The sequence below is a fragment of the Streptomyces sp. NPDC087422 genome, assembly GCF_044744145.1.
Lineage (GTDB): Bacteria > Actinomycetota > Actinomycetes > Streptomycetales > Streptomycetaceae > Actinacidiphila.
Map to the genome: position 1 here is coordinate 55,292 of NZ_JBIUXT010000005.1, position 57,671 is coordinate 112,962.

Sequence of the window (57,671 nt, forward strand, 5' to 3'; positions counted from 1 at the left end):
CAGCCAGTAGCGCGCGTATCCGGCGGCCTCCGCGCGCTGTGCCAGGTCCACGGTGTTGCGCAGCGCCTGCGCGGCGGTGGAGCCCGAACTGATCGGCGACAGGTCGAGAATCGACAGCGGCACCGACGCCGAGTTCGAAGAAGCCGAGGCGGAAGGGTCCGGGGAACTCGAAGGGTCCGACGGACGTGAGGGGTTCGATGAGCCGGAAGCTGCGGGAACGCTCATGCGGCGTCGCCCTCCTTTGCGATGGTGCCTGCGCCGACGGTGTCCTTACGCGGAGAGGCCGTGTTCACCGGCCCCCAGTCCCACGGCGGATCGGGTATCTCCGCGCGGAGCACGGGCGCGACCTCGGACTGGAAACGCTCCAGCGACGTACGGTGCTCGGCCTCGCCGAGCCCGCTCGCGTCCGCGTGCAGATGCAGCACGGTGTGCCCGAACTCCTCGTGATAGCGGTGCACTTTCTCGATCACCTGCTGCGGGCTGCCGATCAGCGCCGAACTGCGCTCCACGAAGTCCTCCAGCGTCCCGAAGACCACCGGCAGGCCCACCTCCTTCTGGAACGCCAGATTGCTCTCGAAGATCGGCCGGTAGACCTCCAGCGCCTCCTGCGAGGTGCGGGCCACGTACAGCCCCGCGGAACCCGCGCCCACCGCGATGTCCGCCGGATCGTGGCCGTAGTGCTCCCAGCGCTCCCGGTAGTAGCGGATCAACTCGGCATACGGCTCGATGGGGTTGGTGACATTCGCCGAGAACAGCGGATCGCCGTAGCGGGCGGCGAGGTCCACGGACTCCTTGCTGGTCGCGCTGCCGTGCCAGACCCGGATCGGCCGCTGGTACGGCCGCGGCCAGACCTCCGCGTCCTTCAGCTCGGGGCGGAAGCGGGTCCGCGCGGTCACCTTGTCCTGCCGCCAGATCTGCCGGAACACCTCGTAGCTCTCGGCGTTGCGGTCCCACTGGTCCTCGGGTGTGACGTGGAACAGCTCGCGCTGCGCCGTGCCGTTGCCCTTGCCGATGATCAGGTCCAGGCGGCCTTCGGAGAGATGGTCGAGCGTCGCGTAGTCCTCGTACGCCCTGACCGGGTCCAGCAGGCTCAGCGTGGTGACCGCGGTGAAGAGCCGGATGCGCCGGGTGATCGCCGCGACATGGCTGAGCACCACCGTCGGCGAGGAGGAGATGAACGGCCGCTCGTGCCGCTCTCCCACCCCGAACCCGTCGAAGCCCAACTCCTCGGCGAGCACCGCGTTGTCGAGGACTTCCCTGAAGCGCTCATGAGTGGACTTCAGGATGCCGGTGACCGGGTCGGGCCGGTGCACGATCAGCGTGATGGCGAGGAACTTCATGCCACCGACTCCCGTACGTCCGCGATGTCGCCCCCGGCGTCCGGGTGGGCCAGGCCGAGGTGGTCCCGCAGCGTGCCGCCCTCGTACTCGGTACGGAACACACCGCGTTCCTGGAGCAGCGGCACGACGGTGTCGGCGAAGACGTCGAGACCGCCGGGGGTGATGTGCGGGACGAGGATGAAACCGTCGCTCGCGTCGGCCTGCACAAAGGAGTTGATGGTCTCCGCGACCGTCGTGGGGGAGCCGACGAACGACTGGCGGTTGCCGGTCTCGATGACCAGGTCGCGGATGGACCACTTGTTGGCCGCCGCCAGCTCCCGCCACTCGCGGGCGGTCGCCAACGGGTCGCGGTACATCCGGACTTGAGCCCGGCCGCGGGCGATGGTGTGCTCGCCGAGATCCGGGTCGATCTCGGGCAGCGGGCCCTCCGGGTCGTACCCGGACAGGTCGCGGTTCCAGACGAATTCCAGGTGCTTGATCGCGGTGGCACCGCTGACCTGCGCGCGGCGCACCTCGCGGGACAGCTCCTCCGCCTCGGCGTCGGTGTCGCCGAGCACGAAGGTGGCGGCGGGCAGGATCAGCAACTGGTCCGCCCTGCGACCGTGCCGGGCCAGGCGCCCCTTGACGTCCGTGTAGAACGCCCGCCCCTCCTTGAGAGTGCTGTACCGGCTGAAGATCGCGTCCGCGCTCGACGCGGCGAATTCGCGTCCCTCTTCCGAGTCCCCCGCCTGGAAGATCACCGGGCGGCCCTGCGGGCTGCGCGGGACGTTGAACTGCCCCTGGATGTCGAAGTGCTGGCCCTTGTGGACGAAGGCCCCGGCCCGCGCGTCCCGCAGGAACGTCCCGGTTTCGCGGTCGGCGACGATCTCGTCGCCGTGCCAGGAGTCGAACAGCTCATTGGCGGTGGCCAGGAACTCCCGCGCCCTGGAGTACCGCTCGTCCTGCGGAAGGAAGCCGCCGCGCCGGAAGTTCTCCCCCGTGAAGGCGTCCCAGGAGGTGACGACGTTCCACGCGGCGCGGCCCGCGGACAGGTGGTCGAGGCTGGCGAACTGCCGGGCCACCTCGTACGGCTCGTTGAACGTCGAGTTGATCGTGCCGGTCAGGCCGATCCGCTCGGTCACCGCGGCCAGCGCGGCGAGCACGGTGAAGGTGTCCGGGCGGCCGACGACGTCCAAGTCGTAGATATGGCCGCCCTGTTCGCGCAGCCGCAGGCCCTCGGCGAGGAAGAGGAAGTCGAACTTGGCCCGCTCCGCGGTGCGCGCGAAGTGGGCGAAGGAGCTGAACTCGATGTGGCTGCCCGCGGCCGGGTCGCTCCACACGGTGGTGTTGTTGACGCCGGGGAAGTGGGCCGCGAGATGGATCTGCTTCAGGGGCTTGCTCATGACGGTCGGATCCTCCGGCTCAGGCGCTGGTGGTGGCGTAACGGTTCGCGGGGCGCGCGAGCCCCAGCAGGCCGCGGAGCGTTCCGGCCTCGTACGCGCGTCGGAAGGCGCCGCGCGCCTGCAACTCGGGCACCAGGCCGCGGGTGATCGCGGGCAGGTCGTGGCCGAGCGCCGCCGGCCGCAGCCGGTAACCGGTGAGCCCGGCGTCCTGCCACTCCAGCAGCAGGTCGGCCAGTTCGGCGGGCGTCCCGGCGAAGACGGTCGCGTCGCTGGTGTACGGCTGGTCGAGCAGCGCGTCCAGCCGGTCCCTGCGGGCCTCGGCCGCCGCGCGGTCGGTGTCGAGGAAGACCACCAGATCGCCGAAGACATGGACCGGTTCGGCCTCCCGGCCCGCGGCCCGCTGCTCGGCGCGGATCTCCGCGACGATCGCCGCCGCCTGCCCCGCGTCGTGCGGGGTCACATAGCCGATGTCCGCGGCGCGCCCCACCAGCCGGTACGGCACGGTCGCGTGCGCGAGCGCGGTCACCGGCGGCTGGCCCTGCGGCGGGCGCGGTGTGATCGAGGGGCCCTTGACGCCGAAGTGGCGGCCCTGGAAGTCGATGTAGTGGAGCTTGTCGCGGTCCACGAAACGGCCGGTGGCCACGTCCCGGATCTCCGCGTCGTCCTCCCAGCTATCCCACAGTCGCCGCAGCACCTCGACGTAGTCCGCGGCCTCGTCGAAGAGGTCGGTGACCAGGTCCTGGACGTGCGGCTGGTCGTACTCCTCGACGCGGAACGGCGGGAATTCGCGGCGGCCGAAGTGCGCGGCCTCGTGCTGTCGGGCGGAGATCTGGATGCGCAGCCCGGCCCGGCCGCCGCTCACGTAGTCCAGGGTGGCGATGGCCTTGGACAGGTGGAACGGCTCGGTGTGCGTGGCGATCAGGGTCGGCACCAGACCGATGTGGCTGGTCAGCGGGGCGACCCTGGACGCGATGAGCACGGCGTCCAGCCGGCCGCGCACCTGGTCGGTGCGCTCGTCGGGGTCGCCGTACCCGGTCGACTGGAGCCCGAGGGAGTCCTCGATGGTGACGAAGTCCAGCAGGCCGCGCTCGGCCTCGGTCACGGCGTCCGCCCAGTAGGCGGCGTCGAACAGTTCGCCGGGTCGCGCGTCCGGCTCCCGCCACGCGGCCGGGTGCCAGCCCGCGCCGTCCAGGGCGACCGCGAGGTGCAGCGGCGGACGGGCGGCGGACGCCGATGGAACGGACGAAGGTGATGAAGCGGGCTCGGGGGAGGCGGAGGAGGACAGGGATGACGGGTGTGCGGACACGGCGAAGTGCCTTCCTGATCGACCGGAGGAGGACACGGCCGCCCCATGGCGGTCGCGTCGGCGGGGTCAGATCAGGCGCAACAGAGCGCGCCGGCGACGCGCTGGAGATCGATGTGCTGGCGCCCGTACAGATGCACGACGGGTCCGCGCGGGACGAGGGTGCGCACGTCGGCGCGGTCGAAGTCCGCTCGCACTGTCGTCACCCCCGTCCGGGCGGTACGGCCGGGGGCCGTACCGGAGTCGCGCTTGCGGGTCCGGTCGGGACCCGCCTGGTTGTCACCTGGAGCACCCCGCCGCGAGGGAGGGTTGCCGGTCAGCCAGCCAGGGCTTGTCGCTGACACTCATCACCTGAATTCGAAGCTATCTCGCGGATACCGTCCCGCGCAATGGCGTCCGTCACCGGTGTCCGTCACCGGCGTTCATTCGCCCGAGCCGCCGGTGCCTTCCGCGTCGCCGTCGCCGCCCGGCACCCGTACGCCCCGGAAGTGCGTGGTGCGGCGCAGCGCGAAGCCGATCGACTCGTAGAGCCGGATGGCGTTGACGTTGCTGCCCGCCGCGTGCAGGAACGGGCGGTCGCCCCGGCCGCGGATCCCGGCCGCCGTGTGCCGCACCAGCCGGGACGCCAGGCCCTGGCCGCGGAACGCGTCGTCGGTGCACACGGCGCTGATCTCGGTCCAGCCGTCGAGCCGCAGCCGCTCACCGGCCATGGCCACGAGCTTTCCGTCGCGGCGGATGCCGTAGTAGGCGCCCAGCTCGATGGTGCGCTGCCTGAACGGACCCGGCTTGGTCCGCTCGACCAGGTCCAGCATCTCCGGTACGTCCGCAGGACCGAGCGGGCGCGCCTCCGGATCGGCCTCGTCCAGCAGGGCGTCGGTCCCGACGAGCTGCACGCCCTCGGCTCCCCACTCGCTGCGCCACCCGTCGGGCGTGGCCGGGACGCCGGCCAGCGCGAAGGTCGCGCCGGGACCCATGAGGGCGGCGAGGTCCGCCCACGCGGCCGGATCGGCGGGGTCGGCGAGCGCAACGAAGGGCGAGACGTCCTCCGGGTAGCGCGCGGCGGAGCCGACGATCTGCGCGAGATGGCGGTGCGCCCCGGTCAGCGCGGCCCAGGCGGGGTTGTCCAGAGGGTGCGGCGACGCGGGAAAGACCTGGTCGCCGGTGGGTCCGGGGTTCTGGGGCTGCTGCTGCGGGTGCTGAAGGCTGGTCGACATGGTCGCCGTGACTCTCCGTTCTGCTGTCGTACGGCGTGTCGCCGTCACTGCGCTGTCGCCGGGAGGTACGGACGGCCGATCGCGAACCGTCCGGACCCCGGACGGCCGTCCACGAGGTCGGCGGCGATTTCGCCGACCACTGATGCGAACTTGAATCCGTGCCCGGAAAATCCCGCGAGGACGGTGAAAGGTCCCACACGGTCGATCACGAAGTCATGATCGGGGGTCGTGGTGTACAAGCAGGTCACCGGGGTGGGCCGGGTGTGATCGACACCGGGCAGCCACCGGGCGGCGTACTCCTGGAGCCTGCCGAGGACCACGGGATCGGGCGTGCGGTCCCGGTCGTCCGGGTCCACGACCGGGCCGATCCCGTGGAATCCGGCCTTCACCCCGTCGGCGCTGCCGAGGCCGTACACGCCCGCGGCCTCGTCGAGACCGGCCCCGCCGTGGTGGATGAAGGCGGGCCAGTCCGGCGCGTCGGGGGCGGGGAAGTGCACCGGCTGCTCCTGGGTGACGCGCAGCGGCGGCGGGCCCTCGGTGACCTGGCCGAGCGTGCGGGCCGCCCAGCCGCCGACGGCCACGACCACGGCGTCCGCGGCGATCACCTCCTCCCGCGCGGTGACCACCTCGGCGCCCGAGCCGCGCCGCCGCAGCGCGCCGACCTTGACGCCGTGCCGTACGGTCGCGCCCTTGGCCCGCGCGGCCTGCTGGAAGGCGGCCACCGCGTCGTCGGCGTGCAGCCGCCCGGCCTCGGGGTGGAACAGCGCGGTGGTGTCCGCGACGAGCCCCGGCCAGCGCTCGGCGGCGGCCCGCGCGGTCAGCTCCTGGCTGGGCCGCCCGGCCCCGCGCAGCGCGTCCCGCAGCGCCGCGACGGCTTGCGCGGGCCCGTGGTCGACGGCCCCGGTCAGCGTCAGTACGGTGCTGCCCGTCTCGTCCTGGAGCCGCCGCCACAGCGGAAGCGCCCGTACGGCGAGGCCGACGTAGAACGGATCGGCGTACGCGAGCCGGAAGATCCGGGAGCTGCCGTGCGAGCTGCCCCGGTCGTGGCCGGGCGCGAACTGTTCGAGCAGCGTGACCTCGGCGCCGCGCGAGGCGAGGTGCCAGGCCGCGGACGAGCCCATGGCCCCGCCTCCGACGACGACGACTTTCCTGCGTGTCATGGCGGTCGACTTCCTTTCGGTCGGTGCGGGGCCAGTGCCGCGGCCGGTACGGGGTCAGGAGTTGGTCAGCGGCAGCCCCGGCGGGTTGACCAGCGAGGCGGGCACCGCTTCGTTGGCCAGATTCCACGCGGCGAGCCACTGCGCGTACTGACCATTCTTGATCAGGTGGTTGATCGCGTCGGCGAGGGGCTTGGCCAGGCCGCTGTCCTTCTTCGCCGTGGCGCAGATCAGCCCTTGCAGGGACGCCCCGGCGCCGGAGAACTTGCCCGCGCTGCGGGTGGCGTTCGGCGAGCCCGCGGTCTGCGTGCCGTGGTAGGCGATGCTCGGGTTGGGCGCGAAGTAGGCGTCGATCCGGCCGGAGTTGAGCGCCAGATAGGTGCTGTTGGAGTCCTGGAAGTACTTGATCGTGAGCTTCTTGCCGTCGGCCTTCAGCTCGCTCTGCCACTTCAGCAGGATCTTCTCCTGGTTGGTGCCCGCGCCGACCGCGACGGTCTTGCCCGCCAGGCTGCGGTAGGTGCCGTCGAAGTTCCAGGTGTCGCTCTTCTTCACCTCGAAGCCGAGGTTGTCCTGCCGGTAGCTGGCGAAGTCGTACTTCTCCTTGCGCTGCTCGGTGTCGGTGATGTTGGAGAAGCCGACATCGGTCTTGCCGCTGTCGATGCCGACGAAGAGGTTGTCCCAGGTGGCGTTGGACAGCACGGGCTTGAGGCCGAAGACGGCGGCGATCAGCCGGCCGAGGTCGGGCTCGGAGCCGGTGATGGTCTTCTGGTCCGCGCCGACGTAGCCGATCGGCGGCGAGCCGGCGGGCAGGAAGCCCAGGCCGATGACGAGTTGCTTGCTGTCGAGCACGGACTTGGGCAGCTCGGCGCGGATGGCGGCGACCTCAGGGACGGTGAGCGTGATCTCCTTGGCGGCGCCGTTGGACTGCGCGCCGACCACGACGGTGCCCTTGGCGTCCGCGGCTGCCGGTGCCGCGGCGTCCGAGCCGCTGTCGCTGCCGCAGGCGGCGAGGCCGAAGGCGAGGGCGGCGACGGCGATGCCCGCGGCGACGCGTCTGGTGGCGGTGGTACGGATGTCGGGCATGGTGAACCTCGCTGATGGTGAGCGGATGTGCTGGGGGTGACGTATCGGGCGCCCGCGGGCAGGCGGCCGTCGCTGTGGAAGGCGCCTGTGTCCGCGCCTTGGCCCGCGGCGTACGGGGTTCGGAGGAGGGTTCAGAGGACCTTGCTGAGGAATTCGCGGGTCCTGGGGTGCCGGGGGTTGTCCAACACCTGGTCGGGCGGGCCCTGTTCGACGATCCGGCCGCCGTCCAGGAAGACGACGGTGTCGGCGACCTCGCGGGCGAAGCCGATCTCGTGCGTGACGACGATCAGCGTCGTACCGCTCGTGGCGAGATCCCTGATGACGGCCAGTACCTCGCCGACGAGTTCGGGGTCGAGCGCCGAGGTCGGCTCGTCGAAGAGGATGACGCCGGGTTCGAGGGCCAGCGCGCGGGCGATGGCCACCCGCTGCTGCTGGCCGCCGGAGAGCTGCCGGGGGTATGCGTCGACCTTGTCGGCGAGCCCGACCCGGCCGAGCAGCGCGCGGGCCAGTTCCTCCGCCTCGGCCCTGGTCTTCTGCCGGGCCGCGACCGGCGCGGCGGCCACGTTGTCCAGCACGCTGAGGTGCGGGAAGAGGTTGAAGCCCTGGAAGACGAAGCCGATCCGGCGGCGCTGGGCGAGGATCGCCCGCTCGCTGATCTCCTTGAGCCGGCCGCGGTGGTGCCGTACGCCGATCGGCTCGCCGTTGAGGCTGACGTAGCCGATGTCCAGCTTCTCCAGGTGGTTGATCGCCCGCAGCAGCGTCGACTTGCCGGAGCCCGACGGGCCGAGGATCACCGTCACCTGTCCGGGCTGCACGGTCAGATCGACACCGGAGAGCACCTGGTGCGTGCCGTACCACTTGTGCGCGTCGTGGACGGTCACGGCGGCGGGGCGCGCGGTCACCGCGGTGACCAACGTGTCGGCGGGGACGCGGTCGGCGCTCATGCGATCGATCCGATCTCGGCGCGCGCCCGCAGATCGCGCACTGCCGTACGCAGCCGTTGCAACGGCGTCGGCGGTACGGTCCGCAGCGCGCCGCGTGAGAAGTACCGCTCGACGTAGAACTGGACCACCGAGACGACGCTGGTCAGGATCACGTACCAGACGGTCGCCACCAGCAGCAGCGGGACGACGTCACCCGGATACGTACTGCCCATGCTCTCCACCTTGCCGAAGAGGTCGAGCAGGGAGACGTAGAAGACCAGCGAGGTGCTCTTGATCAGCCCGATCAACTGGTTGACGTACGAGGGCACGATCGCCCGCAGCGCCTGCGGGAAGACGATCCGGGTGAACTGGTAGCCGCGCGGCAGGCCGAGCGCGGCGGCGGCCTCGTGCTGTCCCTGGTCCACCGAGAGCACTCCGGCGCGCACCACTTCGGCGGCGTAGGCGGCCTCGTTGAGGCTGATGCCGACCACGGCCACCACCATGTCGGTGGCCAGCCGCGACTCGTCGAAGTGCACGAAGCCTGGGCCGAAGGGCACGCCCAGACTCAATGTGGCGTACAGCGAGGAGAAGTTGAACAGGAACAGGAGGATGACGATCAGCGGCACCGAGCGGAACAGCCAGATGTAGATCCAGCTCACCGAGCGCAGCACCGGGCTCCTGGACAGTCGGCACAGGGCGAGCAGGATGCCGCCGAGCAGCCCGAACAGGGCGCTCCAGGCGGCGACTTGGAGCGTGACCAGCAGCCCGTCCAGGATCACCGGCCGCAGGAACCAGTAGCGGAAGCGGTCCCACTGGAAGAAGGGGTTGGTGACCAGGCCGTGCGTGATCTGCGCGACGAGCACCAGGGCGACGGCGGTCAGCGCCCAGCGCCAGGGGTGCCGCAGCGGGACGACGCGCTGCGCCGACCGGCCGACGCGTCTGTCGTCGGCGGGCGGGGTGCGCGGCGGCGGTGGAGCAGGGGTGGTGACGGTGTCGGTCGTGCCTTCCGGCACGGCGGTGTCGGTCGCGCCCGCGGGCACGGCGGGGCGGGGTGGCTCGCTCATCGGGGAACTCCAGCGCGAAGGGAGACGTCGGCAGCCGCCCCATGAGAAGGGGCGGTGGAGTGCGCGGGGGCCCGATGTGACAACGCGTCAGAAGCGTGCGGCGGGCCCGGGATTCAGCGTCGACACAGAGCGCTGCTGACACGCAGCAGGTCGATGTGCCGGTTGCGGTACGCGTCGTCCCGGAGATGACGGCGCCAGGCGGCGGCCGTCCTCGAAGCTGCGTACACCCTGGTCACCTCCCCTTGTGCCGGCCCGTAGGGGCCTCGCGTCGTGAGTCCGGGCCGGACAGTGGTCCGGCCTGGGCGTAAGTCAGCCAGGTGGCGCGTGCCACGTCAATGAACGCGTTGTGAATTCCGCCAGGTGGGACGCGCGGTCCGGCGACCGCCACGCACGGATCCCCGCGTCCCCCGGCGGTCGGCCGGGACGGGACACGGGGATCGGCGGGGAGGGGGTCTTCCGCGGGATCGGAGGGGGACGCGGTCTTCTACGCGATCAGCGGGGACGGGCCGGGGCTCATGGGATCAGCGCGCGGGCGCGCCGGTCATTCGGCGGTCAGCCAGACGCAGGTGTCGGAGGGCAGCAGGCCGTCCTCCAGCGGGCCGCTGGCCAGCAGCACCCGGAGCCCGGCGGGGAGCGCGACCGGCTCGGCGGACAGGTTGACCAGGCACTGGAAGCCGCCGTCCCGGCGGAAGGCCACCGTGCCGGGACCCGCGTCCACCCACTCCAGCGTCTCCGGCAGCCACCGGAGGTACTCCCCGCGCAGCGCGAGACCGGCCCGGTACAGGGCGAGCACGGAGTGCGGATCGCCCTGCTGGGCCGCGACGGACCGCCCCGACCATTCGGCGGGCTGCGGCAGCCACGGTCCGGCGCTCGCGCCGTCCGGCGAGAAGCCCAGCGAGCCCGGCTCCGCCGACCACGGCAGCGGCACCCGGCAGCCGTCCCGGCCGCGGTCGCGGCCCCCGGAGCGGGCATACGTCGGGTCCTGGATCAGGTGGTCGGGTATGTCCTCGACCTCGGCGAGGCCCAGCTCGTCGCCCTGGTAGACGTACACACCGCCCGGCAGGGCCAGCGTGAGCAGCGCCGCGGCGCGGGCCCTGCGGCGGCCGAGGACGGTGTCGCTCGGCGAGCCGAGCCGCTTGTCGCCCATGTCGAAGGACGTGTCCTCGCGGCCGTACCGTGTCACGTGCCGGATCGTGTCGTGGTTGGACAGCACCCAGGTGGGCGGCGCGCCCACCAGCCGGTGTGAGGCGAGCGTGGCGTCGACGACCTCGCGCAGCCCGGCCGCGTCCCAAGCGCAGCACAGGAACTCGAAGTTGAAGGCGGAGTGCAGCTCGTCGGGGCGCAGATAGCGGGCGAACTGCTCGGGCGTGGGCAGCCACACCTCGCCGACGAACACCCGCTCGCCGGGCGCCCCGCCGGGCCGGGGGCTGCGCGCGTAGCCGTCCGCGATCTTCCGCCAGTCGCGGTAGATCTCGTGCACCGCGTCGCAGTCCTGGTAGGGAAGGTCGGTGACGTCCGGGTCCCGGCCGACGTCGGGCAGCCCAGGCTTCTTGGCCAGGCCGTGCGCCACGTCGATCCGGAAGCCGTCCACGCCGCGCTCCAGCCAGAAGCGCAGGATGCTCTCGAACTCCGCCCGCACCTGCGGGTGTTCCCAGTTCAGATCGGGCTGCTCGGGCGCGAACATGTGCAGGTACCAGGGGCCGGGCGTGCCGTCCGCCTCGGTGATCCGGGTCCAGGCGGCGCCGCCGAAGTACGACTGCCAGTCGTTGGGCGGGAGTTCGCCGTCCGCGCCCCGGCCCGGCAGGAACCAGAAGCGCTCCCGCTCGGCCGCGTCCGGACCCGCCGCCAACGCGGCCCGGAACCAGGGGTGCTGGTCGGACGCGTGGTTGGGCACCAGATCCACGATGACCCGCAGGTCCTGCTCGTGCGCCTCGACGATGAGCCGCTCCGCCTCGGCGAGCGTCCCGAACATCGGGTCGATGTCACGGTAGTCGGCGACGTCGTAGCCGCCGTCGGCCATCGGGGAGACGTACCAGGGGTTGAACCAGAGCGCGTCGACCCCGAGATCCCGCAGGTAGGGGAGGCGCTCGCGGACCCCGGCGAGGTCTCCCATGCCGTCACCGTTGCCGTCGGCGAAGCTGCGCAGATAGATCTGGTAGATCGCGGCGTGCCGCCACCAGGCGGGTGCGGTGGGGGAGGCGGGCAGTGTCACGGGAGTCTCCTTGACGGTCGTGGAGAGCCAGGGCCCGGAGGGCCGCAGGGCATGCGCGGGGGCCGGTCCGCCCCGTCAGGGGTGCGGGGCGGACCGGGGTGTGCGGGGGCGTTACCAGCCGGTGTTGCCGGAGCCCCGGTTGATGGTGAAGGTCCCGGTGGTGCTGAGCCCGCCGGAGGCCGCGCCACTGACCGTGACGCCGCCGAAGGTGCCGGAGCCCTTCGAGTCGATCTCCAGGCCGTACGCACCGGCCGTCTGGATCTTGACGTTGTTCAACGTCAGCCCGGTGACGGTCTTCTGATACGAGATCAGGACCGCGCTGTAGGTGCTGTCGGTGATGTCGAGGTCCTTGACCACGACGGGCGCCGTGATGTCGGAGCCGTCGGCGTAGATCCACAGCGCGCCGAGCTTGCTCTGCCAGTTCGGCTCGTAGCCGCCGGTGCGCAGCAGGGTGTTGCGCGCGACGGTGGTGGTGCCGCTGAACGGGACCGGCGCGGGATTGAAGTTGCGGGTGCTGACCGCGATGCCGGAGGCCCCGGTCACCGTGTCGGCGACGACGCTGTCCACGATCCGGTTGCCGTTGCCGCCGTAGATCGCGGCGGCGTTCGCCAGCAGCGGCATCTGCACGGTGTCGAAGCGGAAGGCGCAGTTGGTGACCGCGCTCGCCTCGGAGTACATCGCGAGACCGTCGTCCCCGGTGTTGCGAACGCTGGTGTTCCACACCTCGGTGTTCGCGGTGCCCTTGTGCAGATTGACGCCGTCGGCGGCGGTGTCGCGGATTCGCAGGCCGCCCACGTACAGGCCGTTGGTCGGCGCGTCGATCCACAGGCCGACCTTGGTGTGCTCGATCCACACGTCCTGGATGGTCGAGCCGTTGCCGAAGTCGCCCTCGATCGCGGCGTCGAAATTCGCGTCGTCGCGGTACGACACGTCACCGGAGATCGTCAGGTCCTGGACGGTGTTGGTGCCGCCCTGCCCGAAGAGCCCGCCCTTGCCGTTGAGGCCCTGGAGCACGGTGGCCCACTCGCCCGCGCCGCGCAGCGCGACTCCGGTCAGATTGACGTGCCCGGAGATGTTGTACGTGCCCGCGGGCAGCCACAGGCCCTTGCCCTGCGACGTGGCCGTCGCCACCGCGTTGTTGAGCGCCGAGGTGTCGTCGCTCCCGTCGTTCGGGGTGACGCCGAGCGTCGTCGCGGAGACGAAGCCGGTCGCGGGCATGGCCTGGTCCGCGGCGACCTGCTCGGTCTCCATCAGGTCCAGGGTGTACGAGGCGGCGGTGCTGCCCGCGTCCTTCTGGAGCTTGAGCACCGTCCCGGCCGGGAAGTCCCCGATCTTGAACCGCGACTCGTCGAAGAAGTGGTGCGCCGAGCCCTGCGAGGGGTCGTTGTTGTACGGGTAACCGCCGTACACCCAGGCGTACTTCGACGACAGGTCGAGATCGCGGACCTTGCCGCCGTTGGCGTAGAGGCTGAGCTGCGCCGAGGTGCCGGTGCCCGCCGCGTTGTCCGGGATCGAGTAGCGCAGCGTCATCGCGTTGGCGGGCTTGGTCAGGGTGAACTGCACATACTGGCCGGTGCTGTTGAGCACCACCGCCTTGCGTCCCGACGCCTCGGACGCCACCGTCAGATAGGTGCGGTCGGGGCCGATCGTGCTCGCGTTGGTGGTGCCGCTCTCCGCCTCGTAGGACGTGTACGGCACCGTGGCGCCGCGCGTGGCGTTGGCGACCGAGCCGGTCACCGCGACGCCGTCGATGTCGGGCGCGCCCGAGTCACCGGATTCGGTGCGCAGCGTCAACGTGTTGAGCCCGGCCCGCAGCGGCGCGCTGACCGTGGCCGTCGACCACGCCCCGCCCGTCCCCGGCAGCGCGACCTGCGCCACCTTCAGCCCGTTGGCCGTCAGCGTGATCGACGCGGCGGAACCGCTCCCGGTCCGGTACGCGACCGCCACCGGATAGCTCGCCGCGCCGGGCGCGCTGACGGCGAAGACCACCCGCGCGCCCTGCGCGCCGAAGCCCGTCAGATACCCGCCGCCGCTGAACCCCGAGGCGGTCGTGGCCACGCTCGGCCCGCCCGAGAAGTACGCGTCCTCCGCCTGGTGCGTGAGCGAACCGGCCGGGGGTGTGGTGGGCGGCGTCGTGGGAGGTGTGGTCGGCGGCGTCGTACTCGTCGTCGGCGTCGTCACCACGACGTTGTCCAGGTTCACGTTGCCGCTGTCGGCGGTGGTGAAGGTGAGCGCGATGGTGTTGGTGCCCGCTGTGTAGGTGACGGCCTGGTCGGTGGTGGTCCAGGTGTCCCAGTTGGCGGTGGCGGGGAGGCTGATCTGGCGGATCTTGGCGCCGTTGACGTAGAGGCTGAGTGTCATGGTGGCGGTGGTGCCGTTGGCGTAACGGATGGTGACGCTTCCGGCGCCCGCGACGGCCGAGCTGACCGTGAAGCCGGTCGAGGCCGTGCCCTTGTTGGCGTCGGTGTAGCCGCTGACGAATCCGCTGCCCGTGTAGCCGGTGTGGTCACTGCTGACGACGGCCCCGCCGCTCAACGACGCGGACTCCGCCTCCAGTTGACCGGTCGCGGCGGGCGGTGTGGTGCTGCCGCTGGGCGTCGTCGCGGTGATGTTGTCGACGTTCACGTTGCCGCTGTCGGCGGTGGTGAAGGTGAGCGCGATGGTGTTGGTGCCCGCCGTGTAGGTGACGGCCTGGTCGGTGGTGGTCCAGGTGTCCCAGTTGGCGGTGGCGGGGAGGCTGATCTGGCGGATCTTGGCGCCGTTGACGTAGAGGCTGAGCGTCATGGTGGCGGTGGTGCCGTTGGCGTAACGGATGGTGACGCTTCCGGTGCCCGCGACGGCCGAGCTGACCGTGAAGCCGGTCGAGGCCGTGCCCTTGTTGGCGTCGGTGTAGCCGCCGACGAAACCGCTGCCCGTATAGCCGGTGTGGTCGGTGGCGACGACCGCGCCGCCGGACAGCGTCGCGGACTCCGCCTCGACGACCGTGGTCGCGGCGTGCGCCGACGGCGACGCCTGCCAGACCAGCAGTGCGATCAGCACCGCGAGCACCGCGGGCAGCACCGCCGCGAGCGTTCTGGCGCGGTGGGTTGGGGCGCTTGGAGACATGGGTGATCCTTCCCTGAGCACCGCACGACGTCGTGCGGCGGGGGTTGCCATGCGTGGGGGGTGAGCGCGGGCCCGCGCCCGGTCAGCCCTTGAGGCTGCCCGCGGTGAGGCCGTTGATGATGCTGCGCTGGAAGATGAGGAAGAGGACGAGCAGCGGAATGCTCGCCATCACCATTCCGGCCAGCAACTGGTTGGCGGGCATGTCGTCCGCCAACCGGTTCAGGGCGACCGTGATCGGCTGCTTCGCCGGATCGGGCAGCACGAGCATCGGCCAGAGGAAGTCCTTCCAGACGCCGACCACCGCGAAGATCGACACGACCGCGAGCACCGGCCGGGACAGCGGCAGCACCAGCGACACGAGGATCCGTACCGTGCCCGCGCCGTCGATCCGGGCGGAGTCCAGCAGTTCGGTGGGGATCTGGTCGAAGAACCGCTTGAGGATGAAGATGTTGAAGGCGTTGGCGCAGGCCGGCAGCCAGACGGCCATCGGCGTGTTGATGAGATTGACGTGGATCAACGGCACGTCCACGACGGTCAGATACGTCGGCACCAGCAGCGCCGACACCGGCAGCATCAGCGTCGCCAGCATCATGGCGAGCACCACATTGCCCAGCACCGGCCGCAGCTTGGACAGCGAGTACGCGGCGGCCACGTCGACCACGAGCTGACAGGCCCACGCCCCGGCCGCCAACAGCAGCGTGTTGAGGAAGTAGTGGCCGAGCCCGACCGACGACCAGGCTTCGGAGTACGCCTCCGGATGCCAGGAGTGCGGCACCATCGTCGGCCTCGGCTGGGCCAGTTCCGACGACGACTTGAGCGCGCCCGAGGCCATCCAGTACAGCGGGAAGAGAAAGGCGGCGGTGAAGCCGAGCAGCGTCGCGCCCAGCACGAACCGGTAGAGGAACCTCCCCGTGCGGCGGTTCATCTCGGTCGGCGCGATCAGCGTGCGGACAGCGGTCTGTGCGGCCATGGTCGTTCCCCTCTCAGCCCTTGCTGCGGGTCAGCCGCAGGTACACCCCGGCGAAGATCCCCAGCACCACGAAGAGCACCGTGCTCATCGCGCTGGCCAGGCCGAAGTCGTTGTAGACGAACGCGTAGCGGTACAGCAGGAGCAGTACGGTCACGGTCGCGTCGTCGGGTCCGCCGCCGGTCAGCACGAACGGCTCGATGAACACCTGCATGGTGCCGATCACCTGGAGCAGCAGCGTGATCATCAGGATGAATCGCATCTGAGGGATCGTCACATGCCACAGCCGCTGCCGTACCGTCGCGCCGTCCAGCTCGGCGGCCTCGTACAGCTCGCCCGGCACACCGCCGAGCGCCGCGAGGTAGATCAGCGTGGTGGTGCCCATGTTGGCCCAGGTGGAGCCCAGGACCAGCGAGATCATCGACAGATTCTGCGACTCCAGCCACGACTGCGCGGGCAGGTGCGCGATCCGCAGCACGTTGTTGAACAGGCCGGGCCCCGGATCGTAGAACCAGCGCCACAGCAGCATCGTGACGATCGGCGGCAGCATCACCGGCAGATAGACCGTCATCCGCAAGTACGCCTTGCCGTGCCGCAGTTCGTTGAGCACGATCGCGGTCACGAACGGCGCCGCGAAGCCGAAGACCAGGGCCAGCAGGCTGAAGTACGCGGTGTTGCGCCACGCGGTGACGAACAGCGGGTCGGCGAACAGGCGGTGGAAGTTGTCCAGGCCCACCCACCGCGCCGGTTCCGCGTAGTTGACCTGCTGGAAGCTGAGCAGCACACCGCGGACGATCGGGTACCAGGAGAACACCGCGAAGGCGGCGACGCCCGCGACCAGGAAGAGATACGCCACCAGGTTGTCGACGACGGCCCGGCGCAGCCGGTCCCGCGAGGGGCGGGACCGGCCGGACCGCCCCGCCCCGGCAGGCGCCTTCGGCGTCCGCGCGGTGGCGGCGCGGGCCGACGTCAGCGGTTCGGCTGTCACTTGACCGTGGCCAGGATGGTGTTGACCTTCTTCTCGGCGTCGCTGAGAAGCTGGTCGATGTTCGCGTCCTTCTTGGTGAGCACCGCCTGCATGACACCGTCGAGCACGGTGTAGATCTGCTGGGCGTTCGGCGGCTCGACCTTCACCGCGACCTCGCCGCTGCGGTCCACGAACGGCTGGTAGTTCTTCTGCGGCACGTTCGCGTACTTCTTGTGCGCCGCGTCGACCTTCGCCTGGCCGGTCCCGCTCCACAGGTTCGGCTGCGGCAGGCCGATCGGTATGTCGGTGCCCGCCGACTTCTTGGTGATCTCCTCCTCGCGGTCCGGGTCGAGGTACTTCCACTGGATCCAGGTGAGACCGGCCTTGATCTTCGCCGGGCTGTCCTTCGGGTTGAACATGAAGCCGTCACCGCCGCCGAGCGTCGCGGTGCCGGGCAGCGCGGCCAGCCCGTAGTCGTCGTACTTCCGCTCGAACTGCTTGACGATCGTGGGGATGTTGTCCGGGCCCGCCATGTACATCCCGAGCTTGCCCGCGCCCATCATCTTCTGCACGTCGGGGATCTCCAGGAGCTGCCTGGTGCCCATCGACCGGTCGGTCCAGCGCATGTCGTGCAGCGTCTGGAGCGCCTTGCGGCCCGCGTCGCTGTTGAACGCGGCCTTCCAGGCGCCGCCGTCCTTCACCGCGATGTCGCCGCCCTCGGAGTAGATCCACGAGGTGAGGTGCCAGCCGCCCTGGTTGTTCTTGCTGAACTCGGCGTAGCCGGTGGTGCCGTCGCCGAGCGCGCTGATCTTCTTGGCGTCGGCGCGGACCTCGTCCCACGTGGTCGGCGGCTTGTCCGGGTCGAGCCCGGCCTTGGTGAACAGCGCCCGGTTGTAGACCAGTCCGAGCGAGTAGTTGCCGGTGGGCAGGCCGTAGACCTTGCCGCCCGCGTCCTTGAAGACGCTCTGCAATTCGGGCCGCACGTCGTTCAGGGCAGGGAAGTCCTTGAGCTGCGCGGTGATGTCGGCGGCCTGGTGGCGCTGGATGAGCCCCGCGGGATCGGTGAAGTAGACGTAGTAGACGTCCTCCAACTGCCCGCCCGCGAGCTTCGCGGCGAAGGTCTTCGGGTCCATCAGACCCTCACGGGCGTCGATCCTGATCTTCGGGTGGCTCGCTTCGAAGGCTTTGATGTCGTCCTCGAAGTTCTTCCGGTCGACGGTCTGTGTGGCCGGAGGCAGCCCGTTCACGCTGATCGTGACGACGCCGTTCTTGTCCGCCCCGGAGGAGTGGGACGAGCCGCCGCCGCATGCGGTGACGCCGAGGACCAGCGAGATGGCGATGGCGGTGACGCCGAGGGCGGGGCGGGTTCTGGAGCCGTCCATGGGGATCGGACCTTCCTGGGAAACGGCAGCGGACGTACCCGTCCCGAGGGGCGAGTGCGCTTGCGTCCGCTTGCGTAACGGCGGGGTTACCAGGACGTCCGGCCGCCTGGCGTTGGCGCCGACAGTAGGATCGGGTCACGCAAGATGTCAATCAATCCGCGCAAGAAAGTAATCCGGAGGATTTGTGCCCGTAACGCAGTGTCATCGACACGCGGGCCGACCGGGGTGTCCGGGCGGGCGGTGGTACGCGTCCGCCCGTCGCCGGACGCCGGCCGGCGCGGGACCGGCCGAGGGTGCGAGCGCATACGCGGAGGGCGGGGCTCCGGGACGGTGAACCGGTCCTGGCGCCCCGCCCTCGCGCGGAGTCGGAAAGCCGTCGCCCTACGGACGACGGTGCAGGTCAGCCGCTTTTCACGACCTTGCGCATCCGAGTGGAGCCGCGCACGATCAGCTCCGGTTCGAAGAGCATCACCTCGTCGGTGACCGCGTGGCCGTCGATCTGTGTGACGAGCGACGCGATGGCCGCGGCGGCCATCGCCTGCACCGGCTGGCGCGAGGTGGTCAGCGGCGGATCGGTCGCCACCATGTACAGCGAGTCGTCGAAACCGATCACCGACAGATCGTCCGGGACTTTCATCCCGTGCCGCCGGGCCGCCCGGATCGCGCCCAGCGCGAGCGCGTCACTCGCGCACACCACCGCGGTGACCCCCTCCGCGAACAGCCGGGGCATCGCCGTCGCCCCGCCCTCCATCGAGAACATCGCGTGCGCCACCAGGGGCCGCCAGTCCGCGGGCGACAGCCCCCGCTGCTCCCAGAAGGCCGCGTAACCTGCGAGTTTGCGGGCCGAGGGGACATGCCCCACCGGTCCGAGCACCAGGCCGATCCGCTCGTGGCCCAGCCCCGTCAGATGCGTCAGCGCCTGCTCGGAGGCCGCCGCGTCGTCCACCGAGACCTGGGATATCTGCCGGTTCTCGTCCGCCGCGTTGATCAGCACGATCGGCACCTGGCGCTCGCGCAGGTCCCGCCCGTGCTCCGGGCCTGCGTCCGCGTAGCTCGCGCCGACGAAGATGATCCCCTCGATGTTCTGCTCCAGCAGCATCTGGATGTAGTGCGCCTCCGAGACGCCGTCCGCGGTCCTGGTGCACAGCACCGGGATCAGCCCCCGCTTGTTCAGCGCCCCCGCCAGCGCCTCGGTGAACGCCGGGAAGATGGGATTTTGCAGGTCAGGGACGACAAGGCCGACCAGTGGCGCCCGCGCGCTGCGCATCCGCGCGGGCCGCTCGAACCCGAAGACGTCCAGTGCGGTGAGCACGGAGTCCCGCGTCGACTGTGCCACGTCAGGGCTGCCGTTCAGCACACGGCTGACCGTCGCCTCGCTGACACCCGCGAACCTGGCCACTTGGGAGAGTCGTTTCGTCACAGAGGCAATCTACAGGATGGTGCGCAAAAACAAAGATCAGTAACGCAAGAAAATGACGCGACTTGCGCAGAGGAAGATCATGCGGGGAGGGGCGCGAGGCCGTCCGGAGGCGCGCGGGGCCGTCCGGAGGCGCGCGGGCTCGCGCGGGAGGCCGGGTCCGGGCGCGCCTCGCGGACGGACGGGCGGATCAGGGGTCTACCGGGGACGGGTTCGCGTCCCGGCGGCGGATCAGCCCGCCTTCCGCCGCGAAGCGGCCGTCTTCTTCGCGGCGGCGGTCTTCTTCGTGGCCGCGGTCTTCCGCGCGCCCGCCTTCGAGGTGCCGCCCTTCGCGGCGGCCGTCTTCGACGCCGTCGACTTCGTCCCCGCCGACTTGGCGCTCGCGGACTTCGCCCCGGCCGACCGCGTACCGCTCGACCCCGTGCCACTCGATCGCGTACCGCTCGACTTCGAGGCGGTCGCCTTCTTCCCGGCCGCCGTCTTCTTCGCGCCGGACCTGCGGGACGACTTCAGCTCGGTGACGCTGGCGTGCCCGGTGCGGTCGTCGCCGTCCGCCGCCTCGTCCGTAGCGGAAGCGCCGGAAGCGCCGGACGCACCGGAGGCACCCGAGGTGCCCGACCCCGCGCCCTCGCCGCGCCCGCCCTTCGCCTGTTCCACCGACGCGCGCAGCGCGGCCATCAGGTCGACCACCTTGCCCGGTCCGGCCTGTTCGGCCGCCGGAAGCTCGGAACCTTCCAGCTTCGCGGTGACCAGCGCCTCCACGGCCTGCGCGTACTCGTCGTGATAGCTCATCAGATCCGCCTCGCCGAGGGCCGAGATGAGGGTGTCGGCGAGCTTCAGCTCCGAATCGCTGATGCTGACACTGCCCTTGGGGGCGGCCTCCGCGGGGGAGTTCAACTCGTCGGGCCAGCGCAGGGTCTGGAGCAGCAGGACGTCGTCGTGGGCGCGGATCAGCGCCAGATGCTCGGAGTTGCGCATGGCGAATTTGCCGACCGCGGCCTTGCCCGCGCGCGCCAGCGCCTCCCGCATCAGCACATACGGCTTGTTCGCGGCGGGGGAGGCGGGGGCCAGGAAGTACGGGGTGTCGAGCTGCATCGCGTCGACGGAGGCCGCGTCGAGGAAACCGCTCACCTCGATGGTCTTCGCGGTCGGCAGCGGCAGCGCCCTGAGATCGGCGTCGGTGATCTCGACCAGCTGCTCGTCCGGCGTCTCGTACGCGCGGCCGATGTCGGCGGCGGTCAGGACCTCCTCGTCCAGCTCACAGGTCTTCTGGTACCGCACCCGGCCCTGGTCGGTGAGGTGGACCTGCCGGAAGCTGATCTTGTGGCTGGACACGGCGGAACCGAGCTTCACGGGTATGGAAACCAGCCCGAAGGCCAGATTCCCCGACCAGACACTGCGCATAGCGAGTCCTTTTTGTCAGGCTATGGGACCTTTATGATATGCCGATCACGGAAGTCGAGGGTCGTCGGATCAAGGTCAGCCACCTCGAACGGGTGCTCTGGCCGGAGACCGGCACCACCAAGGGCGAGCTGTTGCACTACTACGCGAGCGTCGCCACCGGCCTGCTGCCGTACGTCAGCGGCCGTCCCGTCAGCTTCGTCCGCACCCCGGACGGTGTGGACGGCAAGCGTTTCTTCCAGAAACGGCCGCCCGCCGGTACGCCCGACTGGGTGACCGTCTCGCAGTCCGTCAGGCGCAGCGGCGAATTCATGGAGCAGGTCCAGGTCAACGACCTGCCGACGCTGATGTGGGCGGCCAATCTGGCCTGCGTCGAACTGCACACCCCGCAGTGGCGCGCCGGCGAACCCGGCGTCGCCGACCGGCTGGTCCTCGACCTCGACCCCGGCGACGGCTGCACGGTCGTGGACTGCTGCCGGGTGGCACTGCTGCTCAGGGAACGGCTGGCGGAGGACGGCATCGAGATCTGGGCCAAGACCAGCGGTTCCAAGGGCCTGCACCTGCTCGCCGCGCTGCGGGACGCGACCCCGGCGACGGCGACCGCCTACGCCAAACGGGTCGCGCAGGAACTGGAGGCCCGGCACCCGGACCGGGTGATCTCCCGGATGACGAAGGCCGCGCGCTCCGGCCGGGTCTTCATCGACTGGTCGCAGAATTCGGGGAACAAGACCACCGCGGCCCCGTACACCGTCCGCGCCCGCCCGACGCCGACCGTCTCCGCGCCGCTGTCCTGGCCGGAGATCGCCGCCGCGCACACCCCGGACGACCTCACCTTCACCCTGGCCGACCTGCCCGCGCGGCTCAGCGTCGAGGGCGACCTGCTCGCGCCGCTCCTCGACCCCGCCCGCGCGGCCCCGCTGCCGCCGCACTGAACGGAGGCGGGGCCGCGCGGGGCGGTGTCACTTCTGCTGGGCGCCCGCCAGGTGCTCCGACAGCTCCTCCTCGTCCTCGTCCGAGAGCGAGGTCTTGAGCAGCGTGCCGCCGTAGGTCTGCATGGCGTCGGCGAACTTGTCCTCGGTGATCTTCGAGGCCATGATCACGACCGCGGTCGTGCCCGGCGTGAGCAGCGCCTGCACCTGGCCGCGGAACTGGTCGTCGATCCCGGACTTGCCCAGCTTGCCGAGCAGCCCGCCCATCGCGGCGCCCATGAGCAGGCCCAGGCCGGGGACGAGGAAGAGGATGCCGAAGACCATGCCCCACAGCGCGCCCGACGCGGCGGACACACCGACGATCTTGCTCGGGGTGTCGACGTGCGTCTTGCCCTCCTCGTCCACCGAGACGATGGCCAGACCGGTCAGATTGACCACGTAGTCGTTCTGGAGATTCTGCACGGCGGTGTAGGCGTCTTTGGCGACGGACGGGTCCTCGTAACCGATCACGATGAGTTCGGACATCACGGGCCTCCTAGTGGCGTGGGGCGACAGGATGCACGATATGTCCGTTTCGAGGTTCGGGCAGGGGGAGAGGCGCCGCCGGGTACGGGGCGGCGGGTTACGGCCGGGGCGCGCCGTACCAGCGCCAGGACGTGACGCGCGGGTGGTCGGGGAGGTCGATCCGGCCGGTGGCCCACAGCAGGGTGGACCAGGGGTCCGCGGTCAGCGGGACGTGCGGGAACAGCCGGGCCAGCGCCCTCGCGCACACATCGGCGGGCGGATTCCAGGCGAGGCCGAGCCCGGCCGCCAGGTCGTAGGTGTGGACCAGGGTCTCCACGATGCCCATCGCGGCGAAGCCCTCGGGGTCGGAGACGCCGTAGCTGTGGTGGGCGCGGACCTCGGGCGACGACGTACGCGCCATGGCCACCAGCAGCGCGCCGGTCGCCTCCAGCACCTGCAACAGGCCCTCCGGGCCCGCCTTCCGGTCCGCGTGGATGGCGTTGGGCGGGCCGCCCGGCCGGCGCGGCGACCAGGAGAAGGGCACGTCCGTGCTCAACGGGGGCTGCCTCGGGCCCAGTTGGGCCGCGTACGCGAACAGGTCGTCGGCCAGGTGCTCCACCGTCTCCCAGCAGTCCCACTCCAGCGACCCGGCCTTGCGGTCCTCCCACGCCGACGCGGGCGCCTCGCGCAGGGCGGCGACGGCGAGCTGGACGGAGCGGTCGAGGTCGTCGGCCGTGACGGGCCCGGTCGTGTGGTCAGCGGTTTCCGGCATGCCAGGCACCGTACCGCGCGGACCAGGCCGCCCCGCGAGGGATTTTCCGCGCGCCGGATACGTGTCGTGGGCGGCTCACGGGGACGCGGTCCCGCCCGGCGTCGTGGCGCTGGCGCACTGAGCACCGAGGCGCTCACGCGCAGGCGGCGTCCTTGTCCTTGCCCGCCGCGCCCCGCGCGAGCTCCAGGGAGAGCGCGAGCCCCGTACCGTCGGTGCGCGCGCCGGTCAGCCGTACGCCGTCGGGCAGTTCGGGGAGGGCCACGGTGCGCGGGCCCAGCCGCCCGGCCAGATCGCCGCCGCCGGGCAGCGACGCCAGATCGGCGACGGCGACGTCCCGGCCGAGCACGCGGACGGTGGTCGGGGTGACCGTGAGACCGTCCTTCCCGGTCGTGACGCGGGTGTGCACGGTGATCGGCAGGCGCAGACCGCCGATGCTGCCGGTGAGTACGAGCCCGCCGCCGTCGCCGCCCACGGCCAGCCCCGCGACCTTGCCGTCCCGCGCGGCCAGCCGCTTCTGCAACTCGGCGTAGGCGATGGTCGCGGTCGCCGTGCCGCCGCTGGTCGTGCCGTCGGTCGACACGTCGTGCAGGTCGACCGCCACATTCACCTCGGTGTCGCCCCTGCGCACACCGTCGGCGGCGATGTGCGCGCTGCCGAGATTCCCCGTGAGCACCCGGAGCCCGGCGAAGGCGCTGGTCAGCTCGGCGGTCACCGGCCCCGTGGGCTTCAGGCGGCAGGCCACCGCCTCGGCGATACGGCCGCGCGCGGTGTGCTCGACGGCCAGGTCGACGGCGGTCGCGGCGCCGGCGAGCAGCGCGGCCACGACGGCCGTGACGACGAGCCGCCCGCGACGCGGCGCCGACCGCCGGCCGGCACCGGATTCCCCGCCGGGCTCCGCGCCGGACGCGCCGGCCGCCGCCGTACGTCCGGGCGGACGCGCCGACGCGCGGTCGGGCGTGGCGGTACGACGTGCCGGGCGGGGCTTCACGATGCGCGGTGTCCGATCCGATGGTGCGGGTGCGGGTGCGGGTGCGGGTGCGGGTGCGGGGCGGGCGGCGGCCGGGCCGGACCCGTGGCCGATCCATCGTGCCGCGCCTGCCGGTCGGCGGCTCCGCCGGACTCAGCCTACGGGTCCGCCCGAATCGTCGGCGCCGCCTGCTGGGCCGTCCCGGACGCGCCCGCGGTCATGACCCGCCGCCGTACCCGTCCCGCGCCCCGCCGTACCCGCCATACCCGTCCCGCGCCCCCCGCGCCCGGGACACGCCTCATGCCTCCTCCCGGCCCGCGCTCACCCGGCGTCGCACCTGCAACAGGTAGTCCTTGCGGTTCAGCGGGTCGAGGTCGGACCGGGGCCGCTCCGGCACCGCGCCGACCACCGGCTCGTAGTGGTCGAAGGCCGACTCCAGGACGCCCTCGCCGTGCGTGAGCGTCGGCAGCGACTGCTCCAGTTCATGCACCCGCGCGGCCGGCACCACGCCTTCCAGAACGTACGAGTCGCCGTGCGGCTCGGGTGCGCGCGGTACGGCGCGCAGCCGGGACAGGACGGGCAGCAGCGCGCCGAAGGTGTCGGCGGGGACGTCGAGCCGGAAGAGGTGCATCGGCTCGTGCACCCTGGTCCCGGCCCCGCGCAGTGCGTCCATCAGCACCAGCGGCGTCAGATTGCGGAAGTCGCCCGACGTACTGGACATGCTCTTGTCGAACACGGCGTGCGCGTGGCTCTGCCGGGGCGAGTAGCCGGAGTGCGTCATCGTCACGACGCAGTCGATCACCTCCCAGCCGTGGACGCCCTGGCGCAGCGTCTCGCGCACGGTCTCCTCGACGGCCTTGAAGAACGAGTAGGGCATGGAGCCGAGTTCGACCCCGAGGCGGAACGCCACCCCTGACCCCGGCGGCGCGGGCTCGACGCGCAGCCCGACCGTCGCGAGGAACGGATTGGCGTCCTTCTTGTTGAACTCGACGGCCTCCCCGGAGCCCACCACGCGCTCGACGCAGATCGTCGTGGTCTCGCGGAAGGTGACATCGACCCCGAACTCGTCGGCCAGCGTGGCCTGGACGACCTCCTTCTGCACCTCGCCGTAGAGCGAGACCGAGATCTCCTGCCGCACTCCGTCCAGCCGCAGATTGATCAGCGGGTCCTGCTCGGCGAGTTGGGCGAGCGCCCCATGCAGCGTCCCCCTGTCGGCCGCGCGGGTGGGAACGACCACCGTCTCCAGCGTCGGCGGCGAGAAGTGCCGGCCGTCCGGGGGAGCGGCGCCCGGATCGCCGACCGTGTCACCGATCCTGATGTCGGCCAGGCCCTTGAGCAGCGCGATCCGCCCGGCCGAGACGGACGCGGCGGGCACGGCGGCGCCCCGCTCGAAGACGCTGATGCCGGTGACCTTGGCCTCGCCGGCCGACGCGGCCCCGTCGGGACCGTCGGCACCGTTGTCCCTGTGCCCCTTCTCGCTGCTCACCGCGGAGTCCGGGCCGAACGGCAGCCGGTCCCGTGTGCGTACCGTCCCGGAGAACAGCCGTACGTACGCGGTCCGTTCACTGGTCGGGCCGCGCTCGATCTTGAACACCCGCCCCGAGACCGGGCCGTGGGCGTCACCGGCCGCCGCGGGCAGCAGTTCGGTGAGACCGGCCGTCAGCGCGGCGACGCCCGCGCCGGTGATCGCGGAACCGAAGAAGACCGGATGCACCTGTCCGCGCGCGGTCTGCGCCGCCAACTCGGCGCGCACCCGGCCGTACGAGACCGCGGACTCGTCGGCCACGTAGTCGGCGAGGAACGCGTCGTCGTGCTCGGCGAGCAGGCCGGCCAGACCGGCGACGAAGTCCGAGTCGGCGGCGGTGAACGGGACGCTGCGCGCGCCCCGCGTGCCGGATTGCTCAACCCGGCCCATCGGGAAGGCCGTTGGCGCGAGCTTGCCCCGGACGCTCCGCAGCACCTCGTCGCAGCGGGCGCCGCGGCGGTCGGTCTTGTTGACGAAGATCAGGACGGGGATGCGCAGTCGTCGCAGCGTCCGCATCAGGACGCGGGTCTGCGCCTGCACGCCCTCGACCGCGGAGATCACCAGCACCGCGCCGTCGAGCACGCTCAGCACGCGCTCCACCTCGGCGATGAAGTCCGGGTGGCCGGGGGTGTCGATGAGATTGACGGTGACGTCGTCGACCTCGAAGGAGACGACGGCCGATTTGATGGTGATGCCGCGTCGGCGCTCCAGCGCCAGGGTGTCGGTCCGCGTGCTGCCGTCGTCGACGCTGCCGACCTCGTCGATGACTCCGGCGGCGAACAGCAGCCGCTCGGTCAGGCTGGTCTTACCGGCGTCGACGTGCGCCAGGATGCCCAGGTTCAACGTACGCAAGAAGCTTCAAGTCCTCTAGATCGGTGGGAGTTGCCGTCTGGGTGGGGACTGAAGTTCCGCGCATGATCATCTCCTGGGTACGGTCGGCCGGTCCGGTCGTACGGGGGCCGTTGGACTGTCGTCGGGAGTACAGCAGAGCCGTACGCGACGGACAACCGGTTTTGTCCGCGTACGAGGGCGTCCGTGCCTCGTCCTCCGCCGTTTCTTCACGTACTGGTGGGGCTCAGGAGTCTCGATCACACCTCCGTTGTCAGTATCATCAGCGGGACGACTTTGGATGCAATTGCATCTGGAATTGCATCCGCAGTTGCGGTCGCGGGCATGCTTGTGACTGCGAGCGATCGAGTACAACTCACAGAGGAGTGGTGCCGGATGAAGCAGTTCGACAACGGAGTGCGGGCGGACGAGATCCCGGGTGTCGAGTGGGTCAAGAGCGGGCGGAGCAATCAGAGCGGCAACTGCGTCGAGGCGGCCAAACTGCCTGATGGCGGCGTTGCGTTCCGCAACTCCCGTGACCCGCACGGTCCCGCGCTCGTCTACACGCACGACGAGATGGTCGCCTTCATCGGTGGCGCCAAGGACGGGGACTTCGACTTCCTCACCGCGTGAGGCGGTTACGCTCAGGCGCGTCCGTCTGAGTGAATGACGACAAGAACAGTTGACGGCTGAGCGCGACGGCGTGAAGTCGGGAATTCGTGACTCCGGTAGGGGCGCGACAGCGCGCCTCGCAGTGCAATACTGGCGTGCGTCCAGTTTCTACCGGGAGCCCGCATGTCCGCTCAGCCGCAACTCGTATCACCGCTGCAACTGCTGGAGCGCCGCCCGGACATGGGCGCCAAGGCGTTGGCACGTGTGCTCGGCAACTATCTGCGTGCCCTGCGCGAGGCCGCCGGGGTCAGCCCGGCACAGGCCGGAGAGCGTATCCGTGGCCACGCCTCGAAGATCAGCCGCATGGAGACGGCGCACGTCTCCCTCAAGTTAAGGGACGTCGACGACCTTCTCGCGCTCTACGGCGTCGCGGAGCAGGAACGGGCGGAGATCGCCTTCCTGGTCCAGCGCTCGGCCAAGCCCGAATGGTGGCAGCCGTACGGCGAGGTCGTTCCCGACTGGCTCCAGGGCCTGATCGGTCTGGAGCGCGACGCCCACGTGATCCGTACCTACGAGACGCAGTTCGTGCCCGGCCTGCTCCAGACGCCCTCGTACGCGCAGGCGGTCGTGCGCAGCGGCCACCGGCTCGCCTCGCCCGAAGAGGTCGAGCGGCGCGTGGAGTTGCGGCTGGAACGCCAGCGCAGGATGGCGGAGCCCGGCGCTCCCGTGCTGTGGGCCCTGATCGACGAGGGCGTGCTGCACCGCCCGGTCGGCGGTCCCGCGGTGATGCGCGAGCAGTTGGAGTATCTGCTGGTGGTGCTGCGCCAGCCCGGTGTGCGGCTCCAGATCGCCTCCTGGTCGGCGAGCGCGGCGGCGACGCCCGGCTCCGCGGTCACGTATCTGCGGTTCGCCCAGGGCTTCTTGCCCGACGTGGTCTATCTGGAGCACATGACGAGCGCGATGTACCTGGACCGGCTGGAAGAGCTGGACAAGTACCGTGCCGCGCTCGATGAGTTGAGCGCGCTGGCGGCGACGCCGGTGGAGAGCCGCGTGCTGCTGGAAGAGGCGCTGAAGCGCTACAAGTAGAGCGGCCCCCGAGAACGACGCCGGCCCGCATCCCCCCTCGCCGGGGGTGCGGGCCGAAGCTCTGCCGTGGGCGTTGCTACACGCGGGCCACGCCGCCGTACTCGATCCATTCCTTGCTGGGCTGCTTGAGGCCGAGGTCGCTGTCGGGGCGCCAGGTGGAGACCTCCACCAGGCCCGGCTCGATGATCTCGTAGCCTTCGAGGAAACCGGCGAGGTCGCTGGGCTTGCGCACCTCACCCCAGTGGCCGCCGGTGGACTGGTCCATGAACTCGGTGACGAACCGGCGGGTCTCGGGGTCGTCGCTGACGAGCTGACAGACCACCAGGAAGCTTCCCTTGGGCAGCTTTTCGGCGACGCGCCGGACGACGCCCGCAGGGTCGTCGGTGTCGCGGATGCAGTGCAGCACCGACACGAAGAGCGCGGCGACCGGCTCGTTGAGGTCTATCAGCCGCGTCAGTTCTTCGTGCTGCCAGATGCTCTCGGTGTCGCGGAAGTCCGCCTGGATCACCGAGGTGTTCTCGTTCTGCTGGAGCAGCGCGCGGCCGTGGGCGAGCACGATCGGGTCGTTGTCGACGTACACCACGCGGGCGTCGGGGTTGATGCGCTGCACGATCTCGTGCACATTGTCCTGCGTCGGCAGACCGGAGCCGTGGTCCACGAACTGCTTGATGCCGTAGTCCTCCGCGAGCCTGCGCACCACCCGGCGCAGGAACTGACGGTTGTTCAGGGCCAGGATCTTCATGCTGGGGACCTGGAGGAGTAATTGCTCCGTGGCCTCGCGGTCGGCCGGGTAGTTGTCCTTCCCGTCCAGCAAGTAGTCGTACATGCGTGCCACAGCGGGCACCGTCACATCTATCTTGTCGGAAAGCGGTGCGTCCCGGTGCTCCATCGGGCCCCTCACGGTGGTTCGTTGATCGAAAGCTGCGGTGACGACTTCCATCCTAGGGAGACGTGATCGTCCGGTCGAGAGCGCAGACCAGGAGGTTGTGCCGGACGCGCGGCCCGGCTCCGGTCCGGCCGTCCTCGGGCCCGGCCCGGTTCCGGGGCCGCGCCGGTCCTAGCCCGCGGTCTCGGCGTCCACGGTGTTCCCGGTGGGCAGCGGCGGCTCGGCCTCCATCCGCTCGACCTCCTCGTCCGTCATCAGCCGGGAGCGCAGGAGGAAGCGGACGCCCTCGGGGGCCTCAAGCGAGAAGCCGCTGCCGCGGCCGGGCACGACGTCCACGGTGAGGTGGGTGTGGCTCCAGTACGCGTACTGGCTCGCGCTCATCCAGAACGGGGTGTCCCCGGCGACCCGGCCGAGCAGGACGTCCGCGCCGCCCACCCGGAACTCACCGCGCGGGTAGCACATCGGTGAGCTGCCGTCGCAGCAGCCGCCGGACTGATGGAACATCAGGGGGCCGTGCCGCCGGGCCAGTTGGTCGACCATCGCTTCGGCGGCCGGGGTCATTTCGACGCGCCCCACGGGACGTCCGGGCGAGGCGGGGCCGGGCAAGGCCGTGTCGGACCGTGCGGTATCGGACCTGGTGGCGTCCATCACGGGGCTCCCATCCGCCGACCGCCGGATGCGTCGGCGTTCTCGTACCAGCCTCCCGCCCGCGACGGCTTTCGTCCAGGGACGGGACCGCGCCCGGCGCCGGGCGTCAGACGGGCTGGTGGTGGGCGAGGAGCGCGTGCGGGTCCCCGGCGCCGTGGACGTGGGCGTGGGCACCGGCCGGTGCGTGGTCGATGTGGACGGTCGCGGCCCGCAGCCGCGGCACGGCGTGCAGCAGCGCGTGCTCGGCCCGCACGGCGACGGCGTGCGCCGCGACGACGCTGATGCCGGGGTCGACCACGACCGCGGCCTCGGCCCGCAGCGCGTGCTCGATCCACCGCATCCTGACCGGCCCGACCCCCTCCACCCCCGGCACCGCGCCGAGCGCCCGCTCGGCCCGGTCGACCAGCTCGGGGTCGACGGCGTCCATCAGCCGCCGGAACACCCCGCGCGCCGCGTCCCGCAGCACCGCCAGGATCGCCACGGTGATCAGCAGCCCCACGACCGGGTCCGCGAGGCGCCACCCCAGGGCCGTACCGGCGGCGCCCAGCAGGACCGCGAGGGAGGCGAACCCGTCGGTACGGGCGTGCAGGCCGTCGGCGACCAGGGCCGCGGAGCCGATGTCGCGCCCGACGCGGATCCGGTATCCGGCCACCCACTCGTTGCCCACGCATCCGGCCAGCGCCGCACCGGACACCGCCCACAGGTGGGTGACCGTACGCGGATCGAGCAGCCGGTCCACCGCCGTCCAGGCCGCGAAGGCGCTCGACGCGGCGATGGCCAGCAGGACGGCGACCCCGGCCAGATCCTCGGCCCGCCCGTAGCCGTACGTATAGCGGCGGTTGGCGGCCCGGCGCCCGAGGACGAAGGCGATGCCCAGCGGCGCCGCCGTCAGCGCGTCCGCCGCATTGTGCACGGTGTCGCCCAGCAGCGCCACCGACCCGGACGCCGCGACGATCAGCGCCTGGACGAGCGCGGTCGCGCCCAGCACCGCGAGCGACACCCACAGCGCCCGCATCCCGCGCGCCGACGACTCCAGCGCCGCGTCCACGCTGTCCGCCGCCTCGTGCGAATGGGGCCGCAGGAGATGTCCGAGCCGGTGCCGCAGCCGCGATCCGGGGTGCGTACGACCGCCCGTCGCGTGTGCGTGGCCGTGCGCCCGGTGATGGCCGTGGCCGTGGTCGTCGGCATGGTCGTGGTCGTGTGGGTGACCGGCGCCGTGCGCCTCGCCGTGGGTGTGCTCAGTCCCCGCCATGTCGGACACCGTGGCACACCGAACCCCTTGCGGCCACTCCCGAAATACCACCTATGACCAGCTGCGATGCCCTCGCAACAGCCCCGGCTGGGCGACAGGGGCCGCTCACAGGCTCAGCCGGTACGGAATCGTGCACACCACGACGTCGGTACGGGCTCTGAGCGCGGAGGCCAGCAGCAGGCCCCGCTGATTCTGGAGGATCTGGTAGCGCCGGTGGCGCGGCACCACCTCGGGGATGAGGACGGAGACGTGCTGCCCCTTGGCCACCTCGCGCTCGACGTAGGAGACGATCGGCTGCACCAGCGAACGGTGCGGGCTCTCCACGATGTCCAGCCGTACGCCCGGATTCCAGCGGTCCCAACTCTCCCGCAGGGCGCGGGCCTTGTCGGGGTCGCCCTGCACGGCGACGGCGACGACGGCGGTGCCGAGGTTGAGGGCCGCCGTCAGCGCCTGCTGGGTGAGCCTGCTGACCTCGCCGACCGGCACGATCACCAGGGACACGGTGCGCCGGACCGGCGGCGGGACCTCACCGAGCCCCAACTCCTTCCCGACCTCGGTGTAGTAGCGCTGGATACGGGCGAACAGCAGCATCAGCAGCGGCACGGTGACCACCACCACCCAGGCCCCGGCGAGGAATTTGTCGGCGAGCAGGACGGCGGCGGCGATCGCCGTCAGCACCGCGCCGAAGCCGTTGAGCGTCGCGCGCTGGCGCCAGCCGCGGGGACGCTCCCCGCGCCAGTGCCGTACGAGGCCGATCTGGCTGATGGTGAAGCCGATGAACACGCCGATCGCGAACAGCGGCAGCATGCGGTGGGTGTCGGCGTCCACGGCGATCAGCAGCAGCGCGGCGAGCAGCGCGAGGGCGCCCACGCCCCAGCGGTACACCGGGCGCTCCGTGCGCAGACCGAACAGGTGGGGCAGCCGGTGGTCGCGGGCCAGCAGGCTCATCAGGACCGGCAGCCCGCCGAAGCTGGTGTTGGCGGCCAGCGCCAGTGCCAGGGTGACGACGAGATTCGTCGCGTCGTACGGCCAGCCGGTCCCGAAGGAGCCCGCGGTGAGCTGCGCCAGGACGGTCACGTCGCCGCGCGGCGCCACATGGTCGCGGCGGATCAGCACCGCGAGCCCGACCAGCATCAGCGCGAGCAGGCCGCCCAGCATCAGCTCGGTGCGCTGCGCCCGCCTGACCCGCGGGTCGCGGAAGGCGGGCACCCCGTTGGCGATGGCCTCCACGCCGGTCAGCGAGGAGCAGCCGGCCGAGAACGCCTTCAGGAGCAGCAGCAGCCCCAACGACTCGGTGATGTGCACGGGTTGGGGAGTGCCGACGACGGCCACAGGGTGCGAGCGCACCAGGCCGAAGACGATGATCCCGAGGACGCTCGCGATGAACAGCGCCGTCGGCAGCATCAGCACCCGGGCGCTCTCGGCCACGCCCCGCAGATTCACGGCCGTGAGCACGGCGAGCCCGAGCAGACACACCGGCAGCAGATGCGGCGCGAGGGAGGGGTAGGAGGAGGCGAGGCTCGCGGCGCCCGCGGCGAGGCTGACGGCGACGGTGAGCACGTAGTCGACGACGAGGCTCGCGGCGGCGAGCAGACTGATGCCCTGCCCCAGGTCCTTCTTCGCCACCGCGTACGCGCCACCGCCGTCCGGGTGCACGGCGATGACCTGCCCGTACGAGACCACCAGCACCGCGAGCAGCCCGGCGATCACCAGCGTCACCGGCAGTGTCGCGCTGAGCGCCCCGGAACCGGCGGCGATCAGGACCAGCACGATCGCCTCGGGGCCGTACGCGACCGAGCTGAGCGCGTCCAGCGATAGTGCCGCCAGCCCTTCGATGCTGGTCAGGTGCTGCTTGTCCCCCTCGCCCGGCCGCAGGGGGACTCTCGGCCGCAGTTCGCGGCGGGCCAGACCGAAGGTCATCGGTACCTCGGGGTGCAGGGGACGACACGCGGGGACGCGTCATGCCCAGTCTGACGGACCGTCACCGGAGGACGGCTGAGGCGCGGCCGTGGACCCCCGCCCGGCCGTGGACCCCAGCGCGGCCGTCGCACCCCGGCCGGGTGTCGCTCGCTCCCGTGCGGCCCGTCAGTCGTGCGGCGGCGGGGGTCAGCGCTCCATCATGCGCATCTGGGCCTCGTTGTGGGTGTCTCCCGCGGCCGGGGGGAGGCTGCTGAGCCTGTCGAGCTGTTCCGCGCTGAGCCGGACGGCGTCGGCGGCGGAATTCTCCTCGACGCGGGTGACACGCCGGGTGCCGGGGATGGGCGCGATGTCGTCGCCCTGGGCCAGCAGCCAGGCAAGCGCGACCTGCGCCGGGGTGGCGTCGATCTCGGCGCCGACGGCGGCGACCTCGTCGGCCAGCCGCAGATTGTGCTGGAAGTTCTCCTTCGTGAACCGGGGGTTGTTGGCCCGGAAGTCGTCGGCGTCGAACTGGTCGGTGGAGCGGATCGCGCCGGTCAGGAAGCCGCGCCCGAGGGGTGAGAAGGGCACGAAGCCGATGTTCAGCTCGCGCAGCACCGGCAGCACGCGCGCCTCGGGGTCGCGGGTGAACAGGGAGTACTCCGACTGGACGGCCGTGACCGGGTGGACGGCGTGGGCGCGGCGGATGGTCTCCGGGCCGGCCTCGGACAGGCCGATGTGCCGGATCTTGCCCTCGGCGACCAGCTCGGCGAGCGCCCCGACGGTGTCCTCGATCGGCGTGCCGGGGTCGACCCGGTGCTGGTAGTACAGGTCGATGCGGTCGGTGCCCAGCCGGGTCAGCGAGCCCTCGACGGCGGCGCGGATGTTCGCGGGAGTGCTGTCCGCGCCCTGGCGGCCGGTGTGCGAGATCAGCCCGAACTTCGTGGCCAGCACGACCTCGTCGCGGCGGCCCCTCAGCGCGCGGCCGACGAGCGTTTCGTTGGTGTAGGGGCCGTAGACCTCGGCGGTGTCGATGAACGTGACGCCCAGTTCCAGGGCGCGGTGCAGTGTACGGACCGACTCCGTGTCGTCGGTTCCCGCGCCGGTGTAGGCGTGGGACATGCCCATCGCGCCCAGGCCGATCCGGGCAACGTCCAGGTCACGCAGGGTGATGTGCTTCATCGCTTCTTCTCTCCTGGCGGACGGCGGCGATCTTGTCCTGTCCGGCCAAGCCTGCCTCTTCCCGCCCGCCGACGACAGGCCGGGACAGGCGGAGGGCCGACAGCGGGGGTGTGACAGGGCCCCTGCCCGCCGTCCGGCCATCGCGGCGGCCGGGCGGCGGAGAGGGGCCGAGGTTCGGGTCAGGGCCGTTTGAAGGCTTCGGGGCCGCCCGCGCCGCAGGGGGCCAGACGGACGCCGGTGCCGTTGTCGACCTCGCTCAGGCACAGGGCCGCGTGAGCGGAGTAGACGGTGCTGCCGCGCAGCGAGAACTTCTGCGCGACGTTGCCGCTGCAATTCGCGACCTGGACGACCGTGCCGGGGGTGGTCCCGCCCCAGGCGGCGTCCATGCACAGGTCGTTGGCGCGGATGGTCCCGTCGGGGCTGATGTGCCACCGCTGGACGAGGCTGTCGTCGCACGCCGCGAGCGCCAGCGGGGTGCCGTCCGTACCCGCGCCCGCGGTGAGGCACTTGCCGGTCGCCGCGTTCTTCAGCGGAGCCCCCGGCGGCTTCGGCGCGTTGGCCGCCGACGCCGGTCCTGAGGCCGGCGCGGACGCGGGCGGTGCGGACGCGGGCGGCGCCGAGCCCGGCGCGGCACCGGACGGCGAGGCCGCCGACGGCGACGGACCGGCCGTGGTCGGCGCGGGCGCCGTCGTGGTGTCGGAGGCGTGCGCGACGGTGGTCGAGGGCGAGGAGGAGCCGTGCAGCGCGAGCCCGAGCCCGATCCCCGCGAGGCAGAGCACGGCGACCGACGCGACGACGACCCGGCCCCGGGTGACGACGGGTTTGGTCCGCGGGCCGGGCTCGGCGGGCCTCCCGGCCGTGCGGCCGACGGGAATGTCGTCGCCTTCCTGGAGCGGGGGCAACTCCGCGTCCGGGTCGAGCCGGTGCGCGACCCGCTCGTCCAGCAGCCCGGTGTCCACGACGCCGGCCGAGTCGATGGTGAAGCGCCAGCGGGGCTGATCGGTGCGGCCGGCGACGACGACCGTCCACCGGCCGTCCGGGTCGTCGGCCAGCCGCTGGAAGCGTTCGCGGTCCCGGCCGCCGGGCGAGCCGCCCAGCAGCAGCACCCCGCCCGCCTCGTCCTCCAGCGCCGCGTCGGTGTCGGCCGGGTCCTGCGGCTCGGCCGGCGCCCCCGCGCCGGGGACCGGTTTGAAGCCGACGCGGACCACGCGCACCTCGCGGGACCAGGGGCTGGCGGCCAGTTCGCGGGCCCAGTCGTGGGCCAGGGCCCGCGCCTGCCGGGCGTCGCCCTCCAGACCGATGAGCCCGCCGACCTCGCCGAGGTTGAGCAGCACGAAGCCCTTGCCGGTGTTGCCGAGCGGGACCAGCCGCGGATACGGCTCCGGCAGCGACTCCGCCACGCTCGCGCTCTGGAGCCAGCGCAACTGGGCGTGCCAGGTCCGCCCGTCCTGGTCCGCGGTCCACCCGGCCGGTGGCCGCTGGTCGGGCGTCCTGAGGTGGAACCAGACGGTCTCGGGCCCGACGACCACCACATGGGCCACCGGAACGGCGCGGTTCTCGCGGTCGCAGGCGGTGGCCAGGACGCGGATGACCCGGTCCACGGTCCACAGACCGTGATCGGCACGCGGCGCCGAACCCGGTCGCTGCCCGGACCTTCGCGACCGGCGCAGCCGGGCGCTCCAGTCGGTGCGGCGAGGAAGGCGATCGGCGGATCGGGACGGGGGTGTCACCTGTGTCTCCTTCACTCACGTCTTCACTCGCGTCCGCCCACGCCGTCAGCACGTTCACTCACGTCGTCACAGGGACGGTCGCGCCGCGCCCGCGGTGTGCCGCGCACGCTGTGTCCTGTGAACGGTGGTAGCCCGCCACGGGGGTGTCAACGCCGGGCGCGGGGCGGCGGCGCCCCCTTGGGCCCAGGGGCCCAAGGTCGCCCGCGAGCCCTGGACCAGGCATCGGAGCCGTTCCTAGCATCGACCGCGTCCGGGCCCGGCGTGCCGCCGCGTACCGGCAAGCCCGGCAACGTCAGAAGGGACGCACGATGACGAATCTGAACATCACGTATCAGGAGATGTCGGACAGCGCGAGCAAGATGCGCAACAACAAGGCCGACATCGACCAGAAGCTCACCGAGTGCAAGAACATCGTCGACAACCTCACCGGCTCGGGGTTCGTCACCGACCAGGCGTCCGGCAGGTTCGACGAGGTGCACACCGAATTCGTCACGTCGGCCAACCAGGCCATGGAGACGCTGGACCAGTTGTCGCAGTGGCTCGACAAGGCCGTGGACGCGATGCAGGACATGGACACCCAGCTCGCCAGCTCGCTCAACCAGAAGTAAGCGGGCCGCGGCCGGTCCACCGGCGCCGCCCGCACCCCGCGCCGGGCGTGCGGGCGTCCGATCCACGAGGGGGGAACCATGCCCATGATGATCACCATCGCCCGATCCCCCGACTGGTCGGCCGACGTCGCGGTGGACGCCGATCCCACCACCCCGCTCCGCGATGTCGTCAAGAATCTGCTGGACAGTCTCGACGGGTCGCGGCCCCCGGCGCTCGGTGGCCCGGCGGAGGCGGCGGTCTACCTCGCCGACCAGCCGCTCGACCTCTCGCTGCCCCTGGCCGGCAGCGGCATCCACGACGGCACCGTGCTCTGGCTCGACCGGCCGGGGCCGGTGGAGACCCCGCCCGTCGGCCTGGTGACCGTCCGGGCCGTCGCGGGCGCGGGCGCGGGACGGATCTGGTTCCTCGGCGCGGGCGAGTACCGCGTCGGATCGGGCGCCGACTGCCAGGTCGACGTGGGCGGCGGGCCGCCGGTGGCCGCCGTCGTCCGGATCTCCCTCGACGCCTCGGTACGGGTGCGCGCCGTCGGGCACTCCGCGCTGCTCGACCGCGTCGCCCTGCCCGACCACGACGTGACCTGGCCGGAGACGGCCCAACTCCTGGTCGGGGAGACCTTCCTGGAGGCGCACCCCCTGCTGCGCCCCGACGCCGTCGTCGAGCCCTCGCCCGACGGCGAGTACCTCGACTACAACCGCCCTCCCCGGCTGCTTCCCCCCGTGCAGCACACCGTGTTCCGGCTGCCGTCCCAGCCCAGGCCGCCCTCCCTGAACGCGCTGCCGTGGCTGACCGCGGCCCTGCCCGCCGTCCTCGGCAGCCTCATCGCGGTGATGTTCCACAACCCGATGTTCCTGATGATGGCGGCGATGTCGCCGGTCATGATGCTCGGGAGCTGGTTCACCGGACGGCGGCAGGGCCGGATCAGCCACCGCCGCCAAGTGGCCGAGTACGGAGCCCAGTTGGAGGCGACCGAGGCCGAGATCGCGACGGCGCTCGAACAGGAGCGCCGCGACCGCCGCGCCGCGAGCCCCGACCCCGCCGAGCTGCTCGTCATCGCCACCGGCCCGCGGTCGCGGCTCTGGGAACGCCGCCGCACCGACCCCGACCACCTGCTGGTCAGGGTGGGCATCGCCGACCTGCCCACGGCCATCGCCGTCGAGCAGGGCGACGGCACGCGGCGCGGCCGGGACCTGCGGGCGGCCCCCGACGTACCGGCCGCCTTCTCCATCGCGGAGGCCGGAGTCGTCGGCGTCGTGGGACCCGAGGGCTGGCCGCGGCACATGGCGCGCTGGCTGACCGGACAGCTCGCCGTCCTCCAGAGCCCCCGCGACGTGCAGTTGTACATCCTGACCGACCCGGCGGGCGAGTCCCTGTGGGAGTGGGCCGCCTGGCTGCCGCACTCCCGGCCGCTGCTGGGCCAGCAGGCCCTGTCCCTGATGGGCGCCGACGCCGAGACCCTCGGCCGCCGGGTCGCGGAACTGAGCGAACTCATCCACGTACGCCAGCAGGCCCGGCTCAACGCCGGGGTCGGCGCCGCGTTCGCGGATCCCGACGTCGTCGTGCTGATGGACGGCGCCCGGCGGCTGCGGGCGCTGCCCGGAGTGGTGGCGATCCTCCAGGAAGGCCCCGCGGTCGGCGTCTACAGCATCTGCGTGGACGCCGACGAGCGGACACTGCCCGAGGAGTGCGCGACCGTCGTCATCGGCGGCGGCTCGCGGCCGGCCACCCTGCGCAGACAGCGCGCCGCGCAGGTCGACGGCATCGTCTCCGACGAGGTCCCGGAGAGCTGGTACGCCTCGGCCGGACGCAGACTGGCGCCGCTGCGCGACGTCAGCGAGAACCAGGGCGACGCCGCCCTGCCCGCCTCCGCGCGGCTGCTGGAGATCCTGGGCCTCGAAGAGCCGACCCCCGCGGCGATCGCCGCCCGCTGGCGTTCCTCCGGCCGTGGCACCAAGGCCGTCGTCGGCTACTCGCTCAACGGGCCGTTCGCCCTGGACCTGGTCAACCACGGCCCGCACGGACTCGTGGCGGGCACCACGGGCTCGGGCAAGTCCGAGTTCCTGCAGAGCCTGGTGGCCTCGCTGGCCGTCGCCAACCGCCCGGACGCCATGACCTTCGTCCTGGTCGACTACAAGGGCGGCGCCGCGTTCAAGGACTGCGTCGACCTGCCCCACACCGTCGGCCTGGTGACCGACCTCGACCCGCACCTCGTCGAGCGGGCCCTGACCTCGCTGAGCGCCGAACTCACCCACCGCGAGCACCAGTTGGCGGCGGCGGGCGCCAAGGACTTGGAGGACTACCTCGATTACGCGGGCCGCAGGCCGGAACTGCCCCCCATTCCCCGACTGGTCATCGTCATCGACGAGTTCGCCTCGATGGCGCGTGAACTGCCCGACTTCGTCACCGGCCTGGTCAACATCGCCCAGCGCGGGCGCTCTCTCGGCATCCACCTGATCCTGGCGACGCAGCGCCCGTCCGGCGTGGTGTCGGCGGAGATCCGCGCCAACACCAACCTGCGGGTCGCCCTGCGGGTGACCGACGCGGGGGAGAGCACCGACGTCATCGACGCCCGGGAGGCCGCGGCCATCACGACGGCCACGCCCGGACGGGCGTACGCGCGGCTCGGGCACAGCTCGCTGATCCCGTTCCAGACCGGCCGGGTCGGGGGCCGCCGTCCCATGGCCGACAGGACCGCCGCGACGGCCGCGCCCTTCCTGCGCCCGGTCTCCTGGCTCGACCTCGGCCTGCCCGCGCCCCAGCGTCCGCGCACCGTCGCCGAGACCGACGAGGTGACCGACCTGTCGGTCCTGGTGTCGGCCATCGGCCAGGCCAACGCCATGCTGGGCATCGCCGCGCAGCGCCGCCCGTGGCTGCCGCCGCTGCCGCTGTCCGCGGTGGTCGACCTGACGGCCGACCCGGTCCGCGGCTCCCGGCAGGACCCGTCCTTCTCGTGGGCCATCCAGGACCTGCCGATGCGGCAGCGCCAGGAGACGGTGACGGTGGACCTGGCCACCTTCGGCCACCTGCACATCGTCGGCGCGCCCCGCTCGGGCCGCTCCATGGCGCTGCGCACCTTCGCCGCCGCGGCGGCCAGCCAGTCCACCGTCGCCGACCTGCACCTGTACGGGCTCGACTGCGGCAACGGCGCCCTGCTGCCGCTCACCCGGCTGCCGCACTGCGGCGCGGTGGTGCAGCGCTCGGAGACCGACCGCGCCGCCCGGCTGCTCAGGCGGCTGCACGCCGAGGTGCAGAACCGTCAACGACTCCTCGGCGAGGGCGGGTTCGCCGATGTGACCGAGCAGCGCGCGGCCCGGCCCGAGGCCGAACGGCTGCCGCACATCGTGCTGCTGCTCGACCGCTGGGAGGGGTTCATGGGCACCCTCAGCGAGTACGACAGCGGGTCGCTGACCAATCTGATCCAGACCCTGCACCGGGAAGGCGCGAGCGCCGGGGTGCACCTGGTCATCGCGGGCGACCACATGCTGCTGAGCGGCCGGATGAGTTCGCTGTGCGACGACAAGCTGGTGCTGCGGCTCTCCGACCGCAGCGACATGGGCCTGGCGGGGCTGAACTCGCGGAAGATCCCGGAGAATCTGCCGCCGGGCCGCGGCTACCGTGCGCCCAGCGCGATCGAGACCCAGGTCGGGCTGGTGGCGGACGACCCGGCGGGCCCCGCGCAGGCCGCCGCCGTGCACGCGCTGGCGGCCCGGCTCACCGAGCGCGAGGCGGGAGTCCCCAAATCGGCCCGCCCCAACCGGATCGCGGTGCTGCCCACCCAGCTCTCCTTCGACCAGGCGTGGGAGATGGTGGAGGAGACGCCGAAGCCCATGTGGGCGCTGGTGGGCGTCGCGGGCGACGACCTGGAGCCCGTCGGCGCCGACCTGATGGGCGATCAGCCGACCTTCCTGGTCGCGGGACCGTCCAGGTCGGGGCGGAGCACCGCGCTGACCGTCATGACCGAGTCGCTGCTGCGCGGCGGCGTCGAGATCGTCATCGGCGCACCCATGAACTCACCGCTGCGGGCCTTCGAGGGCAGGACCGGGGTGCGCGGTGTCATCACCGCGGACGCCCCCACCGAGCAGCAGTTCTCCGATCTGCTGAACCCCGGTGACGGGCCCGTCGTCCTCGTGGTCGACGACGCCGAGACCTGGCGCGACCTGCCGTGCCGCGACTGGCTGAAGGCGTTCGTGAAGAAGGCGTCGGGAAGCAGGCGGGGCGTGGTCCTCGGCGGGGACGTCGCCTCGGTGGCGATGGGCTTCTCCGGCTGGCAGTCCGAGGTCAAGCGCAACCGGCGCGGCGTCCTGCTGTCGCCGCCCACCTTGAACGACGGCGACCTGGTGGGGGTGCGGCTGTCCCGCTCCCAGCTCGCCGCCAGGGTCGTACCGGGCGCCGCCCTGGTGCACCTGGGCAGCGGCAGCCTGCTGCCCGCCCAGATCCCGCTGCCGCCGGCCGCCGGCGAGCCCGCACGCGACAACTCCGCACACGACAACAGGGAGCAGTGATGGCGGACCTCGTGGTGAAGGACCTCCAGAGCCTCGCGAGCGACCTCAGCGAGCTGATCGGTCAGTTCGAGGGAGCGCTGGACTTCCAGAACGACGACAAGGGCCTGTGGGGTCAGCTCAACGCCAACCTGTCGATGGGCGACTTCGCCGACAACTGGACCGTGCACCGTGACGCGATGGTCAAGTCCATGAAGAGCCTGCGCGACAAGGTCAACAAGGTCGACGAGGCGTGGGCGCAGGCGGACCAGCAGTTGCTGGACTCGTTCGAGGACGGCTGAGCCGATGACTGGGTCCACGGCTGGTTCCACGGCGGGGCCCGCGACTGGGTCCATGGCCGGGCCCGCGGCCGGGCCCACGGCTGGGTTTACGGCTGAGCGCCAGGACGGCTGACGAGCGTCACAAGGAGAACCGCATGTCCATCAGAAACCTCGACTGGTCGCCACTGGACCGGCACTCGGACCCGATCCACACCGACCTCGACGTGGTGAGCGGCGCGCAGACGCGCTACCAGCACATCGCCGACACCATCGACGACGCGATCACCAAGCTCCAGCGGATCGTCGACACCGACAGCGACAGCCTGGCGGGCCAGTACGTGGAGGGCCTGAGGTCCGAGGCGACCAGCGTCAAGGACAGCCTCACCAAGGCCGCGGTGCGCTACCACGACGTCGCCGCGGAGATCAAGAAGTACGAGCCCGACCTCGAACAGGGGCTGAACGAGACGGCCGCCGCGCGCACCGACGCCGAAGATGCCAAGAACGACCAGACCAAGGCGCACGCCATGCCCGACCCGCAGAAGCAGTCGGACGGCACCACCACCCCCGAGGAGCAGCAGAAGGGCTCCGACAAGGACAAGGCGACCGCCGACGCGGACGGGAAGCTGGCGGCGGCCAAGACGCGGCTGACCAACGCGATGGACGCGCTGAACGTCGCGGGCAAGCGCTTCGGCGACGCGGTCAACTGCAAGAAGTACGACGACGGCCTGACCGACTCCTGGAAGGACAAGCTCGACGCCGTCATGGCCAAGATCAGCCAGATCTTCGCCATCATCGGCATGATCCTCGGAGTCCTCGCGATCCTCATCCCCGGCGTGAACGCGCTGATCATCGCGGGAGTGGTGGCAGGCGCGATCACCCTGGTCGCCAACATCGTGCTGTACGCGCACGGCAAGGGCAGCCTGGTCGACGTGATCCTCGGGGCGGTCGGTCTCGGTCTCGCGGGCATCGGCGCCATCGCCTCGCTGGCCGCCAAGGGCCTGGCCAACGCGGCCAAGACGCTCGGCCAGCTGGCCGGCCGGCCCCGCCCGGTGACGACCAACCCCCCGCAACTGCACTGGGGTCCGGGCGCGCCGATCGAGCTGACCCCGATGGGGCCCGCGGCGGGCGCGGGCACCCGCACCGGGCCGAGCGTGATCGGCGGGGTGAACACCGTGCCCGGCGACTTCGTCATGCCGATCAACCCGGCCACCGGCTGGACGAACATGTCGGACTGGTTCAACAACCCCGCCACCAACTGGCTGTTGGGCAAATTCGGGGCCATCACCCCCGAACTGGGCTTCTGGGAGTCGGCGGGACTTCAGTTCAAGGGCGCCGGCGCGATGTGGGGAAAGCTGTTCACCGATCCGCTGAACTTCGCCAAGGACTGGGCAGGTGTCATCGGCGGTCTGAGCGGCTTCCGCGACCTGTCGGCCGTCATGGCGGCCATCGGCGGCAAGATCTCCCCGCTCTGGTACGTCTGGGGCGGCCTCAACGGCGCCTTCGGCATGGGCGGTCTGATCTACACCGGCGGACGCCTGGTCGGCTGGATTCCCGCGGTCAACCCGCCCGGTGTGGCCGCCTCATGACCAGGGGAGACGACATGAGCGACGACCTGGCCGCGCCGGACGGACTGCCCTGGCACTGGGAATGGGTGCCCGACGTCCGGCCGGACGACGAGGAGTACGCGGCCTGGACCGCGCACATCGTGGCGCTCTTCGCCGACTGGACGTCCGAGGGCCTGGACGCGGCGCGGCTGGCCTGGCCCGCCGAGGCGGGCGTCGAATTCCCCTTCACGTCCGACATGGTGGGGCAGGGCGCCGCCGCATGGCTGCTGCACCGGGCGGGCCAACTGCCCGCGTGGTCCCGGCTCGCCTGGGGCGCGGCGTTCGTGCAGGGCAGCGCGCGCTGGGCGCCGGTCCCGGTGGTGGTGGAATTCCGCCGCCCCCGGGAGGAGGACCCCAACTACCTGATGGAGGTCGTCGGCGCCTCCGGCCGCGACGGCGACGCACGACAGCCGACGATCGACTACGTGACGACCCCGATCGGTGACGGAGTGCAGGTCTTCGCCCTCGGACGGACCCCGGAGGGCGCGGCGTTCGGACGCGCCGAAGCCGCGATGCGCCTGGACGTGCCGCCGGTCGGCGGCGCCGCGAGCGTCAGCTCCGACGTCGTACTGACCACGGTCGTCTTCGAGATGGGGCTGATGGCGCTGATCAGCGCGGGCGTCGAGCAGTTGATGCAGCAGATCGCCCACGACTGCGCGCCCCCGGCCGACGGGGGCCCGGCCAGGCTCGGGTTCGCCACCACCACCGAGGGGAGCCAGCGGTGATCGACTTCGAACTCGTCCTGCCCGACGGCTGGGTGCAGATTCCGACCACGCCCGACACGACCGCGCTGCGCCGCAGGACCGTCGACGCGGTGATCCGCCACCATGTGCCGGACTCGCTGCCGCGCGACTCGGCGGGCCCGTGGCGGCGGATGCTGCGCAGGGAGCTGACGGAGGCGACGGAGGAGGCCGCGCGGCAGAACGCCCGCTCGGTGCTGCTCCCGCTCCAGGAGTTCAGCGGCGTCCGGCTGCCCGGATCGATGCTGGTGACGGTCCTGGAGAGCCAGGACGAGACCGAGGACCCGGAGAAGCTGCTGGCCTCCCTCCTCGCCGACGCCGGGGCCGACGGCACCTATCTGGAGATCGGCGGAGCCCCGGCGGTACGGGTCGCCTCGGTGGTGGACAGCAGCCGGGTCGGCCGCAAGGCGCCGTCCTGGCGGGTCTCGTACTACGTCTCGAACCCCGACGCGCCCGGCACCTGGGGGCTGCTGACCTTCACCGTGCTGACCGACGGCGACATCGACGCGGAACCCGTACAGGCCGTCGTGCTGCTCTTCGACATGATCGTCACGACTCTGCGCTGGGCGAACCGCGTCGACGTCCCCACCCAGGACGAGGTGCTGGCCCAACTGGCCGAGATGGACCGGCCCGCACCGGATCAGCAGCCGACCGGCTCGTCGGCCTCCGCGCGGAGCGAGCCGTCGGCCGACGCCTCCGGCGCGTGAACCGAACGCGAAGAAAGTATGAAGCGGCCCCGGCCACGCTGGTCGTATGACAGTCGTCGCCACTTCCGCGCCGATCAGCCCGACCCGGGTGCGGATCGCCATCGTGAGCCCGGACATCCTCGCCCAGATCCGCCAGGTCTTCGCCCGTAAGAACCTCGACGTGGAATTCCTGCGGATGCCCTACGTCGAGGTCGCCGTCGCCCCCGCCGCCGCGCCCGCGGTCCCGCGGGCCGAACAGGACCCGCGCCGGCTGTGCGCGGAGTACCGGCTGAGCGCGGTCGCGGTGGAGAGCCTGCCGCCCGCGGGGCAACCGGCCCTGGAGGTACGGCCGCACGCGCCCGCGGCCCCCGAGGACACCGCCCCCGAGGACACGGCCCCGGCCCTGTCCCGCCGTCAGCACGAAGTGATGGCCCTGGTCTCCCGAGGCGCGCGCAACGCCGAGATCGCCGCGCGCCTGCACGTGAGCGAGAAGACCGTGAAGAACCACATCAACCGGATCTTCAGGTCGCTGGGTGCCGAGAGCCGGGTCGAGGCGGTGCTGATCTGGCAGCGGGGACAGCGCGGACCGTGGGACGGTACCGACCGGCGCGCGGTCCTGGCTGCTCGGCCGGAGCTTCCTGCGGTCCCGCGTCCAGAGCGCGCAGGAACTCCGTGACGTCGCCGACCTCCTCCGCGCCCAGCTCCCTCAGGCGCGACAGCGCCCGGTCCGCGAGGGCGCGGGCGGAGTCCGGTTCCGCCCTGGCCCGCTTCACCTTGGCGAGACCGAACAGCGTCAGCGCCTCGTGGTAGTGGTCGCCGCTCGACTCGCACAGCGTCAACGCCTCCTGGAAGTACCGCAGCGCCTTCTCGTCGTGGGCGAGCCCGTACTCGGCGCCGCCCAGATTGATCAGGATGTTGGCCTCCAGCAGGACGTTCCCGCAGCGCCGTGACACCGCGAGGCCGAAGGTGCCGTACCAGAGCGAGTCCTCGAACTCGCCCAGCTCGGCGTGGAGTTCGCACAGCACGTCCAGGCAGCCCGCCTCGTAGTACTCGTGGCCGCTGTGGCGGGCCAGGTCCAGGGCCTGACTGGCGTAGGACAGCGCGGCCCGGTACTCCTTGGCCTCACGGAGCGTGGACGCCAGATTCCCCAGCAGGCTGGTGCGCAGGACGTCGTCGCCCAGGTCCTCCAACAGCCGCAGACCGCGCCGCTGTTCGTGCACCGCGGCCTCGTTGTCCCCCAACCGGGAGTAGGCCACGCCCAGATGGTTGAGCAGCACCGCCTGGGCCCGCCGGTCCTCGACCATCTCGGTGCTGCGCACCCCGAGCCGCAGCACCTCGACCCAGTCCTTGGTCTGCCCGGCCGCGTAGAAGTAGTCGAAGAGCAGATAGGCCAACTGCCACGCCTCGTCGTGGCAGCCGATGCGCTGCGCGGTGCGCAGGAGCGGGGAGATGTTGTCCCACTCCTGCACGCACCAGGTCACCAACTCCTTCTGGTCCGCGAAGCGCAGCGGCGCGTGCGGGGCCACCGGGTCGAGGGTGAAGGGGAGTTTGACCGCGTTGGACTTGTAGTCCTGTGTGAGGGTCCGCACATACCAGTGCAGCACCCTGCGCAGCGCCCCCTTGCGGGACTCGGCGCTCTCGCCGTCGCCGGAGACCTCCTCGGCGTAGATACGGGTCAGGTCGTGCATCCAGTAGCCGTTGCCGGTGGTCTCCATCAGGTGCTGCGCGGCGAGATTGCGCAGCGCGGCGGCGGCCACCGGCGCCGGGACGTCCAGCAGCGCGGTGGCCGCCTCCGCGCGGATGCTCACCCCGGGGAACAGCCCCAGCGTGCGGAAGGCGTGCGCCGCCCGCGCGTCCAGCCGGGCGTAGGACCAGGAGAGCACGCCGCGCACCGAGTACAACTCGTCGTCCGGGATCTGGAGCGCGTCGAGCCGGTACCGCACGTCCTCCAACTCGGCCGCCAGGTCGGCGATCCGTACCTGGGACGACCCGGAGGTCACCTGCTCCGAGGCGATCCGCAGGGCCAGCGGCAGGCGGTCGCACAGCTCGGCCAGCCGCCGGGCCGCGGGCAGTTCGGCGCCGACCCGCGCGTCCCCGATCGAGGTGCGCAGCATGCTCAGCGACTCGTCGGCGGTGAGCGGGGAGAGCGTCTCGCGGTGCGCCGAGTACCGCACCGCGAGGCCGCTGAGCCGGTTGCGGCTGGTCACGACGACGAAGGAGGGGCCGTCGCCCGGCAGCAGGTCCTCGACCTGGTCGGCCGACTCGGCGTTGTCCAGCACGATGAGCATGCGCTTGTCCCGGACGATGCTGCGCCACAGCGCGACCCGCTCCTCCTGGTCGGTCGGGACCGTCCCCGCGTGCGAGGAGGCGAGCAGGTGGTGCAAGGCGTCGGCGGGGGAGCGGGCCGGGCGCTTGGGGTCGAAGCCGCGCAGGTTCACATACAACTGGCCGTCCGGGTACGCGTCGGCCAGCAGGTGGGCGCACCGCACCGCCAGCGCGGTCTTGCCCACGCCCCCGACCCCGACGACCATCACGATCCGCGGCGGCGCGGCCTCGCCCCCGCCGTCGGGCGCGGCGTCCCGCGCCGCGTCCAGCACCCGGCGCACCGCGTCCTCCCGGCCGATGAAGTCGGCGACCTCGCGCGGCAGTTGAGCGGGGCGCACCGGGGCCGCGGTGGGAGCGGGGGCGGCGGGCGCGGTGTCCGCACCGGCGCTGTCGGCCAGCAACGACGCGTACAGCGCCCGCAGTTCGGCCGACGGGTCGATGCCCAGATCCTCGGCGAGGAGCTTGCGCAGATCGTGATAGCGGGCGAGCGCGTCGGCGGTCCTGCCGCTGCGGCTCAGGGCCGTGATCAGCAGGGCGCGCAGCCGCTCGTCGTAGGGATGGTCGGCCACGTGGAGCGCCAACCGGTCGGCCGCGGCCGCGGGTTGGGCCAGTTCCAGAAGCAGTTCGGCGTGCTCCACCACCAGCCGTAACCGAAGGTCGGCCGCCCAGGCGCGGTGCTCCGCGCCGAACGGTCCCGGCAGACCGCCGAGCGCCGTGCCCGAGCGCCACAGGGCCAGCGCCTCCTCGAAGACGGCTACCGCGGCGGCCGGTTCCCGCCCGGAGGCCAGGGACCTGGCCCGCGCCGCCAGCCGCTCGGCCACCGTGACGTCGAGGCCGTTGGGGTCGAGCAGCAGCGAGTAGCCCGCCGCCGAACTGGTCAGCGGCTCACCGAGACCGTCCAGCGCCCGGCGCAGACCGGACACGTAGGTGTGCAGGCTGCCGACGGCCGTGGTCGGGGGCGACTCGCCCCACACCCCGTCGATCAGACGGTCGCGCGAGACGACCGCGTTGCCGCTCAGCGCGAGGACGGCGAAGACCGCGCGCTGCTTCGGCGGGCCGAGAGCGAGTTCCCGTCCCGCCGCGTACGCGCGCAGCGGCCCGAGCGTCTCAACCCTCAGACGACCGTTGTCCATCACGGAACTCCCAGGAGGCGGTGCCCCGGCCCCGCACGGCACGCGCGCGGTTCCACGACTGCGATTCACGTCGTGGTTTCCTCCGCGTCGCATCGTCGCAACCGCACTATAGGCCGCGCCAACACCGTCCGACAGCCCGCACTCCGGCAGCACTGACGCCCCAGGCGTCCCACCGGGCGCGCCGGTGCGCGGGCCGCGGCGGACGCGCGCCCGGCGGTGGCCGAAACGTCATGGAAACCGGGGGTTGACGTGGTCGTGAGCCCGCTCTAACGTTCAGGCAGTTTATTTATCCAGTAAAGAAAGAGTGCGAATGAACGGGTCGTCGGGCGAGGATCTCACCAGCACCGCCGTGCTGGCACTGCTGGGCAGGGCAGGGCCGATGTCGCGGGCCGCGCTCGCGCGGGACCTCGGGATGAGTCCGGCGACGCTGACCCAGGTGACGCGGCGGCTGCTGACGCAAGGAGTGATCGAAGAGCTCGACCGGCAGGAGCCCTCCCGGGGCGGCCGTCGCGGTCGGCTGATCGGTCTGGTCGGCAGCGCCGGCCGGGCGCTGGGCGTCAAGGTGGCCGTCGACCACGTCGCGCTGGTCGACATGCGGCTGGACGGACGGGTCACCGAGACCATGACGGTCCCCTTCGACGCCACGGCGCTGGAGGCGGTGCCCGCGATCGCCGAACTCCTGCGTCCGTTCACCGAGTCCGCGCAGGGGGTGCCCCCGCTGCTGGGGATAGGAGTGGGCGTGCCGGGCACCGTCGACCGCCCGGACAGCGGGGTCGTGGACGCGGCGATGCTGAACTGGGAGAACGTGCCGCTCGGCACCATGCTCGGCGCCTCCTTGGGGCTCGCCGTCCTGGTGGAGAACGACGTCAACGCCCTGGGCAGCGGTGAGCGCCTGTACGGGCGGGGACGCAGTCTCAACGACTTCCTGGTGGTCACCATCGGCCGCGGCATCGGCCTGGCCGTCGTCGCGGGCGGCCATGTCTACCGGGGCGCCCACGGGGGCGCCGGAGACTTCGGCCACGTCCCGGTCGATCCGGACGGGCCGCCGTGCACCTGCGGGAATCGCGGCTGCCTGGAAGCCCTGATCAGCGATGACGTCCTGCTCCGTACGGCGCGCTCGGCCGGCATCCTCGGCGAGGGCGCCACGCCCGCCGACCTCGCGGACCTCGCGAACGGCTCGGACGGCGCCAACGGTGCGGACGGCTCGGACGGTGCGGACGGCGCCAACGACTCGGGCGGCGCCGATGACCGTACGGCGACGGCGCGTCGCATCCTGCGCGAGGCCGGACAGCTCCTGGGCCGCCAACTGGCGGGACTCGCCACGCTCCTGGACCCACAGGAGATCGTGGTCATGGGGGAGGGGACCCGCTCCTGGCCCTGGTGGGAACCGGGTGTCCGGGAGGCGTTCGAACGCCACGCCCCCCGCCGCGCCCGGGAACTGGCGATCACCGTCGAGCCGTACACGGACACCATCTGGGCGCAGGGCGCCGCCGCCCTGGTGCTCGCCGCGTCCCTGGACGGCGGCGTCGGCAGCGTCGATCCGCGCCGACGGATCCACGGGCTCGGCGGCGCGGCGGTCGAACGGAGCGCCAGATGACCATCGGCCCCCTTTCCGTACGCCCTGGCCGGGGACCGGTGTCCGCCCCGGCGTCCGTCCCGGCGGCCGCCGCCGCCCGACGGCGGAAGTGGCGCAACCGCGGCGCGGTGGTGTTCTTTCTGGCACCGAGCGCCGTCCCGCTGCTGCTGTTCACCTTCGCGCCGATGGTCTCCTCGCTGTGGATCAGCCTCCACTCCTGGGACCTGATCTCCCCGATGCGCTGGGTCGGATTCGCCAACTACCGCCACCTGCTGGGCGACGGCGACACCCGGGTCGCGTTCCTGCACACCGTGTACTTCATCGCCGGCTACCTCCCGCTGGTGTACGTGGGCGGCCTGGTCCTGGCGCTCGCCCTCAACCGCCGCATGCGGGGCCGCGGCGTCCTGCGGTCGGTCTACTTCCTGCCGGTCATCACCAGTTGGGTGATGGTCTCGCTGACCTGGAAGTGGATCCTCAGCCCCGACGGGGGACTGCTCAACCGGGTCCTGGGCGGCGTGGGCCTGCCCACCCCCGACTGGTGGGCCTCACCGACCTGGGCGCTGCCTTCGGTGATCCTCGCCTCGGCGTGGAAGGACCTCGGCTTCGTCATGGTCATCCTGCTGGCAGGGCTCCAGGCGATCCCGCGGGAGCTGTACGAAGCGGCCACCATCGACGGAGCGAACGCCTGGCAGCGGTTCCGGCGCATCACGCTTCCGCTGCTCTCGCCCTCCACCTACTTCGTCGTCCTCATCTCCCTGATCAACGGCTTCCAGGTGTTCGACCAGGTCTTCGTGATGACCGGCGGCGGCCCCGCCGGGTCCTCGCGCACCGTCGTCGAGGAGGTCTACGACCTGTCCTTCCGGTACGGGCAGGTCGGCGGCGGCTCGGCCCTGTCCTGGCTGCTCTTCGCCGTGATGATGGCCGTCACCGCGGTCATGACCCGAGTCCAGCGGCGGTGGGTGACCCATGCCTGAACTGACCACGACCCCCGCCCGACAGCCCGTGCCCGCGGCGGACCTCCCTCGCGTCCCGCCGTCCCGTACCGCGGACCGGGGCCCGCGCACGAGCACCCGCCGACGGCTGCGGGCCGCCGGCGTGACCGCCCTGGTCGTCCTCGGGGCGGCCGGAATGCTCTTCCCGTTCCTGTGGGTGCTGATCACCTCGCTGCAACCGCACGGCAGCGGGATCTCCGCCCCTTCCCTGATACCCGACACCGTCAGCGCGGACGGCTACCGCAGCCTCTTCCGCGCGATGCCCTTCACCCGGGTCGCCGTCAACAGCCTCTGCCTGGCCCTGGTCTCGACGGTCGTGCAGCTGATTACCAGCTCCATGGCCGCGTACGCCTTCTCCCGGCTGCGCTTCCGCGGCAGGGGCCTGGTCTTCGCCCTCTACCTCGCCACCATGATGATCCCGCTCCAGGTCCTGATCGTCCCGCTCTTCGCGGAGATGAAGGCCCTGAATCTGGTCGACACCTACTTCGCCCTGCTCGCCCCGACCCTCGCCTCGGGCTTCGGAGTCTTCCTGCTGCGCCAGGCCATGGACGCCGTACCCCGCGAACTGGACGAGGCGGCCCGGCTGGACGGCGCGGGACACCTGCGGATCTTCGGCTCTGTGGTGCTGCCGCTGGTACGCCCGTCGCTCGCGACCTTCTCCGTCTTCGCCTTCATGGCCAGCTGGAACAGCCTCCTGTGGCCGCTGGTCATCATCCGCTCGCCGGAGTTCAAGACCCTCCCGCTGGCACTGGCCGACCTCCAGGGCCAGTTCGGCACCCAGTGGAACGTGGTGATGGCCGGATCGGTCCTCAGCACCCTCCCGATCATGGCCATCTACCTCTTCGCCCAGAAGCACGTGGTCCAGAGCGTCGCCCAGTCGGGCCTGAAGTAGCCGGCCGCCCGAGCGGCCCCGCCCCCCGGCGCACCTCCCGAACACCCTCCCACTCGCCACCACCCCGAGGAATCCGCCATGCGCACCCGCCACATCACCCTCGCCACCGGTCTCGCGGCACTGGCCCTGACCAGCGCCTGCTCCCAGGGCTCCGCCACCAGAACGACCTCGGACAACGGTGTGACCACCGTCCGCTACATGACGTTCTCCTCCGCCCCCGACCACACCAAGGACCTCGACACGATCGTCGCCGCGTTCGAGAAGCAGAACCCCACCGTCAAGATCCAGGTCCAGGCCGTCCCCTACGCCAACTACGCCACGACGCTCCAGACCTCGATCGCCGGCGGCACCGCGCCCGACACCTTCGAACTCGACCAGCAGAGCCTGGTCACCTACGCCTCCTCCGGCGCCCTGCTCGACCTGACGGACCCCGCCGCCGAGGAACCGGCCTACAAGGCGTCGGCGTACGCCCCGGCCAACCTCGAAGCGGCACAGTACAAGGGCAAGCAGTACGCGCTGCCGGAGTCCTTCTCCACCGTGGTCCTCATCTACAACAAGGACCTCTTCGCCAAGGCCGGCGTCCCCGTCCCCACCGCGGACTGGACCTGGAAGGACGAGCAGGCCGCCGCGCTCAAGCTCACCGACCGCGCCAAGGGCGTATGGGGCGACTACCAGCCCATCAGCTTCAACGAGTTCACCAAGGCCCTCGACCAGGCGGGCGGCTCCTTCTTCTCCGCCGACGGCGCGAGAGCGACCTTCGACAGCCCACAGGGCGTCACCGCGGCGAGATGGCTGATCGGCAAGAACAACCGGACGATGCCCGACGCCGCGAAGAGCGCGAGCACCCCCGACTTCGACACCAACCTCTTCAAGGCCGGCAAGCTCGCCATGTGGCACAACGGCAACTGGCAGTTCAGCGCTCTGAAGGACGTCCCCTTCGGCTGGGACGTGGCCGTCGAACCCGGTGACACCCACAAGGCCAGCGCGGTCTTCCAGAACTCCGTCGCCGTCTCCAAGGCCACCGCGCACTCCGGCGCGGCCTTCAAGTGGCTGAACTACCTGACCACGTCCGACATCACCGCGAAGACCCGCGTCGACTCCTCCTGGGAGCTCCCGCCGCTGTCCGACACCGGCAAGGTCGCCGGATACCTCACCGCGGGCAAGCCGGCCAACCGCCAGGCCGTCTTCGACTCCCTGAAGAACCAGGCCGCCTCGCCCGTCATCGCCAAGCAGCAGCAGATGCAGGACATCATCAACAACGCCCTCACCAACGCCGCCGCCGGCCGGACCGACGTCGCCAAGGCGCTGTCGCAGGCGGCCGCGCAGGTCACCGCCCTGCTGAAGTGAGACTTCGGGCGCCCGCGGGAGACCTGACGCTCACGCGGGCGCCCGACCCCCCCGCTTCCCGCACCCCTCCGCCACACCCGGCGACACCCGTATCGCCCGCTTAGGAGACACCAGCCTTGTCCACCTCCACGACGCAGTCACCCGGCCACGCGCGCCTCGCCCGCCGCAGCCTGGAGGTGATCACCGCCCACCAGGCGGCCTCCGGGGCGTACCCGGCCTGCCCCGGCTACGAGGTCTACCGCTACTCCTGGTTCCGCGACGGCTCGTTCGTCGCGGAGGCAGCCTCACGGTACGGCGCGACCGGTTCCGCCGACGCCTTCCACCGGTGGTGCGCCAACGTGATCACGGACCGCGCCTCCCGTATCGAGCGGATCATCGCCGTACGGGCGGCGGGAGGACAGCCAGCCGAGGCCGATCTGCTGCCCACCCGGTACACCCTGGACGGCGCGGACACCGGGGACGTCGGCTGGTGGGACTTCCAGACCGACGGCTACGGCACCTGGCTGTGGGCGCTCACCGAGCACCTGCGCCGGCACGGCGGCGACCCCGCCCCCTACCGCGAGGCGATCCGCCTCACCGTCGGCTACCTCGCCGCGACCTGGGACCTGCCCTGCTACGACTGGTGGGAGGAGTCCAAGGAGCACCGGCACGGGGCCACGCTCGGCGCCATCCGCGGCGGCCTCGCGGCAGTCGGCGCGGCAGGGCTCGACACGGCGGGGCGCTGCGGACCCACGGTCACCCGGATCGACGCCCTCGTCCGCGAACAGGGCCTGTACGGCGGCGGCCTGGCGAAGTGGCTGGGCGGGGCGGCGGTGGACGCGAGCCTGCTGGCCTGCCTGACCCCGTTCGGCTCCGTGGACCCGGCGGGACCGGTCGCGCGCGCGACGCTCGCCGCGATCGAGCGCGACCTGGTGGAGCCCGAAGGCGGCGTGCACCGCTACCTCCAGGACGTCTTCTACGGCGGCGGCCAGTGGCCCGTGCTCGCCGGGCTGCTCGGGTGGCACTACGCACGCGTCGGCCGTACCGGCGACGCCCTGCGCGAGCTGGAGTGGATCGCCTCGCGGTCCACCGCCGACGGACTGCTGCCGGAACAGGCCCCGGGCGTACGCCTGCTGGCGCCGGAACACCTCGCGGAGTGGGAGGAGCGGTGGGGGCCGAACGCCACCCCGCTGCTCTGGTCCCACGCCATGTACCTCATCCTCGCCCATGAACTCGGAGTCTCCGTATGATCCGCCACCGTCCGCACGGCTCGGGCCACCCCTACGAGCCGACCGACGACCAGCGCGTGCCCGTGATCCCGTCGGCGGGTGAGCCGTTCGAGGTACGCGCCTCCACCGGAGCCGATGTCGAGGCCGTGGTGTGCGAGTGGGACGCCGGTGACGGCGTCACCGCGCTGACCGCCGCCGTCGAAGGCCGGACCGACCCGGCCGGTGACAACGGCGGAGACTCGGACAGTCACCTCGCGGCGGCCGCGAGCGGGCGCGGCGACCGTACCCGCTGGGTCGTCCGCCCCGCCCCGCTCGCCGAGGGCACGGCCGCCCGCTACCGCTTCGTGGCCAGGCACCGCGACGGCCGCACCCGTGCCACGTCCTGGCACACCGTCGCCCCCGCGGTGTGGCGCGAGGGGGCCGCGCTGCTGCGGGTCACCGCGGACACCGGCCGACTGGTCGAGGGGTCCGCCTCCCGCCTGGTGGCCGCCGACGGCACGGTGCTGCGGGTCCGCTTCGCGCTGCGGCTGGCGCCCGACGCGCATGTGGTCGGCTTCGGCGAGCGCTACAACGCCGTCGACCAACGCGGACACACCCTGGACGCCCAGGTCTTCGAGCAGTACAAGGGACAGGGCTTCACCACCCGTACGTACCTGCCCATGCCGTTCGCGATGGTGCTCGGCGGGGACGGCGCGGACAACTGGGCCTTCCACGTCCGCACTTCGCGGCGCACCTGGTACGACATCGCGGCGAGCGACCCGGACCTGCTGTGGATCGAGGCGCAGACCCCGCCGGACGGCGCGGTCGAGACGGTCTGCTTCGGCGGCGCGCCCCACGAGTTGCTGTCCGCCTTCCTGGACGAGGCCGGACGTCCCGAGGAACTGCCCGACTGGGTCTTCCGCTTGTGGGCCAGCGGCAACGAATGGAACACCCAGCAAAGGGTGATGGCCGAGATGGACCGCCACCGCGACGAGGACATCCCGGTCGGAGCGCTGGTCATCGAGGCGTGGAGCGACGAGGCGACCTTCACCGCCTTCCGGGACGCGCGGTACCCGGTCACGGAGGACGGCGCTCCGCACCGCCTGGCCGACTTCACCTTCCCGCCGGACGGCGCCTGGCCCGACCCCAAGGGCATGGTCGACGAGCTGCACAGCCGCGACATCAAGGTGCTGCTCTGGCAGATCCCGCTGATGAAGACGCGCCCGGCGCCGCGCGGCCAGGCCGCCGCCGACGCCCGCGCGATGATCGAGCACGGGTACACCGTCATGGAGGAGGGCGGCACGCGGCCCTACCGCAACAGGGGCTGGTGGTTCCCCCAGGCGCTGATGCCGGACCTGACCCACCCCAAGGCACGCCAGTGGTGGCTCGCCAAGCGCCGCTATCTGGTGGAGGAGGTCGGCGTCGACGGCTTCAAGACGGACGGCGGCGAACACGCCTGGGGCGACGACCTGCGGTACGACGACGGCACGACAGGCGCGCTGACCAACAATCTGTTCACCGTCGAATACCCGCGCGCGTACGGCGAGTTGCTGCGGGAGTGCGGCAAGGCGCCGGTCACCTTCAGCCGTGCCGGGTTCACCGGCTCGCAGAACGCGGGCGTCTTCTGGGCGGGCGACGAGGACTCCACCTGGGACGCCTACCGGCACTCCCTCACCGCCGGCATCACCGCCTCGGCCTGCGGCATCGTCTACTGGGGCTGGGACATCGCCGGGTTCTCCGGGGACGTCCCGGACGCCGAGCTGTACGTCAGGGCCCTCGCGGCGTCCTGCTTCATGCCGATCATGCAGTACCACTCGGAGTACAACCACCACCGGCTGCCGCTGCGCGACCGTACGCCGTGGAACATCGCGGACCGCTCCGGCGACCCGCGCGTGCTGGAGATCTCCCGGACGTACACGCACCTGCGCGAGCGGCTGGTGCCGTACCTGGCGCAGGAGACCCGCACCGGTCTGGCACAGGGGAAGCCGCTGATGCGCGGGCTGTTCTTCGACGATCCCCGGGACCGGCGCATCTGGGACTTCCCCGACCAGTTCCGGCTCGGCTCCGCGCTCCTGGTCGCCCCGGTCACTGAGCCGGGCGCCACCGGCCGTGAGGTCTATCTGCCGCACGGCGACTGGGTCGACGTCTGGACCGGGCGGACCCACACCGGCGGCCGGGTCGTCGAACGGGCCGCGCCGCTGGACCTCATCCCCGTGTACGCGACCGCCGACCGATGGGCCGATCTGGAACCGGTCTTCACGACCGGCGGCTGACCGACGCCGCAGAACGGTGGCGCACCCGACGCCTGCCCCGACGCCTGCCCCGGCTCCGGTTGAGCGGCGTCGGGGCGGCGTCGGGGCGGTGCCCTCCGTCTCATCCGAGCGTCCGCGGCCGTCCCACGATCGCGCGCACCGTCTCCGTCGGCACCTTCGGCTCGCGCTCCGCCGTGAGCAGGCCGTTGGTCTCCTGGAGGGTGTCGGTCAACTGGGTGTAGCAGAAGCCGGCCAGGCCGGAGTCGACGGCGGCGGTCACCAGGGCGTCGAGGCGCGCGGTGAAGTCCTCCTCGGTGGCCACCGTGTCGTACCCGAACCAGTTCTCGCCGTCGGCCGGTTCGAAGGTGGCGCCGCCGAATTCGCTCAGCACCACCGGCTGGCCCTGGTGGCGTACGCCCTCCAGGGTGAGCCGCTTGCTCGCAGGCCACCGCTCGGTGAACGCGCCCTGGCGCAGGGCCGCGTGGCCGTAGCGGTCGGCCAGGACCGAGGCGTGCTGGGTGTAGTCGTGGACGCCCCAGATGTCGGCCGCCGACAGCTCCCAGCCGTCGTTGGAGACGGCGGGCCGGGTCGGGTCGAGCGCCTTGGTCAGGTGGTACAGCGCGTCCATGAAGTGCCGCTGCTCCGGCACCAGCGCCGGATTCGGCACCGACCAGGACTCGTTGACCGGGACCCAGGCGACGATCGCGGGATGGCTGAGGTCCCGGCGGATCGCCTCGGTCCACTCGTGCGCCACCCGCTCCACGGTCGGCGCGCCGAACACGTAGGCCGACGGCATCTCCTCCCAGAGCAGCAGGCCGAGCCGGTCGGCCCAGTACAGGAACCGCGGGTCCTCGATCTTCTGGTGGATCCGCAGCCCGTTGAGCCCCAGTTCCTTGGCGAGTTCCACGTCCCGGCGCAGCGCCTCCCCGGGCGCGGCGAGGTGGGACTCGGGCCAGTAGCCCTGCTGGAGCGCCATGCGCAGGAAGTACGGCCGGTGGTTGAGCAAAAAGACGCCGTCGTCCCAGCCGAGGTCGCGCAGGCCCAGGTAGGAGGAGACCTGGTCGAGGCGGGCCCCGTCGGCGGGGTCGGTGACCGTCACGGCGGCGTCCACCAGGTGCGGCTTCTCCGGGCGCCACAGCAGGTCGTCGAGGTCCTGGCCGTGCCGCAGCGCGGGGACGGAGATGTCGAAGGCGGTCTCCTGGCCCTCGGTCCGGATCCGCTGCTCGGCCAGCACCCGCTCGCCGACGGTGAGGCGGACCGTGAGGTCGCGCGGGCCGCGCGGCCAGCGGCTGAGGCGGACCCGGCAGCCGACCCGGGCGTGGGCGACGTCGGGCAGCCAGTGCAGGACGGTGACGTGCTCCTCGGGGACCTCTTCGAGCCACACCGGCTGCCAGATCCCGGTGGTGCGCTCGTACCAGATGACGTGCGGGTCGCGCCGCCAGTCCTGCTTGCCCCGTGGCTGCGCCGCGTCCAGCGGCTGGTCCTCCGCGCGGACCACGAGCACATGCTCGCCGTCGCCGTCGAGAACGTCCGTCAGGTCGCAGGTGAACCCGGTGTGCCCGCCCTCGTGCCGCCCTGCAGGCCGCCCGTCCAGCCACACCTCGGCGCGGTAGTCCACCGCGCCGAAGTGCAGCAGCAGGCGGCCGGAGGCGGGCCGGCGCAGATCGAGGGAGCGGCGGTACCAGACCACCGGGTGGTGGCCGGTGTCGTGGACGCCGGACGCCTTGGACTCGGGCGGGTACGGGACGGTGATCGTCGTGGTGAAGGGCTCGGTGACCGCCGGGTCCATCCAGCGCTCGGCGCGCCCGGTGTCGGCGTCGTCGTGGGCGAAGAGCCAG

Annotated in this window: 44 protein-coding genes, 1 pseudogene and 1 riboswitch (2 of these 46 running past the window's edge); of the genes and pseudogenes, 16 read left to right on the top strand and 29 right to left on the bottom strand. The window is 71.8% G+C overall.

The genetic code is table 11. The features are described 5' to 3' along the window. The 17 genes from ACIO6U_RS17355 to ACIO6U_RS17435 all read right to left on the bottom strand — a co-directional run. Positions 1 to 123: the 5' portion of an LLM class flavin-dependent oxidoreductase gene (locus tag ACIO6U_RS17355; protein ID WP_391051181.1), read on the bottom strand. 1,008 nt of this gene lie to the left of the window's left edge; the window shows 123 of its 1,131 coding nt (coding positions 1-123); it begins with the start codon at positions 121 to 123; its stop codon lies beyond the left edge, outside the window. A gap of 98 nt (positions 124 to 221) precedes the next feature. After that, on the bottom strand, positions 222 to 1,340 hold the full coding sequence (locus ACIO6U_RS17360; RefSeq protein WP_355335611.1) for an LLM class flavin-dependent oxidoreductase: 1,119 nt from the start codon (positions 1,338 to 1,340) through the stop codon (positions 222 to 224). Continuing rightward, positions 1,337 to 2,722 carry an NtaA/DmoA family FMN-dependent monooxygenase gene (locus ACIO6U_RS17365; protein ID WP_401719852.1) on the bottom strand — a complete coding sequence of 462 codons (1,386 nt, stop codon included), beginning with the start codon at positions 2,720 to 2,722 and terminating at the stop codon, positions 1,337 to 1,339. Before ACIO6U_RS17365 ends, ACIO6U_RS17360 begins: the two co-directional genes overlap by 4 nt. Before the next feature lie 19 nt (positions 2,723 to 2,741). Continuing rightward, positions 2,742 to 3,932 carry an LLM class flavin-dependent oxidoreductase gene (locus tag ACIO6U_RS17370; RefSeq protein WP_401720898.1) on the bottom strand — a complete coding sequence of 397 codons (1,191 nt, stop codon included), beginning with the start codon at positions 3,930 to 3,932 and terminating at the stop codon, positions 2,742 to 2,744. Between the two features lie 167 nt (positions 3,933 to 4,099). Next, positions 4,100 to 4,231, bottom strand: coding sequence for a putative leader peptide (locus ACIO6U_RS17375; RefSeq protein WP_355335606.1), 132 nt, complete (start codon positions 4,229 to 4,231; stop codon positions 4,100 to 4,102). A gap of 34 nt (positions 4,232 to 4,265) precedes the next feature. Next, a riboswitch (SAM riboswitch) is annotated at positions 4,266 to 4,377 on the bottom strand. 70 nt (positions 4,378 to 4,447) lie between these two features. Continuing rightward, positions 4,448 to 5,239, bottom strand: a complete 792-nt coding sequence (locus ACIO6U_RS17380; protein WP_401719855.1) for a GNAT family N-acetyltransferase — start codon at positions 5,237 to 5,239, stop codon at positions 4,448 to 4,450. A 44-nt stretch (positions 5,240 to 5,283) separates the two neighbouring features. Then, the gene (locus ACIO6U_RS17385; RefSeq protein ID WP_401719858.1) at positions 5,284 to 6,399 is read right to left on the bottom strand and encodes an FAD-dependent oxidoreductase; all 1,116 of its coding nucleotides are present in this window, start codon (positions 6,397 to 6,399) and stop codon (positions 5,284 to 5,286) included. A gap of 54 nt (positions 6,400 to 6,453) precedes the next feature. Further along, positions 6,454 to 7,479, bottom strand: a complete 1,026-nt coding sequence (locus ACIO6U_RS17390; RefSeq protein WP_401719861.1) for an ABC transporter substrate-binding protein — start codon at positions 7,477 to 7,479, stop codon at positions 6,454 to 6,456. A 131-nt stretch (positions 7,480 to 7,610) separates the two neighbouring features. Continuing rightward, positions 7,611 to 8,423, bottom strand: a complete 813-nt coding sequence (locus tag ACIO6U_RS17395; protein ID WP_391051191.1) for an ATP-binding cassette domain-containing protein — start codon at positions 8,421 to 8,423, stop codon at positions 7,611 to 7,613. Then, positions 8,420 to 9,466: an amino acid ABC transporter permease gene (locus ACIO6U_RS17400; protein WP_355335595.1), complete on the bottom strand. Its 1,047-nt coding sequence runs from the start codon at positions 9,464 to 9,466 to the stop codon at positions 8,420 to 8,422. Before ACIO6U_RS17400 ends, ACIO6U_RS17395 begins: the two co-directional genes overlap by 4 nt. 541 nt (positions 9,467 to 10,007) lie before the next feature. Further along, positions 10,008 to 11,678: an alpha-amylase family glycosyl hydrolase gene (locus ACIO6U_RS17405; protein ID WP_401308036.1), complete on the bottom strand. Its 1,671-nt coding sequence runs from the start codon at positions 11,676 to 11,678 to the stop codon at positions 10,008 to 10,010. Between the two features lie 111 nt (positions 11,679 to 11,789). Continuing rightward, positions 11,790 to 14,783 (bottom strand): carbohydrate-binding protein, encoded by a 2,994-nt coding sequence (locus ACIO6U_RS17410; protein WP_401719865.1) that lies wholly within the window; start codon positions 14,781 to 14,783, stop codon positions 11,790 to 11,792. Between the two features lie 82 nt (positions 14,784 to 14,865). Continuing rightward, positions 14,866 to 15,753, bottom strand: coding sequence for a carbohydrate ABC transporter permease (locus ACIO6U_RS17415; protein WP_355335587.1), 888 nt, complete (start codon positions 15,751 to 15,753; stop codon positions 14,866 to 14,868). Positions 15,754 to 15,766: 13 nt separating this feature from the next. Then, the gene (locus ACIO6U_RS17420) at positions 15,767 to 16,738 is read right to left on the bottom strand and encodes a carbohydrate ABC transporter permease (RefSeq protein WP_401719869.1); all 972 of its coding nucleotides are present in this window, start codon (positions 16,736 to 16,738) and stop codon (positions 15,767 to 15,769) included. After that, complete coding sequence (locus tag ACIO6U_RS17425; RefSeq protein WP_401719872.1) at positions 16,735 to 18,099, bottom strand: ABC transporter substrate-binding protein; 1,365 nt, start codon at positions 18,097 to 18,099, stop codon at positions 16,735 to 16,737. Before ACIO6U_RS17425 ends, ACIO6U_RS17420 begins: the two co-directional genes overlap by 4 nt. A 400-nt stretch (positions 18,100 to 18,499) precedes the next feature. Then, positions 18,500 to 19,519, bottom strand: coding sequence for a LacI family DNA-binding transcriptional regulator (locus ACIO6U_RS17430; protein WP_355335582.1), 1,020 nt, complete (start codon positions 19,517 to 19,519; stop codon positions 18,500 to 18,502). Between the two features lie 228 nt (positions 19,520 to 19,747). Continuing rightward, on the bottom strand, positions 19,748 to 20,920 hold the full coding sequence (locus ACIO6U_RS17435; RefSeq protein ID WP_401719875.1) for a Ku protein: 1,173 nt from the start codon (positions 20,918 to 20,920) through the stop codon (positions 19,748 to 19,750). Positions 20,921 to 20,958: 38 nt separating this feature from the next. On the opposite strand from ACIO6U_RS17435, the gene ligD reads away from it, so the two are divergent. Beyond that, on the top strand, positions 20,959 to 21,849 hold the full coding sequence (gene ligD, locus ACIO6U_RS17440) for a non-homologous end-joining DNA ligase (RefSeq protein WP_401719878.1): 891 nt from the start codon (positions 20,959 to 20,961) through the stop codon (positions 21,847 to 21,849). A 27-nt stretch (positions 21,850 to 21,876) separates the two neighbouring features. Here ligD and ACIO6U_RS17445 read toward each other — a convergent pair whose 3' ends face one another. The 4 genes from ACIO6U_RS17445 to ACIO6U_RS17460 form a co-directional block, all read right to left on the bottom strand. Beyond that, on the bottom strand, positions 21,877 to 22,371 hold the full coding sequence (locus ACIO6U_RS17445) for a DUF1269 domain-containing protein (protein ID WP_401719880.1): 495 nt from the start codon (positions 22,369 to 22,371) through the stop codon (positions 21,877 to 21,879). Between the two features lie 97 nt (positions 22,372 to 22,468). After that, positions 22,469 to 23,122, bottom strand: a complete 654-nt coding sequence (locus tag ACIO6U_RS17450) for a hypothetical protein (RefSeq protein WP_401719883.1) — start codon at positions 23,120 to 23,122, stop codon at positions 22,469 to 22,471. A gap of 133 nt (positions 23,123 to 23,255) precedes the next feature. Next, a complete protein-coding gene (locus tag ACIO6U_RS17455) occupies positions 23,256 to 24,110 on the bottom strand; it encodes an LmeA family phospholipid-binding protein (protein ID WP_401719886.1) in 855 nt (284 codons plus the stop codon). A 277-nt stretch (positions 24,111 to 24,387) separates the two neighbouring features. Next, positions 24,388 to 26,466, bottom strand: a complete 2,079-nt coding sequence (locus ACIO6U_RS17460; RefSeq protein WP_401719889.1) for a GTP-binding protein — start codon at positions 26,464 to 26,466, stop codon at positions 24,388 to 24,390. A gap of 372 nt (positions 26,467 to 26,838) precedes the next feature. Here ACIO6U_RS17460 and ACIO6U_RS17465 point away from each other — a divergent pair, with 372 nt between their 5' ends. Beyond that, on the top strand, positions 26,839 to 27,075 hold the full coding sequence (locus ACIO6U_RS17465) for a DUF397 domain-containing protein (protein WP_355335565.1): 237 nt from the start codon (positions 26,839 to 26,841) through the stop codon (positions 27,073 to 27,075). 162 nt (positions 27,076 to 27,237) lie between these two features. Continuing rightward, a complete protein-coding gene (locus ACIO6U_RS17470) occupies positions 27,238 to 28,140 on the top strand; it encodes a helix-turn-helix transcriptional regulator (RefSeq protein WP_355335562.1) in 903 nt (300 codons plus the stop codon). 76 nt (positions 28,141 to 28,216) lie between these two features. Here the strand turns inward: ACIO6U_RS17470 and ACIO6U_RS17475 are convergent, their stop codons facing one another. The 6 genes from ACIO6U_RS17475 to ACIO6U_RS17500 all read right to left on the bottom strand — a co-directional run bounded on the left by ACIO6U_RS17475 (position 28,217) and on the right by ACIO6U_RS17500 (position 35,605). Then, complete coding sequence (locus ACIO6U_RS17475) at positions 28,217 to 29,029, bottom strand: SAM-dependent methyltransferase (protein ID WP_355335559.1); 813 nt, start codon at positions 29,027 to 29,029, stop codon at positions 28,217 to 28,219. A 168-nt stretch (positions 29,030 to 29,197) separates the two neighbouring features. Then, positions 29,198 to 29,587: a DUF779 domain-containing protein gene (locus ACIO6U_RS17480; RefSeq protein ID WP_401720901.1), complete on the bottom strand. Its 390-nt coding sequence runs from the start codon at positions 29,585 to 29,587 to the stop codon at positions 29,198 to 29,200. A gap of 193 nt (positions 29,588 to 29,780) precedes the next feature. After that, positions 29,781 to 30,926 (bottom strand): cation diffusion facilitator family transporter, encoded by a 1,146-nt coding sequence (locus tag ACIO6U_RS17485; protein ID WP_401719893.1) that lies wholly within the window; start codon positions 30,924 to 30,926, stop codon positions 29,781 to 29,783. Positions 30,927 to 31,031: 105 nt separating this feature from the next. Next, complete coding sequence (locus ACIO6U_RS17490) at positions 31,032 to 32,846, bottom strand: amino acid permease (RefSeq protein WP_391162888.1); 1,815 nt, start codon at positions 32,844 to 32,846, stop codon at positions 31,032 to 31,034. Between the two features lie 186 nt (positions 32,847 to 33,032). Further along, positions 33,033 to 34,004: an aldo/keto reductase gene (locus ACIO6U_RS17495; RefSeq protein ID WP_391051217.1), complete on the bottom strand. Its 972-nt coding sequence runs from the start codon at positions 34,002 to 34,004 to the stop codon at positions 33,033 to 33,035. 179 nt (positions 34,005 to 34,183) lie between these two features. Further along, positions 34,184 to 35,605: a ricin-type beta-trefoil lectin domain protein gene (locus ACIO6U_RS17500; RefSeq protein WP_401719897.1), complete on the bottom strand. Its 1,422-nt coding sequence runs from the start codon at positions 35,603 to 35,605 to the stop codon at positions 34,184 to 34,186. A 437-nt stretch (positions 35,606 to 36,042) separates the two neighbouring features. Between ACIO6U_RS17500 and ACIO6U_RS17505 the strand changes: the two genes are divergently transcribed. The 7 genes from ACIO6U_RS17505 to ACIO6U_RS17535 all read left to right on the top strand — a co-directional run bounded on the left by ACIO6U_RS17505 (position 36,043) and on the right by ACIO6U_RS17535 (position 44,805). Continuing rightward, positions 36,043 to 36,342, top strand: coding sequence for a WXG100 family type VII secretion target (locus tag ACIO6U_RS17505; protein ID WP_188285763.1), 300 nt, complete (start codon positions 36,043 to 36,045; stop codon positions 36,340 to 36,342). A 78-nt stretch (positions 36,343 to 36,420) separates the two neighbouring features. Beyond that, entirely contained in the window at positions 36,421 to 40,842 is a 4,422-nt protein-coding gene (locus tag ACIO6U_RS17510) for an FtsK/SpoIIIE domain-containing protein (RefSeq protein ID WP_401719900.1), read from the top strand. Then, positions 40,842 to 41,120: a hypothetical protein gene (locus tag ACIO6U_RS17515; RefSeq protein WP_355335544.1), complete on the top strand. Its 279-nt coding sequence runs from the start codon at positions 40,842 to 40,844 to the stop codon at positions 41,118 to 41,120. The genes ACIO6U_RS17510 and ACIO6U_RS17515 overlap by 1 nt, the downstream gene beginning before the upstream one ends. Before the next feature lie 134 nt (positions 41,121 to 41,254). Then, on the top strand, positions 41,255 to 42,685 hold the full coding sequence (locus ACIO6U_RS17520; RefSeq protein WP_401719903.1) for a hypothetical protein: 1,431 nt from the start codon (positions 41,255 to 41,257) through the stop codon (positions 42,683 to 42,685). 14 nt (positions 42,686 to 42,699) lie between these two features. After that, positions 42,700 to 43,428, top strand: a complete 729-nt coding sequence (locus ACIO6U_RS17525; RefSeq protein WP_401719906.1) for a hypothetical protein — start codon at positions 42,700 to 42,702, stop codon at positions 43,426 to 43,428. Then, a complete protein-coding gene (locus ACIO6U_RS17530; RefSeq protein ID WP_401307989.1) occupies positions 43,425 to 44,150 on the top strand; it encodes a hypothetical protein in 726 nt (241 codons plus the stop codon). Before ACIO6U_RS17525 ends, ACIO6U_RS17530 begins: the two co-directional genes overlap by 4 nt. Positions 44,151 to 44,196: 46 nt before the next feature. Continuing rightward, positions 44,197 to 44,805: a response regulator transcription factor gene (locus tag ACIO6U_RS17535; protein ID WP_401719910.1), complete on the top strand. Its 609-nt coding sequence runs from the start codon at positions 44,197 to 44,199 to the stop codon at positions 44,803 to 44,805. A gap of 40 nt (positions 44,806 to 44,845) precedes the next feature. Here ACIO6U_RS17535 and ACIO6U_RS17540 read toward each other — a convergent pair. Beyond that, positions 44,846 to 47,680 (bottom strand): annotated as a pseudogene (locus ACIO6U_RS17540) (BTAD domain-containing putative transcriptional regulator); the annotation flags it as partial. Between the two features lie 217 nt (positions 47,681 to 47,897). On the opposite strand from ACIO6U_RS17540, the gene ACIO6U_RS17545 reads away from it, so the two are divergent. The 6 genes from ACIO6U_RS17545 (at position 47,898) to ACIO6U_RS17570 (ending at position 55,854) form a co-directional block, all read left to right on the top strand. Next, complete coding sequence (locus ACIO6U_RS17545) at positions 47,898 to 49,184, top strand: ROK family protein (RefSeq protein ID WP_401719913.1); 1,287 nt, start codon at positions 47,898 to 47,900, stop codon at positions 49,182 to 49,184. Further along, positions 49,181 to 50,137 carry a carbohydrate ABC transporter permease gene (locus ACIO6U_RS17550; RefSeq protein WP_401719916.1) on the top strand — a complete coding sequence of 319 codons (957 nt, stop codon included), beginning with the start codon at positions 49,181 to 49,183 and terminating at the stop codon, positions 50,135 to 50,137. The genes ACIO6U_RS17545 and ACIO6U_RS17550 overlap by 4 nt, the downstream gene beginning before the upstream one ends. Then, positions 50,130 to 51,047, top strand: coding sequence for a carbohydrate ABC transporter permease (locus ACIO6U_RS17555; RefSeq protein WP_355335528.1), 918 nt, complete (start codon positions 50,130 to 50,132; stop codon positions 51,045 to 51,047). The genes ACIO6U_RS17550 and ACIO6U_RS17555 overlap by 8 nt, the downstream gene beginning before the upstream one ends. A 78-nt stretch (positions 51,048 to 51,125) precedes the next feature. Next, positions 51,126 to 52,394, top strand: a complete 1,269-nt coding sequence (locus ACIO6U_RS17560; RefSeq protein WP_401719919.1) for an ABC transporter substrate-binding protein — start codon at positions 51,126 to 51,128, stop codon at positions 52,392 to 52,394. A 116-nt stretch (positions 52,395 to 52,510) separates the two neighbouring features. Beyond that, a complete protein-coding gene (locus ACIO6U_RS17565) occupies positions 52,511 to 53,623 on the top strand; it encodes a glycoside hydrolase family 15 protein (protein ID WP_401719922.1) in 1,113 nt (370 codons plus the stop codon). Further along, on the top strand, positions 53,620 to 55,854 hold the full coding sequence (locus tag ACIO6U_RS17570; protein ID WP_401719925.1) for a TIM-barrel domain-containing protein: 2,235 nt from the start codon (positions 53,620 to 53,622) through the stop codon (positions 55,852 to 55,854). The genes ACIO6U_RS17565 and ACIO6U_RS17570 overlap by 4 nt, the downstream gene beginning before the upstream one ends. 100 nt (positions 55,855 to 55,954) lie before the next feature. On the opposite strand, the gene ACIO6U_RS17575 is transcribed toward ACIO6U_RS17570, so the two are convergent. Further along, positions 55,955 to 57,671, bottom strand: partial view of a glycoside hydrolase family 2 protein gene (locus ACIO6U_RS17575; RefSeq protein ID WP_401719928.1) — the 3' portion only. Its footprint extends 83 nt past the window's final position; the window shows 1,717 of its 1,800 coding nt (coding positions 84-1,800); its start codon lies off the right edge, out of view; its stop codon occupies positions 55,955 to 55,957.

Bases quoted from the DNA above. Each gene is read 5' to 3' on its own strand.
- ACIO6U_RS17360 (WP_355335611.1), bottom strand. From the start codon at position 1,340: ATGAAGTTCCTCGCCATCACGCTGATCGTGCACCGGCCCGACCCGGTC.
- ACIO6U_RS17365 (WP_401719852.1), bottom strand. From the start codon at position 2,722: ATGAGCAAGCCCCTGAAGCAGATCCATCTCGCGGCCCACTTCCCCGGC.
- ACIO6U_RS17380 (WP_401719855.1), bottom strand. From the start codon at position 5,239: ATGTCGACCAGCCTTCAGCACCCGCAGCAGCAGCCCCAGAACCCCGGA.
- ACIO6U_RS17385 (WP_401719858.1), bottom strand. From the start codon at position 6,399: ATGACACGCAGGAAAGTCGTCGTCGTCGGAGGCGGGGCCATGGGCTCG.
- ACIO6U_RS17390 (WP_401719861.1), bottom strand. From the start codon at position 7,479: ATGCCCGACATCCGTACCACCGCCACCAGACGCGTCGCCGCGGGCATC.
- ACIO6U_RS17395 (WP_391051191.1), bottom strand. From the start codon at position 8,423: ATGAGCGCCGACCGCGTCCCCGCCGACACGTTGGTCACCGCGGTGACC.
- ACIO6U_RS17400 (WP_355335595.1), bottom strand. From the start codon at position 9,466: ATGAGCGAGCCACCCCGCCCCGCCGTGCCCGCGGGCGCGACCGACACC.
- ACIO6U_RS17410 (WP_401719865.1), bottom strand. From the start codon at position 14,783: ATGTCTCCAAGCGCCCCAACCCACCGCGCCAGAACGCTCGCGGCGGTG.
- ACIO6U_RS17415 (WP_355335587.1), bottom strand. From the start codon at position 15,753: ATGGCCGCACAGACCGCTGTCCGCACGCTGATCGCGCCGACCGAGATG.
- ACIO6U_RS17425 (WP_401719872.1), bottom strand. From the start codon at position 18,099: ATGGACGGCTCCAGAACCCGCCCCGCCCTCGGCGTCACCGCCATCGCC.
- ACIO6U_RS17435 (WP_401719875.1), bottom strand. From the start codon at position 20,920: ATGCGCAGTGTCTGGTCGGGGAATCTGGCCTTCGGGCTGGTTTCCATA.
- ligD (WP_401719878.1), top strand. From the start codon at position 20,959: ATGCCGATCACGGAAGTCGAGGGTCGTCGGATCAAGGTCAGCCACCTC.
- ACIO6U_RS17445 (WP_401719880.1), bottom strand. From the start codon at position 22,371: ATGTCCGAACTCATCGTGATCGGTTACGAGGACCCGTCCGTCGCCAAA.
- ACIO6U_RS17450 (WP_401719883.1), bottom strand. From the start codon at position 23,122: ATGCCGGAAACCGCTGACCACACGACCGGGCCCGTCACGGCCGACGAC.
- ACIO6U_RS17465 (WP_355335565.1), top strand. From the start codon at position 26,839: ATGAAGCAGTTCGACAACGGAGTGCGGGCGGACGAGATCCCGGGTGTC.
- ACIO6U_RS17470 (WP_355335562.1), top strand. From the start codon at position 27,238: ATGTCCGCTCAGCCGCAACTCGTATCACCGCTGCAACTGCTGGAGCGC.
- ACIO6U_RS17475 (WP_355335559.1), bottom strand. From the start codon at position 29,029: ATGGAGCACCGGGACGCACCGCTTTCCGACAAGATAGATGTGACGGTG.
- ACIO6U_RS17480 (WP_401720901.1), bottom strand. From the start codon at position 29,587: ATGACCCCGGCCGCCGAAGCGATGGTCGACCAACTGGCCCGGCGGCAC.
- ACIO6U_RS17485 (WP_401719893.1), bottom strand. From the start codon at position 30,926: ATGGCGGGGACTGAGCACACCCACGGCGAGGCGCACGGCGCCGGTCAC.
- ACIO6U_RS17490 (WP_391162888.1), bottom strand. From the start codon at position 32,846: ATGACCTTCGGTCTGGCCCGCCGCGAACTGCGGCCGAGAGTCCCCCTG.
- ACIO6U_RS17495 (WP_391051217.1), bottom strand. From the start codon at position 34,004: ATGAAGCACATCACCCTGCGTGACCTGGACGTTGCCCGGATCGGCCTG.
- ACIO6U_RS17505 (WP_188285763.1), top strand. From the start codon at position 36,043: ATGACGAATCTGAACATCACGTATCAGGAGATGTCGGACAGCGCGAGC.
- ACIO6U_RS17510 (WP_401719900.1), top strand. From the start codon at position 36,421: ATGCCCATGATGATCACCATCGCCCGATCCCCCGACTGGTCGGCCGAC.
- ACIO6U_RS17515 (WP_355335544.1), top strand. From the start codon at position 40,842: ATGGCGGACCTCGTGGTGAAGGACCTCCAGAGCCTCGCGAGCGACCTC.
- ACIO6U_RS17520 (WP_401719903.1), top strand. From the start codon at position 41,255: ATGTCCATCAGAAACCTCGACTGGTCGCCACTGGACCGGCACTCGGAC.
- ACIO6U_RS17525 (WP_401719906.1), top strand. From the start codon at position 42,700: ATGAGCGACGACCTGGCCGCGCCGGACGGACTGCCCTGGCACTGGGAA.
- ACIO6U_RS17535 (WP_401719910.1), top strand. From the start codon at position 44,197: ATGACAGTCGTCGCCACTTCCGCGCCGATCAGCCCGACCCGGGTGCGG.
- ACIO6U_RS17545 (WP_401719913.1), top strand. From the start codon at position 47,898: ATGAACGGGTCGTCGGGCGAGGATCTCACCAGCACCGCCGTGCTGGCA.
- ACIO6U_RS17550 (WP_401719916.1), top strand. From the start codon at position 49,181: ATGACCATCGGCCCCCTTTCCGTACGCCCTGGCCGGGGACCGGTGTCC.
- ACIO6U_RS17555 (WP_355335528.1), top strand. From the start codon at position 50,130: ATGCCTGAACTGACCACGACCCCCGCCCGACAGCCCGTGCCCGCGGCG.
- ACIO6U_RS17560 (WP_401719919.1), top strand. From the start codon at position 51,126: ATGCGCACCCGCCACATCACCCTCGCCACCGGTCTCGCGGCACTGGCC.
- ACIO6U_RS17570 (WP_401719925.1), top strand. From the start codon at position 53,620: ATGATCCGCCACCGTCCGCACGGCTCGGGCCACCCCTACGAGCCGACC.